Origin of the sequence: Nocardioides salarius (assembly GCF_016907435.1) — a bacterium.
In the GTDB taxonomy this organism is placed as follows: Bacteria; Actinomycetota; Actinomycetes; order Propionibacteriales; family Nocardioidaceae; genus Nocardioides; species Nocardioides salarius.
Genome location: NZ_JAFBBZ010000001.1, coordinates 3,271,707 through 3,327,645, shown reverse-complemented (window position 1 = coordinate 3,327,645; position 55,939 = coordinate 3,271,707). Strand labels below are relative to the sequence as shown.

Here is a 55,939-nt window from a genome sequence, read left to right as displayed (position 1 = left end):
GGTCAGGATGCCCACGGCGCTGGCGAAGTCGCGGAAGTAGACGTTCGCGACGCTGAAGAGCAGCGCGAGCGCGGTGCCGAGCAGCATGATGATGCCCAGCGCCAGCAGCAGCGCCAGCATGCCGAGCACGTCGGGAGTCCACCCGTAGGGCACGCACGCGATCACCAGGATCACCAGCTGCGGCGCCACGTGGTAGAGCGAGACGAGCATCGAGGCGACCGGGAACATCTCCTTGGGCAGGGACATCTTCCGGATCAGTGCCTTGTTGCGCACGATCGAGCGGGTGCCGGCGTTGAACGTCTCGGTGAAGAAGTGCACGACGATCAGGCCGGTGAAGATGTGGATCGCGAAGTTCTCGGTGCGGTCGCGGCCCAGCAGCAGGGTGAAGATGAAGACGTAGATCAGGAACTGGCTCAGCGGGTTGATGTAGGACCAGATCAGGCCCAGGAACGACCCGGAGTAGCGGGCGCTGATCTCGCGCCGGACCAGCAGCTTGAGCAGGTAGCGGTGCCGGAAGACCTCGAGCAGCCCCTGCGTGGCGGCCGGCGAGGTGAGCGGGGCGTCGACGACGTGGTCGGCCGGCGGGCGGGTCGACTCAGCCATCCGTGTCCGCCGGTTCCTGCATCCAGGGCCGGAACGTCTCCTCCCACGCCTCGGGCGAGGTGATGTGCCCGAGCTCGGCGCGGTACTCCTCGACCAGGCGCGGCCACTCGCGCTTGAGGCGCTCGTGGATCTGCACGGTCTTGGCCATCATCTCGCGGAAGGTCTCGGGGTCGCGCCGGTAGAGCGCGGCCGAGGTGCCGTCGTTCATCGAGACGACCGCGGAGTCGTAGCGCCCCAGCCGGTACCACTTGGCGTCCATCGCCCGGATCTCGGCCTCGGGGTGGCTGCGCGAGAGCGGGCGCGGCTTCTTGAGCTGGCGGATCGGCTGCAGCCCGGCGCTGACCAGCGTGGCCAGGCGGCCCGGCACCGCCGAGTCGTCGCGGCCCTTGCGCGGCGGCTTGCTGCGGCGTACGGGCGCGAAGGCGTCGGGGTCGACCTGCAGCTGCGCGTCGGTGAACTGCTTGCGGGTGGCGTTGACCTCGGCGAGCTTCGTGGGCAGGTCGCGGTGCAGGGTCCCCGGCCCCTCGAGCACGTCGAGCAGCGCCTGGTGGCGGATCTCGACCGTCGAGTACTGCATGGCCACGAGGTGGGCGATCTGGTGGTTGCGGCTCTCGCGGATCATCCGGCCGCCGTGCGGGTACGGCGAGTGCAGCAGCGCCGCGACGAAGCGGTTGCGCACGTGGAAGTAGGCCTGCCAGTCGAGCGCGTCGTTCTTGTCGGTCCACGGCACGTGCCACACCGCCGCGCCGGGGAAGGTCACCGTCGGGTAGCCCGCGGCCTTGGCGCGCAGCCCGAACTCCGAGTCGTCCCACTTGATGAAGACCGGCAGCGAGAGCCCGACGTCCTCGAGCACCCGGCGCGGGATCAGGCACATGAACCAGCCGTTGAAGTCGACGTCGATGCGCTGGTGCAGCCACCGGGTCGAGCGCAGGTTGCGCGAGGCGAAGTCCCAGTCGCTGAAGACGCCGGGCGCCGACTGCCACCAGAAGCGCCAGGGCTGCACGATCTCGCCGAAGCTGTGCAGGCGGCTGCGGGAGTAGAGGTTGAACATGTGCCCGCCCACGATCGTGGGGCGCCGGGCCAGGTCACCGAACGTGATCGCGCGGATGATGCCCTCGGGCTCGCAGACGACGTCGTCGTCCATCATCATCGCGTACGTCGCGGTGCCCTTGCGCACCGACTCGAGCTGGCCGCGGGCGTAGCCGCCCGAGCCGCCGAGGTTGCCCTGCTCGATGATGCGCAGCAGGTCGCCGAGCGACTCGCGGGCCGCGGGGAGCTCCGGGGAGTCCACGACCTTGTCCTTGCCCTGCTCCATCACCATGACGGAGTCGAGGTAGGGGCGCAGCGCCTCGTCGTCACCGACCTGCTGCAGCAGCTTGGCGCAGAAGTCGGGGCGGTTCATCGTGGTGATGACCAGGTCGACGGTGCCGTGCGCGGCCCGGTCCTCGGGCACCTGCGCGGTCCACTCCGCGGACTCCACGACGACCTCGTCGTCGCCGGCCACGACGTCGTACCAGTACCAGCCGCCGTCGACGAAGGGCTTGAGGCTGAGGTCGAAGGTGAAGGTCCCGCCGCTCTCGCTGCCCGTGCTGGCGGTGTCGACGCGCTGGCTGTTGCCGCGCGCCATCGACTTGTAGACGATCACGCTCGCGCCGCGGCCGCTGACGGTGACGCTCAGCTGCACCTCCTCGACGACGCTCCAGCGCCGCCAGTAGCTGGCCGGGAAGGCGTTGAAGTAGGTGCCGAACGAGAGCCGGTCGCCCGAGGGGACGCTCAGCGCGGTGCGCGAGACGATCTGGTCGGGGTGCAGCTGGGCGCCCGTGGTGACGCCCTTGCGCATGGTGGCCACGTTGAGCTCGCGGGCCTGGCGGTTGCTGCCGACCTCGTACTTGTCGGCGTCGAGGACGGCCGGCTCGGGGTCGACGTAGAGCGGCAGCACGTCGAGGTCGCGGTCGACGGGCAGCACCTGGCGCTGCAGCAGCCGGGTGGTCGTGGTGCTCATGCGTCGACTCCTCCGCTGGTCAGGGTCTCACCGTCGCGGAAGTGCGGGGCGAGCTTGTTGTCGACCATCGAGAGCGCGGAGCCGATGGCCATGTGCATGTCGAGGTACTTGTAGGTGCCCAGGCGACCACCGAAGAGCACCATCGGCTCGGCCTTGGCCAGCTCGCGGTACTTCAGCAGCTTCTCGCGGTCCTCGGCGGTGTTGACCGGGTAGTACGGCTCGTCACCCTCCTCGGCGAAGCGCGAGTACTCGTGGACCACGATCGTCTTGCCGGGCAGGTAGGTGCGCTCGGGGTGCAGGTGCTTGAACTCCAGCACCCGGGTGTGCGGCACGTCCTGGTCGTTGGCGTTGACCACCCCGGTGCCCTGGAAGTCGTCGACGTCGAGGGTCTCGGCCTCGAGGTCGATGGTGCGCCACGACAGCCGGCCCTCGGAGTTGTCGAAGTACTCGTCGACGGGGCCGGTGTAGACGATCGGCACCTTGCCCTTGTACTGCTCGGCGACGTCGAAGAAGTCGGTGGAGGTGCGCACCTCGATGTTGGGGTGCTCGGCCATCCGGGTCAGCCACGCGGTGTAGCCGTCGACCGGCAGGCCCTCGTAGGTGTCGTTGAAGTAGCGGTTGTCGAAGGTGTAGCGCACCGGCAGCCGGGTGATGATGTCGGCGCTGAGCTGCGTCGGGTCGGTCTGCCACTGCTTGGCGGTGTAGCCCTTGACGAACGCCTCGTACAGCGGGCGGCCGATCAGGCTGATCGCCTTCTCCTCGAGGTTCGTGGCGTCCTCGGTGGCGATCTCGCTGGCCTGCTCGGCGATCAGCGCCCGCGCCTCGTCGGGGGTGTGGCTCTTGCCGAAGAACTGGTTGATCAGGCCCAGGTTCATCGGGAAGGAGTAGACCTGTCCCTGGTACTTGGCGAAGACCCGGTGCTGGTAGCCGGTGAAGTCGGTGAACCGGTTGACGTACTCCCACACCCGCTTGTTGGAGGTGTGGAAGAGGTGCGTGCCGTACTTGTGCACCTCGATCCCGGTCTCCGGGTCGATCTCGCTGTAGGCGTTGCCACCGAGGTGGTCGCGCCGTTCGAGCACGAGGACCTTGAGTCCGAGCTCGCTGGCACAGCGCTCCGCGACGGTGAGTCCGAAGAAGCCGGAGCCCACGACCACGAGGTCGGGCTGCTGGGCGGGGTCAGTGTGAGGGGCTGGCACGGTCGGTCAGTCTACGGACGATGGCGGCAGCCGGCGCATCCCACGCGCTGCGCGCATGGCCCGGATCACGTTGCCGGCCTCCGCCCGCCCCCCGCGCGCCGGGCTCAGCACCACGACCGCCAGGGCGATCAGCCAGGGCTTGAGCCGCACCAGGGCGTTCTCGCCGTAGCGCAGGTGCACGGCGAAGAGGTTGCGGTACATGTAGTACCCCTTCCACCCGGCCAGGTCGTGCTGCTGGTCGAAGTCGAGCTGGCGCACCAGCACCGCGTCGCGCAGCGCCCAGATGCGGTAGCCGGCCCGCCGCGCGCGCACCGCGAAGTCGACGTCGTCGTAGAAGATGAAGTAGCTCGGGTCGGGCAGGCCGATGCGCTCCAGCACGCCGCGGCGCACCATGAACCCCTCGAAGGCGACGTTCTCGAGCTCGACCCGCTCGGGCATCGCGTCCCGGCTCCCCCAGTCGGTCTCGACCATCCTCGACTTGGGCTTGATCGCCAGAGGGTTGCGCAGGTCGAAGCGGGTCGCGGCCTTCTCGCAGAGCCGACCCTGGGAGTCCTCGCGCACCGCCATCAGGCAGTCCTCGTCGGTGGCCAGCAGCACCCCGAGGCAGTCGGGGGCGGGCAGCACGTCGTCGTCCATCAGCCAGATCCGGTCGACGCCGGCGTCGTACGCCGTGCGGGTGCCGAGGTGGAAGCCGCCCGCGCCGCCGAGGTTCTCGGGCGTGCGGACCACCCGCAGGCCCGGCAGCGTGCAGGCGGCCAGCACGTCGGGGGTGTGGTCGGTGCTGGCGTTGTCGACGACCACGACCAGCTCGGGCGCGGGGTCGAGGGCACCCAGGCCGGCGAGCATCCGCTCGAGCAGGTCGGCGCGGTTGTAGGTGACGACCACGACGCCGGTGGTCTCGCTCATCGCAGGAACCTCTCGTGGCCGGTGAAGTCGCCGCGCAGCCCGGCCAGGGCGGCGCGGGCGCTGAGCGCGACGCGGCCGGGGTCGCGGCGGGTGAGCAGGTAGAACCACACGGTCTTGGCCCAGAACATCGCCACGTGCGCCCAGCCGCGGTAGTCGCGCAGGTTGACGGTGTTGTTGCGGGCCATGCAGTAGGCCTTCAGCTCGCTGGGGCTGTGGTTGTAGGTGGTGCGCCCGCCCATCATCGGGGTGCCGAGCTCGCCGACCGAGGGGTGGTGCACGCGGGCGCCGGTGACGGTCGCGATGCGCGCACCCGCCTTCTCGGCGCGCAGCCGGTACTCGTGGTCGTCGCCCCAGATGAAGAACTCCGAGCGCGGCAGGCCGATGCGCTCGACCAGCTCGCGGGTGACCAGCACCCCGTTGAAGGGGATGACGATGTCGTCGAGGCGCCCGCGCGCTCCCCCGGCCCGCTCGACGTCGGCGAGGCGGTGCACCACGCGGGTCCCGCCGGGCAGCCGGATCGGGAAGACCAGGCGGCCGGGGTCGGCCTCGTCGACGACCAGGGGCCCCCAGAAGTCGAGCCCGTCCTCGGCCAGGAGCCCGGCCAGGCAGTCCGGCTCGGGCAGCCCGTCGTCGTCCATCAGCCAGACCAGGTCGGCGTCGCGCTCGACGGCCCACTCCAGCCCGTCGTGGAAGCCACCGGCCCCACCGACGTTGCGCTCGAGGGTGCGGGCCCGCAGCGGCGTCCCGGGCGCGGCGGCCGCCTCGGCCAGCCAGGATCCGGTGCCGTCGGAGGAGGCGTTGTCGACGACGAGCACCTCGTCGACCTCCGCCACCTCGCGCAACCGCGCCACCAGCCGCTGCAGCAGCTCGAGCCGGTTGAACGTCACCACCACGGCGACCACACGGCGGGGGTCGGGGCTCGGGTCGGGCACGGCCGACACCCTACGGGCAGCCCGCCGTGGGTCGAGCAGCCAGGAGCGCCAGCGTCCCCCGTTGGTCGAGCAGCGAGGAGCGCCAGCGACGAGCGACGCCGAGACCCCGCGAGTGGCCCGCCCACCGCAACCACCCGCCGTACGCCATGGGGTCGCCGGGTTTCGAGACGGTTGCTGCGCAACCTCCTCAACCAACGACGCCGTTGGTCGAGCAGCAAGGAGCGCCAGCGACGAGCGACGCCGAGACCCCGTGAGTAGCCCGCCCACCGCAACCACTCGCCGTACGCGATGGGCTCACCGGGTTTCGAGATGGTTGCTGCGCAACCTCCTCAACCAACGGCGGGCCGCCGTTGGTCGAGCAGCGAGGAGCGCCAGCGACGAGCGACGCCGAGACCCCGTGAGGACCGCGCTCGCCGTACGCCATGGGCTCACCGGGTTTCGAGACGGTTGCTGCGCAACCTCCTCAACCAACGGCGGGCCGCCGTTGGTCGAGCAGCGAGGAGCGCCAGCGACGAGCGACGCCGAGACCCAGTGAGTGGCCCGCCCGCCGCAACCACGCGCCGTACGCCATGGGCTCACCGGGTTTCGGCATCGCTCGAGCCTTCGGCCCTCGCTGCTCAACCAACGGCGCCAGGAGCGGAGTGCTCCTAGGTTCGTCGGTGGAAGGTGACCTGGTTGTCAGCCCCGACGTCGCTCTCGTACTCCGGGTCATGAATGCGGCGGTGGTGGTAGGGGCATAGGAGTCGTCCGCGGTCGAGGTCGGTGTGGCCGTGGCACGACCACGGGTCGTCGTGGTGGGCGTGACACATCGCCGGCGGGGCGTCACAGCCCTTCGCGGTGCAGCCACCGTCACGGATACCCATCGCGACCCGCTGGGCCGGGGTGAAGTACCGCTTCGCGCGGCCCACGTCGAGCGGCTGGCTCTTGCCGCCCAGCACCACGGGCACGACGCCGGCCTCGCAGGCCAGCCGCCTCGCGGTGGCGGCGCTGATCCGGTCACCGGTGTCGAGGGTGGCGGCCGCCAGGCCATCCTTGAGGGAGTCGAGGGTCATGGTCACCACGACGGTGGCGTTCACGCCACCTGCCTTGGGTAGTTCCTTGGGGTTGAGCCTTTCGATGAGCTCGACGAACGCGGCACCGAGCCGCTGCGCGGTGGGGCGGCGTGCCGGCACCGGCGCCTCGTCCTGCTCTTCGTGCTCGCCTTCATCGGTGGCGCGGTTGGCGATCTGGTGCTTGGGGGCGGCGAAGGCGAGCAGGGCCCGCTCCAGCATCTGGCCGGCCAGCAGCGGCACGGTGAAGGACCCCTTGATCCGGCCGTGGCCGTCCTCGCGCATCCGGAACACCGCCGACTTCTCGGCCTCGCGCTCCTCGCGGTCGAGCTGTTCGGCCTCCCACGCCTCAGCCACCTCCGGTGCCACGACCTCGAGGATGCGGCGGCCCAGCACCCGCAGTGCCTTCGCGTCGTGGACCTCCGCGAACGCCACCAGCGCCTTCGTCGCCTGCTCCAACACACCGGCGTCCAGGTCGTCGGGCAGCTCATCGAGCGCTGTGCAGATCGCCGAGGCCTGCTCCGCGATGACATCGCCACGCCCCAGTGCCTCCCGCACCAGGTCGTAGCGATCCAACCCCTCGGCCAGGCGGACCTGGCGGAACGACTCCCGCTTCGTCGACCGGGTCGCGTTGGAGTGCCACACCGCCACCGACGGCGACGCATTCGTCTCCGCCACCGCCACCGTCTCGGCGTGCGACAACAGCTGCGAGCGCACCTCCACCAACCGGGCCTCGGCCCGAGAGACCTCGACCAACGTCTGCGCGGTGGCCTCCTGGCTCATCGACCACACCGGCGTACCAGCCACGTCATCGAGGGCCGAGTGCACCCGCGCGACAGCACCGCCGATGGGGTGCGTCGCGGTGGTGGCCATGAGTGAAGTATCTCAGGACCCACCGACAAAGCACCAGGTCAGAAGCCGTTTTCCACAGGCAGATCGAAACTTTTTTCGAGACCGTCTCGAGGGTGCGAAAGCGACTGGTCGATGGTGCAGAACTGACCTGTCGGTGGTGCAAAACTGACTGCTCGGCCGTCAGAAGAGGGTGTCCTGGGAGAAGACGGGGGCCGTGGGGGGCGGGGGCGCGGGGAGGCGGGGCGGGCGGGGTGTGGGCGCGGCCCGCCAGCGGGGGTCGGCGTACGCCGTGTGCTCGCGCTCCGGCGCGCCGGGGACGGGCTCGGCGAGGGTCAGGGCCCGCACCGCGCCGTTGACGAAGAGGTCGTGGCGCCCGAAGACCGAGCGCACCGCCGCCTCGTCGAGGGGCAGGGCGCCGGGGGCGGGTGATCCGGGGTCGATCCCGACGTCGACGGTGCGCGCCATCGCCATCACCTCGCGGTTGAGCCAGAACCGCTCGCGGGCCTCGTCGGTGGCCAGGGTGCGGGTGCGGGCGGGGCCGACCGCGGCCCGGCAGCGCTCTCCCCCGGCGGCGGCGTCGGCGAGGGCGTCGGCGCCGGTGCCGAGCGCGGCGAGCAGCTTGGCGGCGGTCTTGGCCCCGAAGCCGGCGACCCCGGGCAGGTTGTCGGAGGCGTCGCCGCGCAGCGCGGCGAGGTCGAGGTACTGCTCGGGGCGCACCCCGGTGACCAGGAACAGCCGGGCGGGGTCGAGCAGCGGCGAGGCGTCGACCCCGCCGTTGAGGATGCGCAGCACCCGCGTGTGCTCGTCGACGAGCGCGAAGCTGTCGCGGTCGGAGGTGGCCAGCACGGTGCGCCACCCCGCGGTCGGCGCCTGGGCGGCGACGCTGGCCAGCACGTCGTCGGCCTCGAGCCCGGGCGGCACCACGACGGCGGCCCCCAGCTCGCGCAGCACCCCCACGACCGAGTCGAGCTGCTCGACCAGCGTCTCGGGCTTCTCGGTGCGGTGCGCCTTGTAGGTGGGCCACCGCTCGCGCCGCACGCTCGCCCCGGGATCGTCGAAGCCGACCACCACGGCGTCGGCCATGGCGCGGTCGACGGCCGCGACCAGCTGCGAGAGCAGCCCGCGCACCGCCCACGCGGGGCGCCCGGCGGCGTCGCGGAAGCCGCTGCGGGCGGAGGCGTGGAAGGCGCGGTGCAGCAACGAGTTGCCGTCGACGACCAGCACGGTGCCGGGATCAGGTGACATCACCCCCCAGGCTAGGCGGCGCCGCCGACCCCGCTCTCAGCAGGCGCCGGACAGGTCGCCGGCCTGGTTGGCGGCGTACCCCTCGGAGAGCGACCCGACGGAACCACCGGTGACCGCGGAGGTGGAGTCCGGCTTCGTCTTCGCCTTCGTCTTCGGCGCGGCGCTGCCCTCGGCCTTCTCGATGGCCGCGGCGACCTTGCGCTGGACCAGGTCGATGTCGGGGTCGGCGGTGTTGATCATCGGCGGCACCAGCGAGAGGCTCGACATCTTCTGCTCCTTGGCCTTCATCGCCAGCGACATGAAGCGGTCGAGCTCGGAGGCCGGCAGGTTGGTCGAGATCATCTCGGAGGAGGCCTGGGCGATCTTCTCGAAGTTCTGCAGCGCCGACTGCGGGCTGACCTGCTGCAGCATCGCGTTCATCACGCACTTCTGCCGCGCCATGCGCGAGTAGTCGTCGGAGCCCTCGCGGGCCCGGGCGTACCAGAGGGTCTCGAACCCGTCGAGCTGACGCGTGCCCGGCTCGATGTAGTCGTAGACGTCGGAGCCGAGGCCGCCGACGGGGATCGGCTGGCGCACCGTGAGGGTCACCCCGCCCACCGCGTCGACGAGGTCCTTGAAGCCCTGCAGGTTGACCATCGCCCAGTAGCTGACCTCGAGGCCGGTGATGCCCTCGACGGCCGAGACGGTCGCCTGCACGCCCGGGTCCTCCTCGGAGTCGCCGAACAGCTCGGCGTTGTCCTGCGCCCAGGTGCTGACGCCGTTGAGGTAGTCGGCGTCGAAGCCGTCGGGGAACTGCTCGGCCATCACCGACCCCTCCGCGAAGGGGAAGTCCTGCATGTTGCGCGGCAGCGAGACCAGCACGGTGCGACCCGTGGTCGCGTCGATCGAGGCCACGGTCAGGGAGTCGGGGCGCAGCCCCCAGCGCCCGGCCCCGGAGTCGCCGCCCATCAGCAGCACGTTGAAGCGTCCGTCGGCCGAGCCGGCGACCTCGCTGGAGCCGAACATCGTCACGATCAGGTCGCGCTGCACGCCCACCAGGTGGGCCCCGAAGAGCAGCGACCCGGCGACGCTGAGCGAGAGCACGCCGTTGACCCCGACGGCCGCGCGCCGGTGCGCCAGGCCCAGGCTCAGCGGCTGGCCCAGCCGCCAGGCGTCCATGAACAGCACCGCCCAGCCCACGGCGCCCGCGAGCAGCGCGGTGCGCACCACGAGCAGCAGCCAGGCCTTCGAGCCGAGCGTCACGGCTTTCTCGGGGTCGAGCAGCACCACGAGCCCGGTGAGCAGGGTGGTCGCCACGACGACCAGCCACACGCGCAGGGCCAGGCGGCCCACACGGCGGTTGCCGGCGGTGAGCTGGGCCGAGCCGGGCGCGACGAGCGTCATCGCCATCAGCGCCAGGGCGCGCCGGAAGCGCACCCGAGCAGCGCGGTCGGCGGCGCTGGTGCGTGCCGGGGCCTCCTGGCCGTCGAGCACCCGGGGGGAAGAGACGGGTGGCATCGAGAGTGCCTTCCTGCTGGGGCGGAACCTGTCGTCCCAGCAGTATCACCAGTCCCAGCCGTCACGAGGGAGCGCCGCGCCGACCCTCCTCGATCTCGCTCTTGCGGGCGAGGCGGTGCGCGCGCCGGATCTCGGCCTCGCGCCAGCGCCGCTCGTCGTCGGCGTCCTCGGGCAGCAGCCCCGGCACCTCGCGCGCGTGGCCCTCGGCGTCGACGGCGACGAAGACGAAGTACGCCGACGCCACGTGCAGCGACCCGACCGACGGGTCGTTCCACGGCTGGGTCTCCACCCGCACCCCGATCTCCATCGAGGAGCGCCCGGCCCAGTTGACCTGGGCGAGGGTGCGCACGATGTCGCCGACGTGCACCGGGCGCAGGAAGACCATCTCGTCGAGCGCCGCGGTCACGGCCGGTCCCCCGCTGTGGCGCTGCGCGACCGCACCCGCTGTCGAGTCGGCCAGCTTGACCACCTCGCCGCCGTGGATGTTGCCCAGCAGGTTGGCCTGGCTGCTCGAGGTCATCACCGACAACGAGACCCGGGCGAAGGACGAGGGGCGCGAGGGGGTCATGGCGGCACGGTAGCCTCCGGCGCATGGCACAGCGGCCCGGCAGCGGGGACGGCGACGAAGAGCGCTTCGACTGGTTGTACGGCGGCAAGGGATCGCCCCCGGAGCCCGACGCCACCCAGCGGATGCCGGTGCAACCGCGCCCGACCCCCTCCCAGCGACCGGCCCAGCCGCCCACCCAACGACCGGCCCAGCGACCGGCCCAGCCCCCGGCCCCACCGCCGACCCAGCACGGCGGCCGCGGCGGGCGCGGCTGGCGCCCCCGCCCGCGGCTGCGCCACCTCGCGCTGCTGCTGGTGGCCTGGATCGTCTTCCTCGTCGCGGTGCCGATCTACGCCTGGACCCGCGTCGACGACGTCGCCTTCGCGCCGGGCGGCGAGCGCCCCGACGAGCAGCCCGGCACGACGTACCTGCTGGTCGGCAGCGACTCGCGCGAGGGCCTGACCCCCGCGCAGCGCAAGGAGTTCGGCACGGGCAACGCGGCCGGGCAGCGCACCGACACGATCATGCTGCTGCACACCGGCGCCGGCCCCAACCTGCTGATGTCGATCCCGCGCGACTCGCTGGTCGAGGTGCCCGACCGCGGCACCACCAAGATCAACGCCGCCTACGCCTTCGGCGGCCCCAAGCTGCTGGTCAAGACCATCGAGCAGAACACCGGCATCCGCGTCGACGAGTACGTCGAGATCGGCATCGGGGGCTTCGTCGGCCTGGTCGACGCCGTGGGCGGCGTCGAGATCTGCCCCGAGAACGCGATGCAGGACCCGCTGGCCAACCTCGACGTCAAGGCCGGCTGCCAGGAGGCCGACGGCGTCACGGCCCTGGGCTACGCCCGCTCCCGCAAGACCTACACGGCCCTCGGCGACGTGCAGCGCGCCCAGGCCCAGCGCGAGGTGGTCTCCGCGGTCGGCGACAAGGTGCTCTCGCCCTGGTCGGTGCTCAACCCCGTGCGCTACTGGCGCCTCAACATGGCCGCCACCGACACCGTCGAGCTCGGCAAGGGCATGGCGCCCTGGCGCGCGGGCATGTGGGCGATGGCGATGACCCGCGTCAACGGCGAGAAGGGCCTGACCTGCGGGGTGCCGATCCAGGACCTCCAGGTCAACTGGGACCCCGAGCGCGCGCCGCAGATGTTCCAGGCGATCATCGACGACGACACCGACCGGATCGGGCAGGGCCTGTGCTCGCCGTCCGGACTGCCGAAGGGGACCACCGGATGAGCCAGACCAGCCACGACACGCTCGACATCACCACCGACGACGACGGTGTCGCCACCCTGACCCTGCACCGTCCCGACCAGCTCAACGCCTTCGACCTGACGATGGCCCGCGAGCTCGAGTCGGTCTTCCGCACCGAGCTGCGCAGCGACGACGTGCGCGCCGTCGTGGTCACCGGCGCCGGCCGGGCCTTCTGCGCCGGCATGGATCTCTCGGCCGAGGGCAACGTCTTCGGTCTCGACGAGTCGCTGCGCCCGACCCCCGAGGAGTTCCGCGCCGCCTACGACGAGGCGCCGTACGACGCCGGCGTGCGCGACACGGGCGGCAAGGTGACCCTGGCCGTGCACGCGCTGCCCAAGCCGGTCATCGCGGCGATCAACGGCCCCGCGGTCGGCATCGGCGCCACGATGACGCTGGCGATGGACCTGCGCCTGGCCTCGACGAAGGCCAAGATCGGCTTCGTCTTCGGTCGCCTGGGCATCGTGCCCGAGGCCGCGTCGAGCTGGTTCCTGCCGCGCATCGTCGGCATCCAGCAGGCGCTGGAGTGGGTCTACTCGGCCGAGGTCCTGACCGCCGAGCAGGCGCTCGAGGGGCGTCTCCTGCGCTCGGTGCACGAGCCCGACGACCTGGTGCCGGCGGCCCAGGAGCTCGCGCGCTCGTTCGTGCGCGACCGGTCGCCGGTGGCGCTGGGCCTGGCCAAGCAGATGCTCTACCGCAACAGCGCCCTGGCGCACCCGCTCGAGGCGCACCTCTCCGACTCGCTGGCGATGTACTGGACCTCGCTGGGCGACGGCAAGGAGGGCGTGGCGGCCTTCCGCGAGAAGCGCGCACCGCGGTTCCGCGGCAAGGCCTCGGCCCTGCCCCGCATCCACCCCCGCGGCTAGGTCCAGCCAGGCCCGACTAGGCGGCGGCGTCGGCGAGCTGTCGGCGCAGCCGCTCGAGCAGGGCGCCCAGCAGCCGCGAGACCTGCTCCTGGGAGAGCCCGACGGCCGCGCCGATCTCGCTCTGGGTGGCGTGCTCGAAGTAGCGCATCCGGACCATGGTCTGCTCGCGCTCGTCGAGGTCGCGCAGCAGCGGGGCGAGCGCGACGCGCGCCTCCGCGCTGGCGAAGGCCGGGTCGGGGCCGCCCATCGTGGCCGTGGCCGACGGCTGCCCCGGCTCGGCGCCCTCGTCGTCGAGGGAGACCGGCGAGAAGCAGCCGGCCGCGTTGAGGCAGTCGACGACCATCTGCAGCGGCACGTCGAGGGCCACCGCGATCTCCGAGCGCCGGGGAGCACGGCCGAGCTCCTGGCACAGCCGCGCCTCGGCGCGGGCGACCCGGGCCTGCATCTCCTGCACCGCCCGCGGCGGCCGCACGGCCCAGCCGGCGTCGCGGAAGTGGCGGCGCACCTCACCGCGGACCGTCGGCACCGCGAAGCCGAGGAAGTCCTCGCCGAGGGTGGGGTCGAAGCCGCGCACCGCCTTGACGAGCCCGAGGCTGGCCACCTGGTCGAGGTCGTCGTCGGCGATCCCCCGGCCCCGGTAGCGCCGGGCGATCTCCAGGGCCACCGGCAGGTTGAGGCGCACGACCTGGTTCTCGTAGTCCTCGCGGACCCCGCCCTGGCTCACCCGCGCCCGCAGCAGCAGACGCGCCGTCTCGACGCGCCGTCGGGAGTCGCCCACGCCCATGCGCCGATCGTGGCAGAGCCACCCAGGTCACCGCAGCAGGACCGCGAAATGCACAGGACGCCCGCACCCACGAGGGGCACGGGCGTCCGGCGGGACGACGAGGCTCAGCCGGCCGACTGCGCGGCGTCCTTCTCCGACGACGCGCCCTCGGTGGACAGGGAGCCGCCCTTGTCCTCGAGGTGGGCGCGGATGAACCAGTGGAACAACTCGAGCTTGTCGGTCTGCGAGATGAACATGTCCTCGGTGACCGGGTCGAGGTCGCCGAGCTCGGTGATGCCGGAGCGGTAGCTGCTGATCACGCCCTGGTAGACCAGGTCGAGCGCGCCGAGGTGCTCCTGGGTGGTGCCGCGGCCCAGGGAGTACTCCTCCCAGCTGCGGTTGTCGACGATCGAGCCCGGGGTGCCCTTGGGCGAGCCGCCCATGGTGGCGATCCGCTCGGCGAGGTCGTCGGCGAAGCCGCGCACGGCCTCGACCTGGGGGTCGATCATCTCGTGCACGGCGATGAAGTGCGGGCCCACGACGTTCCAGTGCACGTGCTTGAGGGTCAGGTGCAGGTCGTTGGCGGCGTGCAGCCTGTCCTGCAGGAGCGTGATGACGCGCTCCGCGTCGGCGTCGGTCATGCCGGGGACGGTGTACTTGATGTTGGCCATGGGCCCGAACCTAGCCCGCCCGCCGGGGGCACCCACCACCCCTGGGGATGGGCGTCCCTGCTGTCGGGGGCGACCTAGGCTCGGGTGCATGAGTCGCGGCTGGCAGGACCCCGCCTGGGTGGAGATGATGCTCGAGGAGTGCTCGACCTGGGCGGTGGTGGGCCTGTCCGGCGACCCGAGCCGCACGGCGTACTCGATCGCCTCGCTGCTGCAGGAGCGCGGCAAGCGGATCGTCCCGGTGCACCCCGCGGCCGCCCGGCCGGGCGGCCTGGAGGTGCTCGGCGAGCGCGCGTTCGCCTCCCTGTCCGACATCGACGTGCCCGTCGACGTCGTCGACGTCTTCCGCCGCTCCGAGGCCGCCGGGCCGTTCGCCGACGAGGCGGTGCGCATCGGTGCTCGCGGGGTGTGGTTCCAGCTCGGCGTGGTCGACGAGGCCGCCTTCGAGCGCACCACGGCGGCCGGGGTGCCGATGGTCATGGACACCTGCCCGGCTATCGAGTGGCGCCGGCGCTGAGCCGCGCCACCACCGCCTCCAGCGGCCCGCGCCGCCCCGTCGCCACCAGCAGCGCGCCGAGACCCAGCACCACGACGTACTGCACGGCGGTGCCGTCGGAGGACTCCGAGGGCCACACCGCCTCGGTGGTCATCAGCACGTGCAGGGTGTACAGGCTCAGCGTGGCCGCGCCCGCCCCCGCCGCCACCGCCACGCCGTCGACCGCGGGGCCCGGCAGCAGCCGCACCAGCAGCAGGCACAGCGCGACCACGAGGACGGCGCTGCCGATGGTCTGGGCCAGGTCGAAGGGCGTGGTCGAGTGCGGCGCCACCACGAGCAGCCACTGCCAGGGCCCCTCGACCGGGGTCTGCCCGAAGAGCCCGCCCTCGACCTGGTCGCGCAGCCGCGACGCGGCGACCTCGGGCCCCCGGCGCGCGGTGACGCCGGGCACCAGCGCGGAGAGCACGTCCTCGCGCTCGGTCAGGCGGTGCGAGAGCCAGGTCGTCGCGACGGCCACCGCGCCCCCGGCCGCTGCCAGCGCCACGAGCGTACGGCGGCGCAGCGCCGCGAGGTCGAGGCGCCCGAGCGCCATCCCTGCCAGCAGGTAGGCGAACCACGAGGCCATCGGGTAGTAGCCGGTGAACAGCAGCTCCGAGAGCAGCCGGCCGGGCTCGGCCAGCTGCTCGAACGAGGGGCTCGCGAAGCCCCGCGGCGCCAGCTCGGGCCGCAGCACCTGCGCCACCGCCGGGCCCAGCACCACCCACACCGCGGCCAGCACCGCGAGCGTGCGCGCCTGCAGGCCCAGCACGAGCAGGCCCAGCAGCAGGAGCAGGCCGTAGTGGGTCAGGATCACCGCGATCCCCGAGTCGACCTCGCCCAGGGCCAGGCCCACCAGCGCCACCAGGAGGGCGCGCACCGCCAGCCCGGCCGAGCGGCGGGCCCGCGCCCGACCGCGCAGCGGCCGGGTCCGGCCCGACAGCAGTGCCAGGCTGACCCCGGCGAGCAGGGCGAAGAGCGCCGAGGCGCGGCCCGAGAAGAGCCACGCCGACGCGCTCAGCGACCCGTCGGGGTCGCGCTGGTCGAGCAGGTGGGTGGCCATCATGGCCAGCAGGGCCAGGCAGCGCGCCAGGTCGATCCCGACCAGGCGGCCCGGCCGCACCACCTCGGTCAGAACCCGACCCGCGGCGCGCGGCGCCCGGCCTCGCGGCGCACGACCTCGCCCTTGGCGTGCGCGGCCTCGCGCAGCGTCTCCTGGAAGGCGACCATCCGCTCCTGCAGCGCCGGGTCGGTGGCGGCCAGCACCCGCACGGCCAGCAGGCCCGCGTTGCGCGCCCCGCCGACGGCCACCGTGGCCACCGGGACGCCCGCCGGCATCTGGACGATGGAGAGCAGGGAGTCCATGCCGTCGAGGTAGGCCAGCGGCACCGGGACCCCGATCACCGGCAGCGGGGTGACCGCGGCCAGCATGCCCGGCAGGTGGGCGGCTCCCCCGGCTCCGGCGATGATCACCGAGAGACCGCGGCCGGCAGCGTCGCGGCCGTAGTCGATCATCTCCTGCGGCATCCGGTGCGCGGAGACGACGTCGGCCTCGTGCGGCACCCCGAACTCCTCCAGGGCCTCGGCGGCCGCCCGCATCACGGGCCAGTCGGAGTCGGAGCCCATCACGATGCCCACGCGGGGGGTCTGGGAGTCGGTCATCTCACTCGCTCTCGTCGCCGAGGTCGCCGCGGAACCACGCGGCGGCGTGCCGCGCGCGCTCCAGGCAGTCCTCGAGGTCGTCGCCGTAGGCGTTGACGTGGCCGACCTTGCGACCGGGTCGCAGGTCCTTGCCGTACAGGTGCACGCGCAGGAGGGGGTCGCGGGCCATCGCGTGCGGGAAGCCGTCGTAGAGGTGGCCCACGTCGGCGCGCTCGCCGCCGAGGATGTTGACCATCACCGTCCACCGGGCCCGCGGCGCCGGTGAGCCGAGCGGCAGGTCCATGACCGCGCGCAGGTGGTTCTCGAACTGCGAGGTGACCGCACCGTCCTGGGTCCAGTGGCCGGTGTTGTGGGGCCGCATGGCGAGCTCGTTGACCAGGATCCGCCCGTCGGTGGTCTCGAACAGCTCCACGGCCAGCACCCCGGTCACGCCGAGCTCGCCGGCCACGCGCAGCGCGATCGACTGCGCCTGCCCCGCGAGGTCCTCGTCGAGGTCGGGGGCGGGCGCCACCACCTCGTGGCAGATCCCGTCGAGCTGGGTGGAGGCCACCACGGGGTACGCCGCCGCCTGGCCGCTGGGAGAGCGGGCCACGAGCGCCGACAGCTCGCGCCGGAAGTCGACGAGCTCCTCGGCGAGCAGGCGGACGCCGGTCTCGGCGGCGGTGCGCAGCGGCTCGGCGCACTCGTCGGCGCTGCGCACGACCCACACGCCCTTGCCGTCGTAGCCGCCGCGCGTGGTCTTGAGCACGCACGGGAAGCCGAAGGCCTCGACGTCGGCGACGTCGGCGACCACCGCGTGGCGCGGGCACGGCACGCCGAGGGCGGTGAGCCGCTCGCGCATCACCGCCTTGTCCTGGGCGTGCACCAGGGCGTCGGGCCCGGGTCGCACCGCGATCCCGTCGGCCTCGAGGGCGTGCAGGTGCTCGGTGGGCACGTGCTCGTGGTCGAAGGTCACCACCGCGCACCCCTCGGTGACGCGTCGCAGCGTCTCGAGGTCGCGGTGGTCGCCGATCTGGTGGTCCACCACGACCTGCGCGGCCGAGACGCCGGGCGCCTCGGCGAGCAGCCGCAGCGGGAGGCCGAGGGCGATCGCCGGCTGGGCCATCATCCGGGCCAGCTGTCCCCCGCCGATGACGGCCAGGGTCGGAGCGGACGCGGACGTGGCGGGCGTGGACACGGCTGGCTCGGGCACGGCGCCAGCCTAGGACCTGGTCGGGTGGCTCAGGCGGCGGGGCCGACCTTCTCGAAGCGCAGGCCCTTGCCGCGGATCGTGGTGATCAGGTGCGGGTTGCGGCTGTCGTCGCCCAGCTTGCGGCGCACCCAGCCGAGGTGCACGTCGATGGTCTTCGAGCTCGTCCAGAAGGACGTGTGCCACACGTCGCGCATCAGCTCCTCACGGGTCACGATGTCGCCGGCGCGGGCGATGAGGGCGTGCACGAGGTCGAACTCCTTGCGAGACAGGGCGATCTCGTCGCCTGCGCGCCAGGCTCGTCGGGTGTCGGGGTCGAGGCTGATCTCCTGGACATTGATCATGCACCGATCCTAGGAAGGGCGGAGACCGGTCGGTAGTAAATGGGAGAAAATGTCACTGGCATTTTCATGACAATCGCCACGCCGACGAACCTTTACCCCCGCTCGGCGCGGCAGGTAAAGGACACGGGGCGTCGCACAAGCCCTCGAGATGCACAGATCGGTAACAGACCCGGGGCCCGGGCCGGCCTCAGTGCCGGCGTACGGCGACGGGCTCGACGATGCCGAAGCCGCGCACCGGCCGCGCCGCCATCCGGCGGGTCTCGAACTGGTCCTCGGGCAGCAGCCGCGAGGTCGCCTCGTCGGTGATGATCCGGTTGCGTCGCGCGACGTTGGTCAGCCGCGCGGCCATGTTGACCGGCGGGCCGAAGACGTCGCCGAGCCGCAGCACCACCGAGCCGCTGGCCAGGCCGACGCGCACGTCGGGCATCCGCGGGTCGCGACCGATCACGTTGATGATCCCCTCGGCGGTGTCGTAGGCGCCCAGGGGGTCGTCGTTCACGAAGAGCACGGAGTCGCCGATGCTCTTGATGACCCGGCCGCGCTGGGCGGCCACGACGTCGGCGCAGCGCATCTCGAACAGCTCGACGAGGTCGCCGATGCGCTCCTCGGTGAGGGTGTTGGACAAGGCGGTGAACCCGACGATGTCGGCGAAGCCGACGGTGAGCTCGACGGTGTGCAGGTCCTCGTCGTCGGCGGCCAGCGCCTCGATGCGGGCGGCGGCCGCGGCGAGGTGGCGGCGCCAGGCGTAGATCAGCAGCTCCTCGAAGGGCTCGCTGAGCTCCTCGACGAGCTGGAGGGCCGAGCCCACCCTCGATCCGGGCACCCCGCCCTCGGCACCCTCGGCACCCGCAGCCCCGGTCTCGTGCAGCTGCTCGACGCGCTGGACCAGCGCGGTGACCTCCCACTCGGCGAGGCGGGCCATGGTCTGGCCCAGGGCCCGGGTCATGTTGACCGCCAGGTCGTCGTCGAGCACGCCCCCCGCCATCACCCCCAGCAGGGTCGAGATGGCCTGCGCGTCGGAGGGCAGGTAGGCCACGACGTCGTCCGCGTGCTCGGGGAAACCCAGGGCCCGCCACAGCCGCTTGGCCTGCTCGGTGCTGATCTCGGCGGAGCGCGCGAGCTCGGTGCCGCTGAGCGAGGGACGCTCGCGCAGGATGGCGCTCTCGAGGTCGGTGTGGGTGACCCGGACCCTGCTCTCGTCGCTCACGCGCGCTCGTCCCGACCGGACTCGTGGTGCAGCAGCACCTGCAGGCGGCGCTGGACCTCCTCGACACGCGGGATGTCGGGCAGCACGACCTGGCCGTGGGTGCTCGCGTCGCTGATCACCAGCGTGCCGCAGCCCAGCAGCCGGTCGGTCAGGTGCAGCTCGACGGCCACGTCGCTGACCCGGCCCAGACCGATGTCGTGGCCGCGGCGGGTCAGCACACCGGTGCGCGTGATGAGCCGGCGGTCGGTGAAGGTGTAGTGGCCGGTCCACCACTCCAGGAACGGCCACACGGTGAAGCGCAGGACGCCCAGCCCGACGACGACCCACACGACCCACGCCACGACGCGTCCGCCGTCACCGGAGGTGCGGGTCTCGACGACGGCTCCCAGGGCGAGCAGCAGCACGAGGACCAGCAGCGGCAGCAGCAGCGCCTTGGGGTGGGTGCGGGTCGAGACGACGACGCTCTCTCCGGGGTTGAGCAGCTTGCGGTTGATCGGCACGACCCCGATCCTCTCACCCGGAGTGACGCACGTCGCTCACGCCGGACGCACGTGCACGACGTCGCCGGCCGAGAGGGCCACCGCGGCGCCCCCGCCGGCCTGCTCCGCGGGCTCGACGAGCAGCCTGCCGTGGCGGTCGACCCCGACCGCGGTGCCCACCAGCGCGTCGGCCCCCGGCAGCTCGACGCGCACCTGCCGACCGAGCGTCACGCACGCGTCGGCGTACGCCGCCCGCAACCGGTCGGCGGCGGCGTCACCGCCCTCCTGCCAGTCGTCGTAGGCGGCGCGCAGGGTCTCGAGCAGCGTCACGAGGAGGAGGCCGCGCGCGGGCAGGTCGACGCCCCGCTCCTCGGCCTCGACCAGCAGCGAGGTGGCGGTCGGCACCGGCAGCAGGTCGGCGGGCAGCCGCACGTTGAGGCCGATGCCCAGCACGGCGGCCGGGCCGGTGGGCGTCTCGACCCGCTCGACGAGGATGCCGGCGACCTTGCGGTCGTCGACCAGCACGTCGTTGGGCCACTTGACCCCGGCGGGGAAGGCGTGCGAGCGGAGCGCGCCGGCCACGGCGTGGCCGGTGAGCAGCGGCAGCCACGGCCACTGCTCGGCGGGCACCCGTGGGCGCAGCAGCAGCGAGAACGTCAGGGCCGAGCGCGCGGGCGTGGTCCACGCGCGGTCGAGGCGTCCGCGACCGGCGGTCTGGTGCTCGGTGACGACGACCAGGCCCTCGGGCGCCCCCTCACGGGCGCGCCCGGCGACCAGCGCGTTGGTCGAGGGCGACTCCTCGACCACCTCGACGCTCAGCCCGGGCACCTGCAGGCGGGTGGTGTCAAGGGGCTCGTCGAGGGGTGGGCGCCGGGGCGCGGTGTCGGGCACGGGCACTACATTGACGCACGAGCAGACGCGAGGGCCAGACGGACGGGCCCAGTCAGGAGGCCGGAACACGTGAGCGCACAGCCAGGCGAGGGCACCGACGTCCCGCAGGACATCGACCTGCACACCACGGCGGGCAAGCTCGCCGACCTGGACCGGAGGCTGGACGAGGCTGTCCACGCCGGGTCCGCGAAGGCGGTCGAGAAGCAGCACGCCAAGGGACGCAAGACGGCCCGCGAGCGCATCGAGATGCTCTTCGACGAGGGCAGCTTCGTCGAGCTCGACGAGCTGGCGCGGCACCGCTCCACGGCGTTCGGGCTGGAGAAGAACCGCCCCTACGGCGACGGCGTGGTGACCGGCTACGGCACCATCGACGGGCGCCAGGTGTGCGTGTTCAGCCAGGACTTCACGGTCTTCGGCGGCTCGCTCGGCGAGGTCTACGGCGAGAAGATCACCAAGGTGATGGACCTGGCCATCCGGACCGGCTGCCCGATCATCGGCATCAACGAGGGTGCCGGCGCGCGCATCCAGGAGGGTGTCGTCTCGCTCGGGCTCTACGGCGAGATCTTCCGCCGCAACGTGCACGCCTCCGGGGTCATCCCGCAGATCTCGATGATCATGGGCAACTGCGCCGGCGGGCACGTCTACTCCCCCGCCGTCACCGACTTCACCGTCATGGTCGACCAGACCTCGGCGATGTTCATCACCGGTCCCGACGTCATCAAGACCGTCACCGGCGAGGACGTCTCGATGGAGGACCTCGGCGGTGCGCGCACGCACAACACCAAGTCGGGCAACGCCCACTACATGGGCACCGACGAGGAGGACGCGATCGAGTACGTCAAGGCGCTGCTCTCCTACCTGCCCCAGAACAACCTCGACGAGCCGGTCGTCTACGACGAGCCCGCCGCGCTGGAGATCAGCGACGAGGACCGCGCCCTCGACACGATCATCCCCGACGGGGCGAACCAGCCCTACGACATGCACGACGTGATCGGCTCGGTCGTCGACGACGGCGAGTTCCTGGAGGTCCAGGAGCTCTTCGCGCCCAACATCATCATCGGCTACGGCCGCGTCGAGGGCCGTCCGGTCGGCGTGGTGGCCAACCAGCCGATGCAGTTCGCCGGCACGCTCGACATCGACGCCAGCGAGAAGGCGGCGCGCTTCGTGCGCTTCTGCGACGCCTTCAACATCCCGGTGCTCACCTTCGTCGACGTGCCCGGCTTCCTGCCCGGCACCGACCAGGAGTGGAACGGCATCATCCGGCGCGGCGCGAAGCTCATCTACGCCTACTCCGAGGCCACCGTCCCGCTGGTCACCATCATCACCCGCAAGGCCTACGGCGGCGCCTACGACGTGATGGGCTCCAAGCACCTCGGTGCCGACATCAACGTCGCCTGGCCCACCGCGCAGATCGCGGTGATGGGCGCGCAGGGTGCGGCCAACATCGTGCACCGCAAGACGCTGGCGCAGGTCGAGGCCGAGGGCGGCGACGTCGAGGCGCGTCGCGCCGAGCTCATCGACGAGTACGAGACCACCCTGGCCAACCCCTACATCGCGGCCGAGCGGGGCTACATCGACGCGGTCATCCAGCCCCACGAGACCCGCACCGAGGTGGTCCGCGCGCTGCGGCTGCTGCGCTCCAAGCGCGCCAGCCTGCCGCCGAAGAAGCACGGGAACATCCCGCTCTGATGGCCGCCCCGACCCCCGACGAGCAGCCGGCCCGTCCGGCGCTGCGCATCCTCGACGCCTCCGCTACGCCGGAGGAGGTGGCGGCCGTGGTCGCCGTCCTCTCCGCGATGGGCGGGGGCGACGCGGCGCCGCGCCCGCGCCGGCCCGAGTGGTCGTCGCCGGCGCGCGGCGTACGCCGCCCGCTGTCGCACGGCCCGGGCGCCTGGCGCGCCAGCGCGCTGCCTTGAGGAACTGACAAGCCAATCTTTCGTCAAACCCGGGGATGCCTTGAGGTCGGCACGCGAGACTTCAAGCCACGACGCCGGCCCAGCCAGGGCCACGGACGACGGAAGATGAGCAGATGAGCGACGACCTCCGAGCCGACCAGCGGCTCGCGAACGACCTCAGCGCCCCCAGCGGCTTCGTCCAGCGCCCCGATCCTGCGCTGGAGGCCTACGCCGAGGACTTCCTCGACGGCCTCGACGCCATCCCCACGGTGCAGGCCACCGTGGGCTGCATCATCCCCGCCTACAACGAGGCCGAGACGATCGCGGGCGTCCTGGACTCCCTGCTGCAGCAGACCCGCCTGCCCGACGTCGTGCACCTGATCGTCAACAACACCAGCGACGAGTCGGTCGAGATCGCCAGCCACTACGCCGGCCCGCACACCCGGATGACGCCCACCGGTGAGCAGAGCACCGTCATCTACGTGCACGACATCGGCAAGAACCCCGACAAGAAGGTCGGCGCCCTCAACTACGGCTACTCGCTCGTCGAGCACATGGACTACCTGCTGGGCGTCGACGGTGACACCACGCCCGAGCCCGACGCCATCCAGCACCTGGTCGACGAGATCTCCAGCGACGACCGCATCGGCGGCATCTCGGCCATCTACTCCATCGACGACTCCGCCCTCGAGGGCGTGATGTCGAAGTTCCTCATCGCCGGCCAGCGCGCGCAGTTCTCGGCCTTCAACATGCAGAACCTGCTCAAGGGTCGCAACATGGCGGTGCTGGGCGGGCAGTTCTCCATCTTCTCCACCCAGGCGCTGCGCGACGTGATGCGCGACAGCCACCAGCGCACGCCGTGGGTCAGCGACTCCGAGGTGGAGGACTCGCTGCTCTCGCTGCAGATCAAGTCCGCCGGCTACCTGACCAAGATCTCGGCGCGCGCTCGCGCCCACGTCGGCGGGATGACCACCCTGCGCTCGCTCGACGCCCAGCAGGTGAAGTGGAACTTCGGCGCCATCGACCTGATGTGGCCCGGCCAGCGCGGCGACACGAAGGGCCAGCCCTTCCACCCCAACCTGCGGCTGCGCTGGTTCGAGCACATGTCGATGGTCATCAACATGACCACTCGTTTCCTGTTCATCGTGCTGCTGATGTGGTCGTTGCAGCTCGACGCCTTCGTGTTCAGCCCCCTGTGGCTGATCCCGCCGGTGGCCGCGGTGTGGCTGAACTTCCGGGTCGCGCACTCGATGCAGTTCCGCAACCGTCGCGACTACCTGTTCGTGCTGCTGGTCTTCCCGGCCGAGCTCTACATGATGACCCGGATGGGCCACTTCGTGCGGGCCTGGCTGAAGTTCTTCTCCAAGCAGCAGACCGACAACTGGGCGGCCCAGGCCAAGGCCGAGCGCGGCAAGGGCGTGGCCTGGACCTACCCCTTCCTCGTCGTGGGGGTGCTCCTGGTCGGCCTGTTCGTCGGCTGGGTCTACGGCCCGCTCGACATCGACCAGAAGTCCGACGTGCTGGCCATCGGCTGGCCCGTCCTGGGCATCATCACCGTCCTGCAGACCGCGTGGATGATCATCAAGGCCAGCAGGCGCTACCGGGGGTTCAAGGCATGAGCAGGCACCACGTCGACAGGACCCGTCACCGCCTGGGCCTGCTCGGGGCGGCTCTCGCGCTCAGCCTGGGGCTGAGCTCGTGCTCGCTGCTCGACCGCGGCTCCGAGCCGGTGGAGGCCGAGACGCCCAGCGCCAGCGCGACCGCCGACCTCTACGACTCGCAGTTCACCCGCGACGGCACCTTCCAGAGCCACATCTCCGTCGACGGCGTCAAGGGTGTCGACTTCGTCTACACCCTCTACCCCACCAAGTCGACGCCGCGCACCAACGAGTGGTACCCGCGCGGCGCGAAGTTCTTCTCCTTCACCTTCCAGGCCTACGACCTCACCAAGAAGCTGCGCGACCCGTTCGCCACCAAGCGGAAGGTCTACCTCGACCGCATCAAGGTCACCTCGCGCACCATCACCAGCGACGGCGGCAAGACCCAGCGGCCCTACGAGCTCGACGCCTCGGCACGCACCATCACCTTCGACCCGCAGCCCGTGAGCACCAAGTACGGCATGCTCATCACCTCGCCCAAGGGCGCCTTCGAGCTGCGCAACCAGAAGATCAAGGGCACCTCGCTCGACACCCGCGGCATCGAGCTCACCTTCACCGCCAAGGTCTCGATCCAGGAGCGGCCGGGCAGCAGCAGCTTCGTGCAGCGCACGGTCAAGCAGACCGTGCCGATCGCGATCTTCGAGTCCGAGAAGAAGACCGAGAAGGCCAAGATCCCCGTCAACGCCAACTAGGCGTCCCTTCCGCTGGCTACGTCTCGACGAGACCCGGCCGACCCTGGTCCTCGCCCGGCGTCCATGGAAGTGGACGCGATGCCCGCTGGGGCGGCCGCCAGACCGCCGGCGCCTTCGGCCGTTCGTCTTCCCGGAGGACACGGAGCGCGTCATCGCCGAGAGGGAACAGATCACCTCGTTCCCCCTGACGCACCGCGCCCCGCATCAGCTCGGTCGCGCTGCCTGTGGCAGCTGAGCGCGCGTCGTGTGGTCAGGACGTGCCGTCCGCCCTGCTACCGATCGGGTGATTCACCGCGCCCGGAGACAGCTCGCTGGTGCTGGCTTCGCCTTCACGCCGCACGGGGACGACCTGGAGCAACGTGGTGGCGAGCAGAACCACGTCCTCCGCCACATCCAGAAGTGTCGTCTCGGTACGAACGCCAGTCACGAAGAGCAGCCCGCCGAGCCAGACGACGGCTACTTGAATGGTGGCGATGATCGTGCGGTGTCTGTACTCCGACATTGCCCACATGCCAGCAAAGAGGGCTGTCATGACCCCGGCGATGCCCACGAAGCCCGCGACCGGCATGTCCGCCGCACTCGACCTCTCGCCAAGGCGGCCAGGATCGTTCAGCAACGCGACAGCCATCAAAGCGACTACCGGTGCGGCCAACACGTAGCGCCCGAGCCGAGTCCAGGTGCGCCGCGACTTCGTGCTCGGCGCCGGCGCCCTGGCCGATGGGCTGGCACCTGGGCTCTCCTGCGGCGCAGCAGACCTCTTGTCGTCGGGACTGTCCCCGTCCTCGGGAAGTGGGTCTGGTCTCCGAAAGAGGTGCAGACGCGGGTCCTGACGCTTCGCGGCGTAGAAGACGACCAGAGCGCCGACGAGGAAGACAAGCCCCGCGGCCAGCCAGGCCAGCCAACTTGGACCTCCCACAAGCCTGCGCACGAGGTCGCCTGCGATGAACACGCCCAGGTTGCCGAGCAGGAGGAGGCGAGAGGCAGCCCGGTTCGGCTCACGGCGACGCACGTCCGGATCAGCTCGCCAGCGACGAACTCCCCACCACGTCACGGCGCCGAACACGGCAGGGAGCCCGAGACCGATGGCCATGATCCCGGCGGTCCTTGCGTGGTCGTCACCGCGCGCGATCGACAAGACCGCCAGCGGAAGCATGAGCAGCACCAGCAGTGCCGAGCACACGATCACGACGATGACGCGTGCGCGCATCTGCTTGGACAGTGGTGGGTGTCCCACGGCTCTCCTCCAGGGTCGGCATCGCGAAGCCCTTACCCTGCGCAAGCGAACCTAACCCACCCGCGAGCGCCAGTCCCGCCGTCCTCAACAACTGATCCCCGAACATCTCAACGTTGTAGGTCTCGCCGGCGTTGACTATGGGACGGGACTGTGGACGCAGCAGGAAGGTTGACGTGAGCAGGGACTTCGAGGAATTCGTGGAGGCGGAGACGCCCCGGTTGCTCGGGCTCGCTCATGCGCTTGCTGGCAACCCGCACGACGCCTGGGATCTGGTTCAGGAGTCGCTGACACGGGTCGGTGTGCGGTGGAGGCGACTGGCGTCGGACAACCCCGGCGGCTATGCGCGGACCACGCTGGTGCGGCTCAACATCGACAGGGCTCGTCGCTCGCGGCGCGAGGTGCTGCCTGGTGCGGTTCCCGACCGCCAGGCCCCCGTGGAGATCGTCGACCCGGTCGACCCGTGGCTCATCGACGCGCTCAACACGCTGACTCCTCAGCAGCGGACAGCGGTGGTGCTGCGGGTGCTGGAGGACCTCGACTACGACGGGCTCGCTGAGCAGCTCGGTTGCTCCATCGGCACTGCACGTAGTCATCTTTCGCGCGGGCTGTCCCGGATGCGAGCACGCGCCGAAGCGCGCGAGGAAGTGGGAGGGACTTGATGAACCAGACACCGGAGGACGACCTGCACGACGCCCTGCGTCGGATGTCGGGGTCCCTACGACCGACGGTTCACGCTCCACGCGCCATCCATGCCCGCGTACGGCGGGCCCGCCGACGACGCGCGTTCGGCACCGCCTTCGGCGTGGCAGGTCTCGTGGTGGCGATCGCGGTGGGGAGCCAGTCGTTGGCAGGCTCCGGCCCCACACCACGTCCGGTGCAGCCGCGGCCGGCGACCGCCGCACCGTCACCGCAGGACCAGCTGTTCGAGTGCCCCACCGAGAACCGGGTCTTCACCGAGACCACCACGATCGCCGACCTCGAGACTCAACAGCAGGTCCTACGTCGACTCACCACGCTCAGCTCGGTGCAGGTGCGCCACGCCGCGCCCAGTCCCCTGGGGGTGGTGGCCCTCGTCGTAGATGACAGCGGGGACCCGGATTCTTACGCCGACCCCGCCGTGGTGGCGGAGCTGCGGGAAGTCGGCGTGGCCCACGTCTTCGAATGGGACCCCACGGCGGCGACAGCGGGGGTCGACGCCGACGGACAGGTCCGCCAGGTCCTGCAATGGCTGCTTCAGCCAGCGCTCAACGACGTCCGGAGCGCAACCCGAGACCTGTCAGGCGCCGCCGGGATCGCCCTCTGGCAGGACGCAGGCGCTGTTCTGCTTCAGTGGAAGGCCCCGGCACCCCAAGAAGTGCTCGCGCTCAACGGAACACGGCCCGACGGAGTCACAGTCATCGTCGAGTCAGTCGACTACTCGCGGCTGGACATCCAACGTGCGCAGCGGCAGCTGCAGGGTGTGCTGCGCGAGTACGGGCATCGCGATCGCTGGTCCTCGAGCTACGGCTGCGGCGACGGCTCAGGTCTGATCGTAGGAATGGCGCCGCCGCTGCCGGACCGGGGCGACCTCCAGACGATCCTCAGCGACGCGCTCGACCTTCCGGTCATGGTCGTCCCGGAAGATCGAACGCGCCTGACGGACTCATGACTCGCTAGCCGCCCCGTGCGAGGCATGAGCGGATGGCGGTTGGGCCGGTGGGCATCTGTGCCAGATTTCAGGCATGCGCAGCCAGTAGCGGTGCTCACGTTCGTGCTCATCGCGTGGGGATGGAACTACCTTCGAGCCCGCCAGCACCAGCCAGATCGCCTAGCGAATCGCGGACCGAGCCCGCGCCTCTCGCACTGGCGACCAGTCCCGCGGGACCCTCAGGTCGCCTCGGCCAGCCGGTAGCCGACGCCGCGCACGGTCTCGACGAAGCGCGGGTTGGTGCTGTCGTCACCGATCTTGCGGCGCAGGTTGGCGATGTGCACCTCGACGGAGCGCTTGTCGGCCTCGTTGACGAAGTAGGACGTCACGTACTGCTGCCCGCGCATCGTCAGCACCAGGTCGGCCTTGGAGCGCACCCGTCGCCCGGTGCTGAGCAGCGAGGCGAGCAGGTCGAACTCGGTGCGGGTCAGCTCGACGCCGGTCCCGCCCACGGTGACGCTGCGGGTCTCGTTGTTGAGCGCGAGGCCGTTGAAGCGCACCCACGAGCCGTCGGCTGCCGGACCGGCCTGCTCCGGCGGGTGCGGCTGGGCGACGGCGTGCAGGTGGCTGACGGGCTCAGGGGGCTCGACCGGGGGCGGCGGCGCCGCGTGGCGGGGCGCCGGCGGGGTCGCCTGCCGCGGGGGCAGGGACTGCTCCTGCAGGTCACGGGCCGCCTGGGCGGCCCACGACTCCGGCTCGCGCGCCGGCGCCGGGGTCTCGGGCGCAGCGGCGGGCGGCACCGGCTGCTCGACTCGCTCGCGCGGGCGGCGCAGCATCGAGTCGGCGCGCGCCCGCAGCTCGCGGGGCCGGAACGGCTTGACCAGGTAGTCGTCGGCGCCGGCCTCGAAGCCCTGCACCACGTCGATCTCGTCGGCCAGCGCCGTGATCATGATCAGGTAGGTGTTGCTGAACTCTCGCAGGCGCTTCGCGACCGCGAAGCCGTCCATCCCCGGCATGTTGACGTCGAGGGTGGTGATGAGCGGATCGTGGCGGCGCACCGCCTCCACCCCGGAGGGTCCGTCCTCGGCCAGGACCGTCTGGAAGCCGGACTGGGTGAGCACGATGTCGATGAGGTCGCGGACGTCCGGGTCGTCCTCGACGATCACCGCGGTCCACGCGTCCGCTGTCATGGCCGAAGACTAACAACGGGCCCCCTCACCCTCCACGGAGTCCCTCCCAGTCCCACCTGGGGGCGGCCCACCTAGGTCCCCGGGTCCCCCGCCAGGCGCCAGGCGCCCTCCGGCCAGAACTCGCCCGCCGGCGGTCCGCCGGCGCAGGTCCCGTCGGACTCCCCCGGCGGCTTGACCCACACGAAGGCGTCGAGGCCGGTGCCGTCGTCGACGAAGCCGGGACGCTGCCCGAGCGTGGCCCCCGCCGGGTTGCACCAGTCCTCGCTGGCCCCGCTGCCGTTGCGGCCGCGGTCGATCAGCCAGTGCTGCTCGCCGGGCACGAGCTCGTCGAGCGTCTCGGCGTAGGCGCGCTCGTCGTCGTCGCGCTGGAAGTTCGACACGTTCGTCGCGAAGCCGCGGACCCGCTCGACCCCGACCTCCTCGAGCAGCCGCGCCATCGACCGCGCGCCCACCCAGTCGGAGTGGCCCGCGTCGACGTACGTCGTCACCCCGGACCGGGCGAGCAGCCCGACCGCCGTCGCGATCTGCTCGACCCGGTCGGCGCGGCGTCCGCACTCCTGGGCGGTGGCCAGGGCGTCGGGCTCGAGCACGACGACCGCCGGCCCGGGGGCCAGCTCGAGCGCGGTGGCGATCTCGCCGACCCAGGTCGGGTAGTCCTCCGGCGAGAGGCCACCGGCGGAGAGCAGGCCGGCGCAGTCGCGCTCGGGCACGCCGTAGACGACCAGGAGCGGGACCTCGTCGAGCTCGTCGGCGCCGGTCACCAGGGCGGTGACGTAGTCACCGACCACGCCCACCGGGTGCTGCTCGGGGGTCAACCAGATGCCCGAGGGCACCGAGGCCAGCTCCTCGAAGAGCTCGGCGCGCGCGACGTCGCCGTCGGCGCGCGCCTGGGCCGCGGCCGCGACCGCCTTGGCCCCGGGGTCGACGTACTGCCCCCGCTCGGCCAGCTGGTTGCTCTCCTGCGGTCCGGGGCCGCCGAGCCTGCTCAGCACCAGCGCCGCGGCCGCCACGACCGCGACCAGGGCGACGACCAGCAGCAGGGGACGGGGCGCGCGCACGGTGCCAGTGTGCCAAGGCACCCTCGCGGACCCGCGCCGTAGGGTGGCGCACCGTGACCGCGCCCACCCCCCGCCCCGCCCCCGTGCTCGTCCTCGGCTCCGCCTCTCCAGCCCGCCTGGCCACCCTGCGCAGCGCCGGCGTGGAGCCGGTGGTCGTCGTCTCGGGCGTCGACGAGTCGCAGGTCGGCGACCTCGCCCCGGTCGACGTCGCCGGCGCGCTGGCCGGGCTCAAGGCCGCGGCCGTGGTGGGCCGCCCGGAGGTGCCGGCCGCGGCCCTGGTGCTGGGCTGCGACTCGGTCCTCGAGCTCGACGGCCGGGCGCTGGGCAAGCCCAGCGGCGCCCCGGAGGCGGTCGAGCGCTGGCGGGCGATGCGCGGACGCACGGGCGTGCTGCACAGCGGCCACAGCCTGCACGACACCGCCACCGGCCGGGTCGCGGAGGCGACGGTCTCGACGACCGTGCACTTCGCCGACGTCTCCGACGCCGAGATCGAGGCCTACGTCGCCACCGGCGAGCCGCTGCACGTCGCGGGGGCGTTCACCATCGACGGCCTCGGCGGGGCGTTCGTGAGCGGGATCGAGGGTGACCACCACAACGTGGTGGGCCTCAGCCTGCCCCGCCTCCGACTGCTGGTGGCGGAGCTGGGCCACTCGTGGACGGGTCTCTGGGGACCCGCGCCTGGCTGACCGGCGCCCCGGGGTCGACCGCCCTGGCCCGCTCGGCCGGGTAGATGTCGCCGAGGTTGATCGGGCGGCGGAAGACCAGGCTGCGGAAGAGCCAGAAGCGCGCGGCGACGCCGAGGGCCAGCCCGATCACGTTGGCGGAGATGTTGTCGCTGATCGGGTCGTCGAGCCCGAGCAGGTCACGGCTGACGTAGAGGCAGAGCACGGGGAGGGTCATGGTCGCGACGTTGATGGCCACGAACGCCGAGCGGCCGCCGTCGGCGTGCCGCGTCGGCCGGTCGCGGAAGGCCCACATCCGGGTGCCGCGGTAGCTGATCACCATGCCCACGGTGTTGGCCAGCACGTAGGCCAGGATCGGCCGGTCGTCGAGGAGCGCGTGGTCGCCGGTGTTGAAGCCGTGCACCAACAGGTTGAAGAGCACCAGCGCCACGATCGTGGCCAGGCCGCCGACGGCCAGGAAGCGTCCGGCCTCGCCGATGAGACGCTGTCGGCGGGCACCCATGCGGCCCAGGCTATCGGCCCCTCACTCGACGGGCAGGCCCAGACCCCGTGCGATGAGCATCCGCTGCACCTCCGAGGTGCCCTCCCCGATCTCGAGCACCTTGGCGTCGCGGTAGAAGCGGGCCACCGGGTACTCCTCCATGAAGCCGTACCCGCCGAAGACCTGGGTGGCGATGCGGGTGGCGGTGACCGCCGACTCGGTGGAGTAGAGCTTGGCGACCGCGGCGGCCTGCTTGAACTCCCGGTAGGGCGCTCCCGCGTCCTTGAGCGCCGCCGCGCGGTAGGTGAGCATCCGGCTGGCGTGCAGCATCACCTCGAGGTCGGCGATCTGGAAGGCCACGCCCTGCTTGCGCCCGATCGGGCCGCCGAAGGTCTGACGCTCGCCGGCGTAGGCCAGGCTCATGTCGAGGCAGGCCTGGATGCAGCCCACCGAGAGCGCCGAGATGGCCACCCGGCCGTCGTCGAGCGTGGCCAGGAACTGCGCGTAGCCGCGACCCTGCTGGCCCAGCAGGTTCTCGGCCGGCACCCGGCAGGACTCGAAGCTGAGCGGATGCGTGTCGGAGGCGTGCCAGCCGAGCTTGTCGTAGGCCTTCTCGGCTGTGAAGCCGGGCGTGCCGGCCGGCACCATGATCGTGGAGATCTCGGGCCGCCCGTCCTCGCGGGTGCCGGTGCGGGCGGTGACGGTGACCAGGGAGGTGATCTCGGAGCCCGAGTTGGTGATGAACTGCTTGGACCCGTCGAGGACCCACTCCCCACCGTCGAGCACCGCCTTGGTGCGGGTGGCCCCGGCGTCGGAGCCGGCCCCGGGCTCGGTGAGCCCGAAGCCCGCGAGCCGCTCGCCGGCGACCAGGTCGGGCAGCCACTGCTTCTTCTGCTCCTCGGTGCCGTAGGTGAGCAGCGGGTTGATGCCCAGGCCCACGCCGGCCTGCAGGGTGATGCCCATCGACTGGTCGACGCGACCGATCTCCTCGATCGCCACGCACAGGCTCGTGAAGTCGCCGTCCTCACCGGCGCCCCCGAACTCCTCGGGAGCGGTGAGGCCGAAGAGGCCCATCGCGCCCATCTTGCGCACCACGTCGACCGGGAAGTGGTGGTCACGGTCCCACTGCGCGGCGTGTGGCGCGATCTCGGCGGCGGCGAACTCGCGCACGCTGGCGCGGAACTCCTCGTGCTCGCGGGACAGCTCGAAACCGGTGCTCGTCATGAGCGCCATGCTACCCACGTGGTTAACGATTGTTAACCCGAGAAGAGGTTGGCCGCCCGGCGCAGCGTCTCCACCAGGCCGTAGGCCAGCGGGATGCCCACCAGGCCCCACGACACCGCGATGCTCACGGTGTGGTTCTCGGAGTGGCCCTGTGCCTGGTTCTGGGCGTGGTCCTGCTTCTGCTCGCTCATGCGTCGCTCGTCTCCTTGTCGGTGCGGGTCTCGGGCTCGTGGTACTTCTCGGCCACCGGGCGGATCGCCAGGTTGGCCAGGAAGCCGACCACGAGCACGCCGACCATGGTCAGCAGCGCCGGGCGGTAGTCGCCGGACACCAGCTTGCCCGGCTCGCCCTGGGCGTCGAGGAAGGCGTTGATGATCAGCGGGCCCGCCACGCCCGCCGCCGACCAGGCGGTCAGCAGGCGGCCGTGGATGGCGCCGACCTGGAAGGTGCCGAACAGGTCGCGCAGGTAGGCCGGGACCGTCGCGAAGCCGCCTCCGTAGAAGCTGATGATGACGCCGGCCAGGGCCACGAACAGCACGATGGAGCCCGAGCCGCCCAGCGCCAGCGCGAGGTAGAGGGCCACGCCGACCCCGAGGTAGACCATGTAGATCGGCTTGCGGCCCACCTTGTCGGAGGTCGAGGACCACACGAAGCGCCCGGCCATGTTGCAGATCGAGAGCACCCCCACGAAGCCGCCGGCCGCAGCGGCGCTCACCGTGGAGGAGCCGCCCTCGCGGAAGAAGTCCTGGATCATCGGCGAGGCCTGCTCGAGGATGCCGATGCCGGCGGTGACGTTGCAGAAGAGCACCGTCCACAGCAGCCAGAACTGCGGGGTGCGGATCGCGGTGTTCGCCGAGACCGAGGCGTCGGTGACCATCTTCTGCTGCTTCTTCTCCGAGGGGTCGTAGCCCTCGGGCGCCCAGTCGTCGGCCGGCACCCGCACGATCAGGGCACCGAACAGCATGAAGGCCAGGTAGACCAGCCCCAGGGTCACGAACAGCGCGGCGACGGCGCCGCCGCTGGCCACCGAGCCCGGGTCGGAGGAGTCGTAGCCGGAGTCGTAGAGCGCCATCAGCCGCCCGCTCGCCGGGCTCGCCACCATCGCGCCGCCACCGAAGCCCATGATCGCCATGCCGGTGGCCAGGCCCGGGCGGTCGGGGAACCACTTGATCAGCGTCGAGACCGGCGAGATGTAGCCGATGCCCAGGCCGATGCCGCCGAGCACGCCGTAGCCCAGGTAGACCAGCCACAGCTGGCCGGCGCTGATGCCCAGCGCGGCCACCAGGAAGCCCGAGGACCAGAAGAGCGCGGCGACGACCATCGCGGCCCGCGGACCGTTGCGGTCGACCCAGGTGCCGAAGAGCGCGGCCGAGAGGCCCAGCATCACGATCGCCAGCGAGAACACGAAGCCGACCTGGGTCAGGGTCGTGTCGAAGTGCTGGACCAGCGCGCTCTTGTAGACGCTGGTGGCGTAGACCTGACCGATGGACAGGTGCACCGCCAGCGCGGCAGGCGGGATCAGCCAGCGGGAGTAGCCGGGGCGGGCGACGATGCGCTCGCGGGAGAGGACGTCCAGCACGGGGGGCCTCCGAGTTCGTGGGTGGACGGACCCCGCATGACTATCGTCCGCACGGTGCCCCGCATCACACCCCTGTGGCTGAGTCCACGTCGCGAGGCACCGGTCACGCCGGTCCCGGCTACCCCTAGACTCCGGGACACCGTGCCGTCGTGAGTCAGGAGCCAGGGTGTCGCAAGTCAAGCCGTTGCAGAAGGTCCTCATCGCCAACCGTGGCGAGATCGCGGTCCGGGTCATCCGGGCCTGCAAGGACGCCGGCATCGGCAGCGTCGCCGTGTACGCCGAGCCCGACCGCGACGCGATCTTCGTGCGGATGGCCGACGAGGCGCACTCCCTGGGCGGCGCGACGCCGGCCGACTCCTACCTCGACATCGCCAAGATCATCGCCGTGGCCCAGAAGGCGGGCGCCGACTCGGTGCACCCCGGCTACGGCTTCCTGGCCGAGAACGCCGACTTCGCCCAGGCCGTCATGGACGCCGGGCTGACCTGGATCGGCCCGCCCCCCGCGGCCATCGAGGCGCTGGGCGACAAGGCCAAGGCCAAGCACATCGCCGACAAGGCCCAGGCGCCGCTCGCGCCGGGCACCAAGGACCCCGTCGCCGACGCCGACGAGGTCGTGGCCTTCGCCAAGGAGGCCGGCCTGCCGGTGGCCATCAAGGCCGTCTTCGGCGGTGGCGGTCGTGGCCTCAAGGTGGCCCGCACCCTCGAGGAGATCCCCGACGCCTTCGAGTCGGCGGTCCGCGAGGCGGTCAGCGCGTTCGGCCGCGGCGAGTGCCTGGTCGAGAAGTTCCTCGACAAGCCGCGCCACGTCGAGACCCAGTGCCTGGCCGACCAGCACGGCAACGTCGTGGTGGTCTCCACCCGCGACTGCTCCCTGCAGCGCCGCAACCAGAAGCTGGTCGAGGAGGCCCCCGCGCCGTTCCTCAGCGACGAGCAGCTCGACGAGCTCTACGAGTCCTCCAAGCGCATCCTGCGCGAGGCCGGCTACTACGGCGCCGGCACCTGCGAGTTCCTGGTCGCCCAGGACGGCACCATCTCCTTCCTCGAGGTCAACACCCGTCTCCAGGTCGAGCACTGCGTCTCCGAGGAGGTCACCGGCATCGACCTGGTGCGCGAGATGTTCCGCATCGCCGCCGGCGAGGAGCTCGGCTACGACGACCCCGAGATCCGCGGGCACTCCATCGAGTTCCGCATCAACGCCGAGGACGGCGGGCGCAACTTCATGCCCGCGCCCGGCACCCTGTCGGCGTGGTCCCCGCCGCAGGGCCCCGGCGTCCGCGTCGACGGCGGCTACGAGAACGGCCAGACCGTCCCGGGATCCTTCGACTCCCTCATCGCCAAGCTGATCGTCACCGGCCGCGACCGCACCCAGGCCATCGAGCGCTCGCGCCGGGCCCTGGAGGAGTTCGTGGTCGACGGCATGCCGACCGTCATCCCCTTCCACCGCGCGGTGCTCACCGACCCGGCGTACGTCGGCGCCTCGAACCCGAGCGGCGAGGGATCCTTCGACGTCTACACGCAGTGGATCGAGACCGAGTTCGACAACCAGATCGAGCCCTACTCGGGCGACTCGGCCGAGGCCGAGGAGCCCGAGGAGCGCCAGACCGTGGTCGTCGAGGTCGGCGGCAAGCGCCTCGAGGTCGTCGTGCCCGCGGGCATCGGCGGTCTCGGCGGCGGTGCGTCCGCCGGCGCGGCCAAGAAGCCCAAGCGGGCCAAGGGCAAGAAGTCCGGTGCGGCCGCCAGTGGCGACGCCGTGACCAGCCCGATGCAGGGCACCGTGGTCAAGGTCGTCGTCGAGGAGGGCCAGGAGGTCGCCGAGGGCGAGACCGTCGTGGTCATCGAGGCGATGAAGATGGAGCAGCCCCTCAAGGCGCACAAGGCGGGCACGGTGACCGGGCTGAAGGCCGAGGTGGGCGTGACCGTCACCAACGGCGAGGTCATCTGCGAGCTGAAGGGCTGATCGCCACGACCGGCCTGCGCCCGCCGCTGCACCGGCTCCACCCGCGGGCCCGCACGATGTGGGTCACCACCGCGACGATCGAGGCCGTCGCCCTGGTGGCCCTCGTCGTCGTGCTCGGTCCGGTCCTGGGCCTCTTCGACCTGCGCTGGTGGATGATCACGCCGCTGGTGCTGCTCGACGCGACGTACGTCGCCGTGGTGCCCGCGTGGCGCTACCGGGTGCACCGCTGGGAGGTCACCGAGACGGCCGTCTACACCCAGACCGGCTGGTGGTCGCGCGAGCGCCGGGTGGCCCCGATGTCGCGGATCCAGACGGTCGACTGGAACCAGGGCCCGGTGGAACGGCTCTTCGGGCTGGCCAACGTCACCGTCACGACCGCCTCGGCCGCCGGGGCGCTCTCGGTGGCGGGCCTCGACCGGCGCACCGCCGAGCAGCTGGTCGCCGAGCTGACCGAGAAGGCCGACGCGGTCGCCGGGGACGCGACGTGAGCGAGGGCCGGCGGTGAGCGCGGACTGGCAGCGCCTGGACCGCCGGATGCTGCTGGTCCACCCGGTGCGCGAGGTGCTGCGCTTCATGCCGGTCCTCATCGGCGTGGCGGTCTTCGGCTCCACCTCCGGCGGCGGCTTCGGCCTGCGCTGGGAGCTGCTGGGCGTGCTGGTCCCGGTCGCGCTGGGCGTGCTGCGCTACCTGACGACCGCGTACCGGATCCACGACGGACGCGTCGAGCTGCGTCGCGGGCTGCTGCAGCGCCACCTGCTGGCCGCCCGGCTCGACCGGGTCCGCACCGTCGACACCTCGGCCTCGTTGATCCAGCGGGTCCTCGACCTGGCCACCGTGCGCATCGGCACCGGCGCCAGCGAGCAGGACCTCGACCTCGACGGGCTGCGCGCCGGCCCGGCCCGCGAGCTGCGCGCCCAGCTGCTGCGCGAGAGCGCGGCCGCGCCCACCGACGAGCCAGCCGGGCCCGCGGCCGAGGCCGGCTTCGAGGCAGAGGCCACGCCGGCACGCCCGGTGCTGCGCCTCGACCCGACCTGGAGCCGCTACGCACCCCTGACGAGCGCCGGGCTGGCGATCGCCGGTGCGCTGCTGACGGCGCTGACCCAGCTCCCCCTGCCCCTCGACGCGGGCGACCTCGCGGTGGCCGGTGTCGCCATGGTGGTCGCGGCGCTGCTGGCGCTGGCGGTCGCGGTCTCGGTGCTGGCCGTCGGCGGCTACCTGGTCGCCAACTGGGGCCTGACGCTGACCCACGAGCACGGCAGCTGGCACCTGCGCCGCGGCCTGACCACCACCCGCGAGACCAGCGTCGACGACGCCCGCCTGGCCGGGGTCTCCATCGCCCAGCCGGTCAACCTGCGCCTGGCCGGCGCCGCCCGGCTCTCCAGCATCGTCACCGGCCTGCAGGGCGAGGGCCAGTCGCAGATGGAGCTGGTGCCGCCGGCCCCGCGCGCCGTCGTCGTCGGGGTGGCCGGCGAGGTGCTGGGCGACCACGCCCCGGCCGCCGCGCCGCTGCGGCCCCACGGCCCCGCCGCCGTACGACGCCGCTGGGTGCGGGCGCTGGTGCCCGCGCTGGCCGTCACCGTGGCGGCGGTGGTCGTCGTCGCGCAGACCGGGATCGGCGCGTGGCTGCTGGGGGTGGCGGTGCTGGCGCCCGTCGCCGGCGCGCTGCTGGCGCTGGACCGCTCCCGCACCCTGGGCCACGCCCTGCTCGGCGGTCGCCTGGTCGCGCAGAGCGGCAGCCTGACCTGCCGGCGCGACGTGCTGGGCGTCGAGCACGTCATCGGCTGGAACCTGCAGGACTCGTGGTTCCAGCGCCGGGCGGGGCTGACCACGCTGGTGGCCACCACGGCCGGTGGACGGCAGCGGGTCGTGGTGCCCGACGTGCCCGAGGGCGTGGCGGTCGAGCTCGCCGCTGCGGCCACGCCCGACCTGCTGGCCCAGTTCCGTGGCTGAGTTCCGCGCCTGAGACACCCCGACGCCCGGGCCCGGGTCTCGATAGGTTGCGGGGCATGTTCTCCAAGGTGCTGGTGGCCAACCGGGGCGAGATCGCGGTGCGTGCGTTCCGCGCCGCCTACGAGCTCGGGGCGCGCACCGTCGCGGTCTTCCCCCACGAGGACCGCTGGTCCGAGCACCGGCTCAAGGCCGACGAGGCCTACGAGATCGGCGAGCGCGGCCACCCGGTGCGCGCCTACCTCGACCCCCAGGCGATCGTCGACGTCGCGGTGCGAGCGGGTGCCGACGCGGTCTACCCCGGCTACGGCTTCCTCTCCGAGAACCCCGGCCTGGCCGAGGCCTGCGCCGCGGCCGGCATCACCTTCGTCGGCCCCACCAGCGAGGTCCTCGAGCTGACCGGCAACAAGGCCCGGGCGATCGCCGCGGCCAAGGCCGCCGGCGTGCCGACGCTGGCCTCCGTCGAGCCGTCCACCGACGTCGACTCCCTGGTGGCCGCCGCCGAGGAGCTGCCCTACCCGCTCTTCGTCAAGGCCGTGGCCGGTGGTGGCGGGCGCGGCATGCGCCGCGTCGACGACCCCGACAAGCTGCGCGAGGCGGTCGAGACCTGCATGCGCGAGGGCGAGGCCGCCTTCGGCGACCCGACCGTCTTCATCGAGCAGGCCGTGGTCGAGCCCCGCCACATCGAGGTGCAGGTGCTGGCCGACGGCGCCGGCGACGTGGTGCACCTCTTCGAGCGCGACTGCTCGGTGCAGCGGCGCCACCAGAAGGTCATCGAGATCGCCCCGGCGCCCAACCTCGACCCCGAGCTGCGCGAGCGGATGTGCGCCGACGCCGTGCGCTTCGCCCGCGAGATCGGCTACCGCAACGCCGGCACCGTGGAGTTCCTCCTCGACCCCGACGGGAACTATTGCTTCATCGAGATGAACCCGCGCATCCAGGTCGAGCACACGGTCACCGAGGAGGTCACCGACGTCGACCTGGTGCAGGCCCAGCTGCGCATCGCCTCGGGCGAGACCCTGGCCGACCTGGGGCTCTCGCAGGACACGCTGGTGCTGCGCGGCGCCGCCCTGCAGTGCCGGATCACCACCGAGGACCCCTCCAACGGCTTCCGCCCCGACACCGGCCAGATCACCACCTACCGCTCCCCCGGCGGCGGCGGGGTGCGTCTCGACGGCGGCACCGTCTACACCGGCGCCGAGGTCTCGGCGCACTTCGACTCGATGCTGGCCAAGCTCACCTGCCGGGGCCGGACCTTCGACAAGGCCGTCGAGAAGGCGCGGCGGGCCGTGGCCGAGTTCCGCATCCGCGGCGTGGCCACCAACATCCCCTTCCTGCAGGCCGTGCTCGACGACCCCGACTTCGCGGCCGGACGGGTCACCACCTCCTTCATCGAGACCCACCCCGAGCTGCTCTCGGCGCGCGGCTCGGGCGACCGCGGCACCAAGCTGCTGACCTACCTCGCCGAGGTGACCGTCAACCAGCCGCACGGCCCGGCCCCGGTCAGCCTCGACCCGGCCGTCAAGCTGCCGCCGACCGACCTCGCGGTGCCGGCGCCCGACGGCAGCCGCCAGGCGCTGCTGCGCCTGGGCCCCGAGGGCTTCGCGCGGGCGCTGCGCGAGCAGCGCGAGGTGGCCGTCACCGACACCACCTTCCGCGACGCCCACCAGTCGCTGCTGGCCACCCGGGTGCGCACCCGCGACCTGCTCACCGTGGCGCCCCACGTCGCCCGCACCACCCCCGAGCTGTGGTCGCTGGAGTGCTGGGGCGGGGCGACGTACGACGTCGCGCTGCGCTTCCTCTCCGAGGACCCCTGGGAGCGCCTGGCCCAGCTGCGCCAGGCGGTGCCCAACGTGTGCCTGCAGATGCTGCTGCGCGGGCGCAACACCGTGGGCTACACGCCGTACCCCACGTCGGTCACCGACGCGTTCGTGGCGGAGGCGGCGACGACCGGGCTCGACGTCTTCCGCATCTTCGACGCCCTCAACGACGTCGAGCAGATGCGCCCGGCGATCGACGCGGTGCGCGCCACCGGCACGGCCGTGGCCGAGGTGGCGCTGTGCTACACCGGCGACCTCTCCGACCCCGGCGAGCAGCTCTACACCCTCGACTACTACCTGCGCCTGGCCGAGCGGATCGTCGACGCCGGAGCGCACGTGCTGGCGATCAAGGACATGGCCGGGCTGCTGCGGGCCCCGGCGGCGCGCACCCTGGTCACCGCCCTGCGCGAGCGCTTCGACCTGCCGGTGCACCTGCACACCCACGACACCACCGGTGGCCAGCTGGCCACCCTGACCGCCGCGATCGACGCGGGGGTCGACGCCGTCGACGCGGCCACCGCGTCGATGGCCGGCACCACCTCGCAGCCCTCGCTGGCCGCGCTGGTCGCGGCCACCGACCACTCCGAGCGCCCCACCGGCCTGTCCCTGGCCGCGGTCAACGCCCTGGAGCCCTACTGGGAGGCGACCCGCCGCGTCTACGCGCCCTTCGAGTCGGGGCTCAGCGCCCCGACCGGTCGGGTCTACCGCCACGAGATCCCCGGCGGCCAGCTCTCCAACCTGCGCCAGCAGGCGATCGCGCTCGGCCTGGGCGAGAAGTTCGAGCAGGTCGAGGACATGTACGCCGCCGCCAACGACATCCTCGGCAACGTGCCCAAGGTGACCCCGTCGTCGAAGGTGATCGGCGACCTGGCGCTGTCGCTGGTCGGCCTGGGCGCCGACCCCGCGGAGTTCGCGGCCGACCCCGGCTCCTACGACATCCCCGACTCGGTCATCGGCTTCCTCAACGGCGAGCTCGGCGACCCGCCGGGCGGCTGGCCCGAGCCGTTCCGCACCCGGGCGCTCGAGGGCCGGTCGTGGACGCCGCCGGCCGAGGAGCTCTCGCCCGAGGACGCCGAGCGGCTGGCGGGCTCCTCCGCGCAGCGCCGCCGCGCGCTCAACGAGCTGCTCTTCCCCGGCCCGACGACGAGCTACCTGGAGTCGTGCGAGACCTACGGCGACGTGTCGGTGCTCTCGACCATGGACTACCTCTACGGCCTGCGCCAGGGCGAGGAGCACGAGGTCGAGCTCGACGAGGGCAAGACCCTGCTGCTGGGCGTGCAGTCGATCAGCGAGCCCGACGAGCGCGGCTACCGCACGGTGATGGCGCTGCTCAACGGCCAGATGCGGCCCGTGAGCGTGCGCGACACCTCGGTGGCCTCTGAGGTCGCGGCCGCCGAGAAGGCTGACCCGGGCGTGCCCGGCCAGGTCGCCGCCCCGTTCCAGGGGGTCGTCACGGTGGTGGTCGAGCAGGGCCAGCAGGTGGCCGCCGGCGAGACGCTGGCCACGATCGAGGCGATGAAGATGGAGGCCGCGATCACCGCCCCGGTCGCCGGCACGGTCGAGCGGGTGGCGCTGGGCGGCACCCAGGCCGTCGAGGGCGGCGACCTGGTGGTCGTGCTGGCCTGAGCCTCAGCCGGCCCTCAGCCCGGCGTGCGGATCACGTCGACGCCGCTGAACCCCGCGGGGCCAGCGGCGTAGGAGTGCGGCACGTCGGCGGCCCAGGCGTGGTGCTCGCCCGGCCCCAGCTCGACGACGGCCCCGTCGACGTCGAGGCGACAGTGGCCGGTGAGCACCACGAGCTGCTCGTGGGCGCCGCGCGCGTGCGCCGGGGAGCGCCGGGTGCGGCCCGGCGCGACCTGCACCAGGTAGACCTCGGTGGTGGTGCCGTGCTCGGTCGCCACGTGCAGCCGGCGGGCGGTGAGCGCCTCGTCGGCCGCGGTGGCGCCGTCGTGGTCCTCGAGCAGGGCCGCGAGGGGTACGCCGAGCGGGCCGGCGACGGCGTACAGGGTCTCGAGCGTGGGGTTGCGCCGGCCGCCCTCGAGCTCGGAGAGGGTGCCCTTGCCGATGCCGGCCGCGGCGGCCAGGGCGCTCAGCGAGAACCCGCGCTCGCTGCGCAGCAGGCGGATGCGGGCCCCGGCCGAGGCGCCGGCGTCGTAGGATCGTTCCACAAACAGAACGGTACTCCCCGGGAGGCACGGCATGTCCCAAGACCACTCCCCCGTCGTGGCCGGCGTGGTCGCGGCCGTCGTCGGCTTCAGCAGCTCCTTCGTGGTCGTGCTGACCGGCCTGGCCGCGGTGGGCGCGACCCCGGCCCAGGCGGCGTCGGGGCTGCTGGCGCTGTGCGTGGCCCAGGCGCTGGGCATGGCGTGGCTGGCGGTGCGCCACCGCACCCCGCTCTCGCTGGCCTGGTCGACGCCCGGGGCGGCGCTGCTGGTCTCGACCGGCGCCGTCGCCGGCGGCTGGTCGGCGGCGGTGGGGGCGTTCCTGGCCACCGCGGCGCTGATCGCGCTGACCGGGCTGGTGCCGGCCCTGGGCGACCTGGTGGCGCGGATCCCCCCGAGCCTGGCCCGGGCGATGCTGGCCGGGGTGCTGCTGCCGATCTGCCTCGAGCCGGTGCTGGGCGTGGCCGCCGCGCCGCTGCTCGTCGGCCCGGTGGTGCTGGCCTGGCTGGTCGGGCAGCGGCTCTTCCCGCGCTGGGCGGTGCCGGCCTCGCTGGTGGTGGCGCTGGTCGTGGTGCTGGTCGAGACCGCGGGCGAGGTCGCTCTGGCCGACGCGACGCCCGCGCTGGCCTGGACCACCCCGACGTGGAGCGTGCCCGCGCTGGTCGGCATCGCGCTGCCGCTCTACGTGGTCACGATGGCCTCGCAGAACGTGCCGGGCGTCGCGGTGATGGCCGGCAACGGCTACCGCGTGCCGTGGCGCGAGACGATGGTGGTCACCGGCCTCGGCACCGCCCTGGCCGCACCGCTGGGCGGGCACGCGGTCAACCTCGCCGCGATCACCGCGGCGATGGTGGCCGGGCCCGAGGGCGGCGCCGACCGGTCGCAGCGGTGGCGGGGCGCGGCCGGGGCCGCGGTGACCTACCTGGTGCTGGCCGCCGCCGCGGCCGGCCTGACCGCGCTGGTCACCGCGGCGCCCGACGGGGTGGTGCAGGCGGCCGCCGGGCTGGCCCTGCTGGGCACCCTGGCCGTGTCGCTGGCCGACGCCCTGGCCGACCCGGCCGAGCGGGTGGCGGCGGTGGCCTGCCTGGTGGTGGCCGCCAGCGGCGTCACGGTGCTGGGCGTGGGCGCGGCCTTCTGGGCGCTGCTGGTGGGCCTGCTCGTGCGGTCGGTCGTGCCGCGGGCCGCGCTCAGCGCGCGCGCACCCGGAACGTCACCCACGGCGACTTCAGCCCCAGCCCGAAGCGCAGGGCGTCACCGCTCACCGTGACCGTGCCGCGGGTGCCGGCCAGGCGCACCGAGCGCACCCGCCCGCCCCACTGGCCGTTGCCGTCGCGGTCGAGGACCTTGATCGAGCGCAGGTCGCCGACGGCGGGGAACGCGCTCTCGAGGCGCCCGTCGGTGAGGGTCACCGACCAGTCGTGGTGCGGGTTGCCGGCCCAGTCGTCGTACGGGTCGGGCTTGGCGCGCAGGTAGGACCGCGAGCCGGCGGCGGTCCAGCCGCCGCTGCTGGAGGAGAACTGGGTGAAGGCGGCCTGGCCGTCGGCGAGGCGCACCTGCTTGGCGGTGGCGCGCACGGCGGCGTCGGAGCCCGGCTGCTCGGCGCGCACCCCGCCGTAGACCTGGCAGGAGGAGGTGTCGCAGAGCTGGTAGTGCGCCGCGCGCGGGGTGCGCCGCTCGAAGACGGCGTAGCTGCGGGCGGCGACCGCCTGGGCGCGCACGGCGGCCGGGCTCCACGACGCGGGGATCTCGAGCGGCACGACGCCGCGCAGGTAGTCGTCGAGGCGCAGCTTGTTGACGGTGTCGCGTGCCTTCGAGCCGGCGCTGGGCGGCAGCGCGCGCAGCCGGCCGCGGTAGGCGCGGTCGCCGGAGGGGGTGACCAGGGTGACCGGCGCGTTGCCGGCGCTGAGCTCGCCGTGGCCCTTGAGGTCGCGCCACTTGGTCCAGGAGCCCTTGCCGCCGGCGGAGGTGCGCCACGAGACGCGGGTGCGGTCGCGGTGGTTCTGCCGCACCCGCCACAGCGCGGGCGTGCGGCCGCCGATCTTCGTCGGCAGCCGGGTGGTGGCGCCGGAGCCGAGGTCGCGCACGCGCAGCCCGTCGCGGCTGCGGACCACGAGGTCGTCGGTGGTGTCGGCCGAGATCAGCACGCTGACCCGTCCGCCGCGCTTCCCCGCGGTGGTGCCCGGGTAGTAGAAGTCCAGGATCTTCGCGGCGCTCAGCCCGCGTCGCGCCGCGCCCTCGGCGCCGTGCTGCGACATGCCGTGGCCGTGCCCGAAGCCGTGGCCGCGCACGGTGATGCTCGCCTTCGCGGGCACCTTCCAGGAGTCCTTCGCGGCCACGGCCGGGGGCGCGCCGACCGACACCAGGGCGAGGGCGAGCGCGGGCAGCAGCACTGCCCGCAGGCAGAGCGGCGCAGCGCGCATGGAGGACTCCCGGAAGACACCGAACGAGGGGGAAGGATGTGGCTGGAGTGACCACACCAGCCCCCATCGCACCACGGGCCACAGCGGTGTGCAATCGACCGCGAGGAACTACAGATCTGTAGTTCGACGGCGATGGCCTACGCTCGGCCCGTGAGCGCCACCCTCGTCGCCAAGGACCTGTCCGGCGGCCACGGCCACCGGGTGCTCTTCGAGGGACTCGACCTGACCGTCGCCCCCGGTGACGTGGTCGGGGTGGTCGGCGCCAACGGTGCCGGCAAGTCCACGCTGCTGCGGCTGCTGGCCGGCGCCACGACACCGCTCGCCGGCAGCGTCGCCTGCGCGCCGAGGGACGCCTTCGTGGGCTGGTTGCCGCAGGAGCACGAGCGGGTGCCGGGCGAGACGGTCGCGCAGTACGTCGCCCGGCGTACGGGCGCGGCCGAGGCCACCGCCGAGATGGAGCGCACCGCCGGCGCGCTCGGCTCGGGCGAGCCCGGCGCCGACGACGCCTACGGCGTGGCCTTCGACCGCTGGCTGGGCAGCGGCGCCCCCGACCTGGAGGACCGGCTCGGCCCGGTGCTGGCCGACCTCGGCCTCGACGTCGACATCGCCACGCCGATGACCGCGCTGTCGGGCGGGCAGGCGGCGCGCGCGGCGCTGGCGGCGCTGCTGCTGAGCCGCTTCGACGTGGTGCTGCTCGACGAGCCGACCAACGACCTCGACCTCGACGGGCTGGCCCGGCTCGAGGCCTTCGTGCAGGGGCTGCGGGGCGGGGTGGTGCTGGTCTCGCACGACCGCGAGTTCCTGGCCCGGTGCGTGACCCGGGTCGTCGAGCTCGACCTGGCCCAGGGCCAGGTCAGCGTCTACGACGGCGGCTACGAGGCGTTCCTCGAGGAGCGCGAGGTCGCCCGGCGCCACGCCCGCGAGGCCTACGAGCAGTACGCCGGCACCCGGGCCGACCTGGTGGCGCGGGCGCGCACCCAGCGCGAGTGGAGCTCGCAGGGCGTGCGCAACGCGATGAAGAAGAGCCCCGACAACGACAAGATCCGGCGCAAGGCGGCCACGGAGTCCTCGGAGAAGCAGGCGCAGAAGGTGCGGCAGATGGAGTCGCGCATCGCCCGGCTCGACGAGGTCGAGGAGCCGCGCAAGGAGTGGCGCCTGCAGTTCGACATCGCGGCGGCGCCGCGCTCGAGCGCGGTGGTGGCCACGCTCAACGAGGCGACGCGTCGCCTGGGCGACTTCACGCTCGGGCCGGTCTCGCTGCAGGTCGAGGCGGGCGACCGGATCGGCGTGACCGGGCCGAACGGCGCCGGCAAGACCACGCTGCTGGGGCTGCTGCTGGGCTGGGCCGAGCCCGACAGCGGCTCGGCGTCGCTGGGGGCGTCGGTGGCCGTGGGGGTCATCGACCAGGCCCGCACCGGGCTCGACCACGACTTGGCGCTGGGTGAGGCGTTCGAGCGGGCGGTGCCCGAGATGACCCAGGCCGAGGTGCGCACGCTGCTGGCGAAGTTCGGCCTCAAGGCCGACCAGGTGGGCGCTGTGGTCGGCCGCCTCTCCCCCGGCGAGCGCACTCGCGCGGCGATGGCGCTGCTGCAGGCGCGCGGGGTCAACCTGCTGGTGCTCGACGAGCCCACCAACCACCTCGACCTGCCGGCGATCGAGCAGCTCGAGCAGGCGCTGGCGTCGTACGACGGGGCGCTGCTGCTGGTCTCGCACGACCGGCGGCTGCTGGCCGGGGTGCGCCTCGACCAGCGCTGGCACGTCGAGGCCGGCCGGGTCACGGTCGGCGTCGTCTAGGAGCCGGCCCCTAGGGCTGCGGCCGGAACCAGTCGGAGCGCAGCCCCAGCCAGCTGCGGAACTGGTCGCCGGTCGCGCTGCGGGTGGCGCCGGTGAAGGTCACCTCGACGCGCACCACCCGCCCACCCCAGGCGCCGTTGCCGTCGCGGGCGACGACCTCGAGGGAGACGAAGCTGCCGGAGCCGGGCCAGACCTTCTCGAGGACGGCTGGCGTGAGGGTCCTGCTCCACTGCGCGTACGGGTTCTGGGCCTCGGGGGCGGTGTCCCAGGGGTCCTCGACGGCCTGGAGGTAGGGGAAGGAGCCGGCCCGGGTCCAGCCGCCGTTGCTGGCGGAGAACTGGGTGAAGGCGGGGGCGCCGTCGGCGGTCACGACGACGCCGACGGTGGCGGCCACGGCGGCGTCGGAGCCGGGGTGCTCGGCGTCGACGCCGCGGTAGACCTGGCAGGCGGAGGTGTCGCAGAGCTCGTAGTGACGGGCGGCGGGCGCGTGGTCGCGCTCGTACGCCGCGTAGGTGCGGGCGGCGACGGCCTGGGCGCGCACGGCCTCGGTGGGCCAGAGGGCGGGGACCTCGCCGGGCACGACGCCGCGCAGGTAGTCCTCGAAGTCGACGACGTTGACGGTGTCGCGGTCGCGGCCGGCGCCGGTGGAGGCCGAGCGCAGCGCGCCGCGGTAGGTGGCCCGGGCACCGCGGGGCAGGAGCAGGGTGAGCGGCTCCTTGGCGAGCAGCTCGGCGTCACCGGCGAGGGTGCGCACGCGGCTCCAGCCGCCCTTGACCTTGGCCTCGACGTTGCTGCGGCCTCGGGTGGCCGAGGTGATCCGCCAGGCGCGGGCGTCGGGGGCCAGGCGCGCGAGCCAGCGGCTGCGGCCGGTGGCGACGCTGCGCACCCGCAGACCGCGGGCGGGCCGGACCTTGACGTCGGTGGTGGTGTCGGCGCTGATCAGCACCTCGACGTCGCCGGCGACGCCGCCGCGCTGGGTGCCCGGGTAGTAGAAGTCGAGGATCTCCTGGTGGGTGCGGCCCTGCGCGGCCGCGGCCCGGGCGCCGTACTGCGAGAGGCCCTTGCCGTGGCCGAAGCCGCGGCCCTCGAGCACCACGTCGGCGGCGCGCTCGTCGCGCTCGGGGGCGGCGGAGGCGGTGCTGGTGAGGGTGGTGGGGGCGGTAGCCAGGAGCGCGGCCAGCGGGAGCGCGAGCAGCGCGGTGCGACGGGGCATGGGGGGCCCTCTCGAGACGGGAGTGTGCAGCGTACGACGCGCGGTGGCGCAGGTTGGTTGTCTTGGGAGATCCCGAGGCGCAGGCTGGAGCATGGTCACCTCACCGGTCGAGATCGTCACCCTGGCGCCGCAGCCCGCGCTCGCCGTGCACGGCGACGTCGCACCGCCCGACCTGCCGAGCCTCTTCGGGCGGGCCTTCTCGGCGGTGCCGGCGGCGGCCGCGGCGGCGGGGGTCGACCTGGTCGGCCCACCGTTCGGGCTGTTCCCGTCGATGCCGGGCGAGACGGTGGAGGTCGAGGCGGGCTTCCCGGTCTCGGCGGCGACGGGGGCCACGGGCGGCACGGGCGAGGCGGAGGGGGTGCACGACCTGCTGCTGCCAGGAGGCGAGGTGGCGCAGGCGCTGCACACGGGCCCCTACGACAAGGTCGTCGAGACGTACGCCGCGATGGAGTCGTGGATGGGCGAGCAGGGCATGGTGCCGGCGGGGCCGCCGTGGGAGTCCTACCTGAGCGACCCGGAGGCCGAGCCGGACCCGCAGCAGTGGCGCACGCTGGTCTGCTGGCCGGTGGCCCGGGGTGCATGAGATCGGGGACGCAGGGTAAAGAGGAGGCATGAGGACACCGTGGGGAGCCCGTCGGGATCGTCGTGAGCGGGAGCTGCAGGCGGCCGAGGAGTTCCGCTCGGCCAGGCGGTTGGCGCGCGAGGACGTGACGGTGCTCGGTGAGCAGGTCGCCGAGCTCGACGTCGACCTCGAGGGCTCGCACAGCCACGAGGTGCGCGACTTCCACCAGGAGGCGCTCGATGCGTACGCCGCGGCCGCGGCGGCGCTGGAGGGGGCGTCGACGGTGCAGGAGGTCGGCTCGGTCGAGGAGCTGTTGAACAAGGGGCGCTACGCCCGGGCGGCGGTGCTGGCGCTGCGGGCCGACGAGCCGTTGCCGGAGCGTCGCGGCCCGTGCTTCTTCAACCCCCAGCACGGCCCGGCGGTCACGACGGTGTCGTGGACTCCCCCGCACGGCACCGAGCGCGAGGTGGAGGTCTGCCGCAACGACGCGGTGCGCCTCGACGACGGCGAGGCGCCCGACGTGCGCCAGGTGCGGGTGGGCGACCGCTACGTGCCCTGGTACGCCGCCGACGACGCGGCGATGCACTCGTGGAGCTCGACGGCGAACGCATCGACGTCGGGGTGGCTGACCAGCGTCGCCAAGGCCGAAGCGGGCACGCGCGCCGGGGTGTCGCAGGCCGGGATGATGGGTCGTCAGTAGCCCCTCCCCTCCTCTTAGAGGGGTGAGTAGGTGCCGATGCCGGGGACGACGACGAGTCGTTGGTCCTGGGGTCCGGTCCAGGTGTAGTGGCCGTGGTCCATGCGTCGGTAGCGCCACTGCTTGGTGGGGTCGGTGGTGGTCTTGGCCCGGTGATGTCGTCTGCACAAGGGGGCGAGGTTGCCGGGATGTGTCTGGCCGGGTGGTCCGCCGTGGGCGGGGTCGATGCAGGTACTGATGTGGTCGAGGTCGCAGCGCCTGGCGGGGCGGCGGCAGTCGGGGAAGACGCAGTGCTGGTCGCGCTGGACGACCAGCTCGCGCATCCACTCCGGCGGGTCGTGGGCATCGACGGGGTCGCCGCGGTCGGGGTCGAGCACCGGCGTCACCGTCACCCGGGCGCCGGTGAGCCAGTCACGGATCATCGCACTGGTCGCGGGGCCGAGGTCCTCCACCCGCCCCAGGGGTGCGATGTCACCCTCGGGGGTCGCGGTCAGGTGCACGTAGGCCTTGTACGGCCGGCTCGGTGCGGGGCTGTCGCCGTGGGCGCGGGCCCGGTCGACGATGACCTGCAGCGCCAGCACCCGGCGCCGGGCCAGGGGCAGGTCGGGGTGGATGGCCAGCAGGTCGTGGGCAGTACGCCCCACCAGGTCGTGGAGGTCGGCCAGGGTGGCGGTGTCGCCGGTGATCTCCATCCACGAGGTCCCCAACCACCGCTGGTCGCGGCCGTCGCCGTGGGTCAGCGTCACGTCCCACGACTCCCGCGCGGACTCTTCGGCCTCTTCGTGGGCGTCGGTGTCGTAGCGAGCCCGGGCGGTCTCGACCAGCCGGGCCAGCACCACGGGCCCGACTCGGTGGGCGCGGGAGGCGATCTCGGCGTCGACGTAGGCCGCCGCCTCGGGTGAGAGCGAGGACGTGGCTTGGGCGATGCTGCGTGCGCGCCACACCGGTACCTCGAGGGCCTCGACTCGTGCCATCACCCGCGGCAGCCGGTGCGCCAGCTCGAGCGCATCGGCCATCAGGGTCAGGGCGGCGGTCGTGGAGATCTCCATCGCCGCGGCGAGGGGTTCGGCGGAGAACGCCGCGACCATCGGTCGCCCGTCGCCACCGATCTTCTCCGGGCAGTCCAGGTCGCCGCCGACCTCCCCGAACCCCGCCGCCCACTTCGGGTCCTCGACGGTGTTGGTCTCGCACCAGCGGATCGTCGCGTGCAGCACCGCCAACGCCGCCGCGGCCTCGCGTGCCTTGGCCTGCTCGGCGAACCACAGCACCGAGTCCCGGTCCAGGTCATCCACCCGAACCGGACCACCCGCGAGGTCCGTCTCGATCAGCATGCACCCACTCAAGCACCAGCCACCGACAGTCCCGCCGCACCCACGCTGACCTGCGTGAACGCGATATCAGTTCAGGCACAACGGACCCGGCGGACCAGCGTCCTACCGCCCACTATGACGCGCCGGTCGACCTCGCGGCTGGGTCCACTCCGCCACGTCGCTCCGGCGCTCCGGCGCTCCGGCGCTCCGGGCACCATGCCTGACATCCTCCGCCAGCGAAGCTTGTCGTTGGAATACGCCCTGACTTCGCTGAGTCAATAGCTAGTGATGCGTGCGCGAAAAAGTAGGCCCATCGGACTTCGGGGGCCGTTGTGGTCGGTGCATGCGGACGGGAACCGGTACCGCGAATTCGCTACCCACGATTAGCGCCTCTCCCGGCACCAGTGCCGGGAGAAGCCGAGTAGCCGCCAGCGTCAGCTCGGAAGCTGCCTGCTCCACGCGCTCACGGTCGCGTCTCTCAGTGAGCCTGTGCACCAAAAGCATGCCGGCCTGACTAAGGACTGCGGCGGGCAGATCGCCTGGACGCTGGGTCGCCATACAGATCACTAGCCCATACTTGCGCCCTTCTTTCGCGACGAGGTCGAACGAATCGAAAGAAGCTGCCACAAACTCGTCCGCAACGCCCTGCCCGAAGAACTGATGCGCCTCATCAATTGCGACAACGAGGGGTCGGGGATTGAACGCGCCCTTTCTTGCTTTTGAAAGAAGGTGGCGACCGATGGTGTTCACGACGATCTCGCGCATGTTGTGTTCGAACGTGAGGTCGGCGAGCGAGATGCGCAGGATGTTCTTGGAAGGTTCGCTATCCAGCCACTGGTCAACGAGATCAAGCACTGACTCCGACGGCGACGCGTCATGCGGGTCGAGGATGTCCATGACCTCGGCTGTCGAGGTGAGGTCGAGGATCCGAGCGATCATCGTGTTGCAGTAGCTGAGTTCATTCATCGCCCAGTTCCCGAAACTTGTCCCTTCGCGCTGGTCGTTCTCGTAGACGCACTCGAGCGGCACCTGCTGGCTGAGCTTCCGAAGGTTGAAGGGGGCTTGGGGGTCATCAAGTACTGCCGCATGCTCGAAGCACGCATCCGAGTAGGGCTTGCGCGGCCGGTTGGCCTTATAGAGCAGCCCGTCTTGAATCAGGCTGTGCCCCTCTCCCAGCGCGTTTGCAAGGCGTAGCGACCGAATGGCGGATCGAAGCTTCGGAAGCTGGGCTCCCGCCGATGGGCGCAGGAGCGCACGCCTGTCCGACTCGCTGAGCTGACGGTGCGGCAGGGAGGCCTGAGACCCGATCGCCGGTGGCGATGTCGCAACAGAGACGTGGTCGGCCAGATTATCGAGCGGGGCAAATTCACCGGTGGCATCCAGAAGCAGGATCCGCACCCCCTCCTTTGCGGACTGCTCCATCAGGGTCTGCAGTGTCCAACTCTTTCCACCACCGGTGGATCCGACTATGGCCAGATGTCGACCGAACAACACCTCGGCCGGCACGTCGATCTCGACGTCCTGCCCGCCACGCAGGACGCCGAGGGGCAGTCGCGCGCCGTCTGCATCGACCCCCGACGACAACACGGCGCGGATCGCGTCAGCATCGGCGGCGTAGGCGAGGTCCCCGACACGGGGGTGACGTTCCAAACCGCGCGCGAACTTTCCGTTGAGCCGAAGCGTCCCCAAGAGCTGGACGGTCCCGGAGACCTCAGTTGCGACTTGGGCACCAGGTGTCGTGCTGGCTTCCGGCCGCTTGGTCCGCGGTGCTTCGAGGGTCACCAGTCGACCGAAGATCGCGAAGGGTCCGCATGCGAAGAGCAAGAACTCCCCGACCTCGCCGCGAAGGACCGGCTGGCCGAAGAGCGACACCGGCGCCATGCCTGCCCACGGCAGGGACACCGTCGCTTCGGACCCTTGGACGGCGATGACGGTGCCGGCCAGGCGCTCGGGGATGAAAGGGTCGAGGAATTCCATCAGATCGACGTGCTTCGCACTCGCTCGTCGTGAGCCTCGTGCGCGTCCTGAGGTGCCATATCGGGAAGGCGGGTGGTGAACTCGGCGAAGGTGCCAGCGAAGAGCAGGATCCGCTCATCACGCGCGTCCGAGAGACGCAATAACGTCAGCAAGGACTCGTTCTTGGTCTCGCGCAGAACCGGGTCGACGACGATGAGGCGCAGTGACACGTTGGACCGGACAGCCGATAGCAGTGGGCCAACGACATGTGCGTCGTTGAAGCCGAAACCGGCGACGATGACGGTCGTCTCTGGCTGTCGCAGCGTCATCTGGAAGCGAGCCATCGATTCGAGGTAGGGCGGACGGTACGACTGCTGGTACTTCATGCTCGACGGGTAGATCAATACTGGGTTCGCGGGGCTTGGGTCCCGACGCACACCGTCGTTCGTCTCGTCCCAATCCACGGAGCCGTGGAGCTTGTAGAGCTGAATGACGTTCGGAGCTAGTTGGAGCGTCCCGTCTGGTGCGCGACGTACGACGTCAAGATCGAAGTTGCCTCCGTCGAAGAGTTCACCCGCGGTCGGACCGAAGCCGTCGAGAAGGGTGAAGCGTGTTGCTTGGGCTGCACGCTCAATGGCGAGGTCGTAGTTCGTGGTGAACACCTTGGTGCGAGCGAGCCTTGTCGCCCGTCTACCGACCTTACGAAGGAAGGCCTCGTGCGTGCCTAGGTCGGTCGTGTCGTCCACAAAGCTGCACGCCTGGAGGACTACCGCTTCGGCGGCGTCCAAGAACCGTTTCGTGACTTCGTCGTCGGTCAGACCTACCTGCATCTGACAGGCCGACAGAAGCGCTTCGACGTCGCCAGCCTCGATCGCGGTCGGCGCCAGTTCTGCCGCGCGGTCGTACCCGTCCAATGTCTTTACACTAACGAACAGGTCACTCATCGTGGGCGCCATGCCGCCGCCGCCATTCAGGCCGAGTGAGGTTCCCAAACCCAGCAAGACAACAAGGTTCTCGCTGCGGTAGCTAGCCAGACCGACCGACTCGAACAAGTTCCAGGCACGTCCGTCAGATTCCGTGAGTGACTGCCATTCCTTCTCACCTGGCACCCTGACCGATGGTCCAGTGCTGTTGTGACTACTCGCCGGCCTTGGTCCAGTCTTGCGGTCTCCAACAGATGGCTCCTCCATGCTCCAGCACGCTACCGGGAGATCCAGGAAATTGACGCGAATCGCCAACCAGGGCATCTCGCGGCAATGGAGATCGCTGGATCAAGCCCAGTGTCAACAATCCGGAACACAGAACCATCAAGGCCAGCTGGGGACTGCTGGGCGAACCGTGTGGGTTATCCCGCCGCTTGCAGGACGCTCGAAGGATCTGACCTTTCGATGCTGACTCGGAACAACCTCGGCGGCGACACCTGGCATCTCGTTCGGCGCGCGGACCACGGGCGCTAACTGCCGCGGTGCGGTGCGGACAATTCACGCGCTCGCTGCGCAATACTTGACGGCGTGAATCGGCATGACTTAGAGCAACTGTCGGGAAGGCTATGGGAGTTCCTGCGGGATGCGCCATTTAAGCCCCGTGAAGAGACTGCGACCGAAGGCTTGTTGGTGGCAATGCATCGCTTCAGGTCGTCCACGACTTGGGTCAGCAAAGCGACGATTGCCGAGGAGGTCAGGGACGGTCACGACTTCCTGTGGGCCTTGCGTTCGGTCGACAGGCGACGCTGGCTTCACCTTCGCGTGCAGGCCAAGATCTTGTTCCCGTCGGGCCAGTACGAGGGGTTAGGCACGACCAAAGACGGGAACGATAAGGCAGACGACCAAGCCGCCGCGCTGCTACGCGCGAAGGGGAACGGCCAAGTCCCAGTATATGCTTTTTATAACGGCTCGGCTCTCCCCTTCGGTACAGAGGGTCATGTAGGCGCCCATCTAGGGTGCGGCCGCAGTCACCCGCGGAAGTTTGGCGAGTGCTTCGCCTGCGACATCGCCACTTGCCATCAGTTTGGCGGACGCCGACTGGGTGCGTTCACACATAAAGCGCAAGCCCGAGGCGACTACTCCGAAGTGGGCTATCACCGGATACGACATCAATCCGGCAGCGGTGCCTTGGGAGTGCATCACCTGCCCGATGACTACCCCCTGGTGCAGCGGCTCGCTGCCGAAGGAATACCTACTTGGCCGAGCGCGGCGAGCGTTACACAATCCGGCAAGTGGACATGGGCATGGGCATGGGCATGGGCATCCTCTTGGGGTGAGCGACACGCCGCAGGCTTGGGCTGACTTGCTGCAGGAGGAGCAGGTCGACTCAGCGTGGCGGTCATTGTCAGACGCCGAGCCCAATGTCGATAGTGCCGCTGCACCAGTCTATGACCGTGACATGGGGCCAATCCTCCGTGACACTCCCGACTTCTTGGTGGTGACCCACCTGCGCGAGGAGAACGAGCAAGAACTCAGCTAGGAGGGCGGCGGGCTAGCTAAAGCCGCAGCGACCTCCGACCGTCTCACTGGAACCATGGCGACCACATGCGTCATTCCGCCGCGAGTGTCGCGCCGGGAGATGGAGGACGAAACAAGCATCCCGCTTCGATCCGCGCGGCCGGCTGAGCGGGCGGGACGCTGCTACCCAGCGGGGGGACAGCCAACGTTGTCGGACGAGTGTCGGCAGTGTTTGACAGACTTCCCGCATGTCCGACACCGCCTCCTTCGCCACTCGCAGCCTCGCGTGGAAGGTCCGCCATAGTGCCTGGCTCCTGGCGGTGGCCTTGGGAGTCGGATCGTTCTCATGCATCGGCTTCATCTACTGCGCCGTCCGTGTCCGCTCGACCGCCTGGAAGCGCCGCGCCTTCGTCACGACCGCGTTCAGCCTCCTCGGCCTCGTCCTGCTGTTGACGCCCGTCGAGCTCATGCAGGAGGTCGGCGCAGGCTACGCGGCGGTCCTGTGGCTCGTCCTCATCGGTTATGGCCTCTTCGTCAACCGTGACTACCTCCGGTGGCGGTCTGCCCAAGAGCCGGTGCCGCCCATCGCCGCGCCCCAGGTGCCGGCTGCCCCGGTTGCACCTAGCCCGATGCCTGTCGCGGTTCCCCAGGACGATGTTCCCACGCGGGCGGTGTCTGTCCCGGCTGAGCAAGTCCCGGCCCTCGAACGCGACGCGCCGCAGATCGAAGCCGTGCCTGACGAACAGGCCGGTCCTGCCGTCTCCTCCTGGCAGCAGGCCGAGGCCCTCGCGGCCTGGCACATGCAGAAGCTCGGCTTCGAGGACGCCAAGATGACTCCTCCAGGCGCGGACGGCGGCCTCGACGTCCGGGCGACCGATGCAGTGGCCCAGGTGAAGCACTACGCGACGCCGATCGGCGCTCCCGTCATCCAGCAACTTCGCGGAGCCGCCCACGGTCGCGGAGCAGCGCTCTTCTACAGCTTGTCCGGCTACACGAAGGCCGCGGTGGAGTACGCCAACGATGCCGCAGTGGCGCTCTTCACCTACAACGAGAGCGGCGATGTCCAGTCCTGCAACCACGCTGCTCAGGTTCTGCACGACCGCGCTGGCGGCGACGACGCCTTCGACCCGGCCGAGTTCGAGAACCAGGCGCAGATCGTCGCGGTCCTCCAGCAGTACTTCGACGTCATGAACGCCAAGTTCATCGAGGTTGCGGAACTAGCCCTGGCAGCCGCGAACGGGGACAACCAGTCGCCCATCTACCGCGCCGTCGCGGGCGAGAGCGCCCGGGTCAAGGCGATCCTGCGGTCGCTCCAAGTCGACGGCGGACGTGTTTCGTCCGACAGACTCATCGAGGCCTCCTCTGCGATAGGCGACGCAGTCGTGCGGCTTGCCGAAGATCTCGAGAGGGTCTGACGCCCATCGAGTACCTGCGTCGTGACGCCACGTGCCGGACGCCTCGCACACAGGTCGGTCATGACCAGTTGATGAGCCGAGTCCTCTCTGCGGCGACAGCGATCGCGTCCCGCAGGCCCGCATAGAGCACTGGGTCACCGGCGACCCTCGCGAGCCTTGGGAGGCCCATGGCGGCTCCGGCCAGGTCCTCGATCGATTGGCGTGCCGCGACGTAGAACTGCCACTGAGAAAGGGCGAGCGG

General features: G+C 71.7%; 53 protein-coding genes (2 of these 53 only partly in view). 21 read left to right on the top strand and 32 right to left on the bottom strand.

All coding sequences use genetic code 11. The annotated features are described in order from the left end of the window. The 9 genes from JOE61_RS16000 to JOE61_RS15960 form a co-directional block, all read right to left on the bottom strand. Positions 1 to 603, bottom strand: partial view of an ABC transporter permease gene (locus JOE61_RS16000; RefSeq protein ID WP_193667150.1) — the 5' portion only. 294 nt of this gene lie to the left of the window's left edge; the window shows 603 of its 897 coding nt (coding positions 1-603); it begins with the start codon at positions 601 to 603; its stop codon lies off the left edge, out of view. Further along, positions 596 to 2,605, bottom strand: coding sequence for a glycosyltransferase (locus tag JOE61_RS15995; protein WP_193667149.1), 2,010 nt, complete (start codon positions 2,603 to 2,605; stop codon positions 596 to 598). Before JOE61_RS15995 ends, JOE61_RS16000 begins: the two co-directional genes overlap by 8 nt. Further along, positions 2,602 to 3,801 (bottom strand): UDP-galactopyranose mutase, encoded by a 1,200-nt coding sequence (glf, locus tag JOE61_RS15990; protein ID WP_193667148.1) that lies wholly within the window; start codon positions 3,799 to 3,801, stop codon positions 2,602 to 2,604. The genes JOE61_RS15995 and glf overlap by 4 nt, the downstream gene beginning before the upstream one ends. A gap of 6 nt (positions 3,802 to 3,807) precedes the next feature. Then, positions 3,808 to 4,707, bottom strand: coding sequence for a glycosyltransferase family 2 protein (locus JOE61_RS15985; protein ID WP_193667147.1), 900 nt, complete (start codon positions 4,705 to 4,707; stop codon positions 3,808 to 3,810). Continuing rightward, the gene (locus tag JOE61_RS15980) at positions 4,704 to 5,639 is read right to left on the bottom strand and encodes a glycosyltransferase family 2 protein (RefSeq protein ID WP_193667146.1); all 936 of its coding nucleotides are present in this window, start codon (positions 5,637 to 5,639) and stop codon (positions 4,704 to 4,706) included. Before JOE61_RS15980 ends, JOE61_RS15985 begins: the two co-directional genes overlap by 4 nt. Positions 5,640 to 6,286: 647 nt before the next feature. Further along, complete coding sequence (locus JOE61_RS15975; protein WP_193667145.1) at positions 6,287 to 7,561, bottom strand: HNH endonuclease signature motif containing protein; 1,275 nt, start codon at positions 7,559 to 7,561, stop codon at positions 6,287 to 6,289. A 159-nt stretch (positions 7,562 to 7,720) separates the two neighbouring features. Next, entirely contained in the window at positions 7,721 to 8,785 is a 1,065-nt protein-coding gene (locus tag JOE61_RS15970; RefSeq protein WP_193667144.1) for a 5'-3' exonuclease, read from the bottom strand. A 36-nt stretch (positions 8,786 to 8,821) separates the two neighbouring features. After that, positions 8,822 to 10,282 carry an LCP family protein gene (locus JOE61_RS15965; RefSeq protein WP_193667143.1) on the bottom strand — a complete coding sequence of 487 codons (1,461 nt, stop codon included), beginning with the start codon at positions 10,280 to 10,282 and terminating at the stop codon, positions 8,822 to 8,824. Between the two features lie 61 nt (positions 10,283 to 10,343). Beyond that, positions 10,344 to 10,850 (bottom strand): acyl-CoA thioesterase, encoded by a 507-nt coding sequence (locus tag JOE61_RS15960; protein WP_193667142.1) that lies wholly within the window; start codon positions 10,848 to 10,850, stop codon positions 10,344 to 10,346. 23 nt (positions 10,851 to 10,873) lie between these two features. Between JOE61_RS15960 and JOE61_RS15955 the strand changes: the two genes are divergently transcribed. Together JOE61_RS15955 and JOE61_RS15950 are read left to right on the top strand one after the other, a co-directional pair. Then, positions 10,874 to 12,067 carry an LCP family protein gene (locus tag JOE61_RS15955; protein WP_193667141.1) on the top strand — a complete coding sequence of 398 codons (1,194 nt, stop codon included), beginning with the start codon at positions 10,874 to 10,876 and terminating at the stop codon, positions 12,065 to 12,067. Next, entirely contained in the window at positions 12,064 to 12,948 is an 885-nt protein-coding gene (locus JOE61_RS15950) for a crotonase/enoyl-CoA hydratase family protein (RefSeq protein WP_193667140.1), read from the top strand. Before JOE61_RS15955 ends, JOE61_RS15950 begins: the two co-directional genes overlap by 4 nt. A gap of 16 nt (positions 12,949 to 12,964) precedes the next feature. Here JOE61_RS15950 and JOE61_RS15945 read toward each other — a convergent pair whose 3' ends face one another. Next, a complete protein-coding gene (locus tag JOE61_RS15945) occupies positions 12,965 to 13,732 on the bottom strand; it encodes a sigma-70 family RNA polymerase sigma factor (protein ID WP_193667139.1) in 768 nt (255 codons plus the stop codon). A gap of 104 nt (positions 13,733 to 13,836) precedes the next feature. After that, on the bottom strand, positions 13,837 to 14,382 hold the full coding sequence (locus JOE61_RS15940; protein ID WP_193667138.1) for a Dps family protein: 546 nt from the start codon (positions 14,380 to 14,382) through the stop codon (positions 13,837 to 13,839). An 88-nt stretch (positions 14,383 to 14,470) separates the two neighbouring features. Between JOE61_RS15940 and JOE61_RS15935 the strand changes: the two genes are divergently transcribed. After that, positions 14,471 to 14,896 carry a CoA-binding protein gene (locus JOE61_RS15935; protein ID WP_193667137.1) on the top strand — a complete coding sequence of 142 codons (426 nt, stop codon included), beginning with the start codon at positions 14,471 to 14,473 and terminating at the stop codon, positions 14,894 to 14,896. Here JOE61_RS15935 and JOE61_RS15930 read toward each other — a convergent pair. The 7 genes from JOE61_RS15930 to JOE61_RS15900 all read right to left on the bottom strand — a co-directional run bounded on the left by JOE61_RS15930 (position 14,874) and on the right by JOE61_RS15900 (position 20,683). Further along, the gene (locus JOE61_RS15930) at positions 14,874 to 16,034 is read right to left on the bottom strand and encodes a heparan-alpha-glucosaminide N-acetyltransferase domain-containing protein (RefSeq protein ID WP_193667136.1); all 1,161 of its coding nucleotides are present in this window, start codon (positions 16,032 to 16,034) and stop codon (positions 14,874 to 14,876) included. The genes JOE61_RS15935 and JOE61_RS15930 overlap by 23 nt on opposite strands. Positions 16,035 to 16,042: 8 nt before the next feature. After that, on the bottom strand, positions 16,043 to 16,573 hold the full coding sequence (purE, locus tag JOE61_RS15925; RefSeq protein ID WP_193667135.1) for a 5-(carboxyamino)imidazole ribonucleotide mutase: 531 nt from the start codon (positions 16,571 to 16,573) through the stop codon (positions 16,043 to 16,045). Between the two features lies 1 nt (position 16,574). Then, entirely contained in the window at positions 16,575 to 17,765 is a 1,191-nt protein-coding gene (locus JOE61_RS15920) for a 5-(carboxyamino)imidazole ribonucleotide synthase (protein ID WP_307823054.1), read from the bottom strand. 29 nt (positions 17,766 to 17,794) lie between these two features. After that, a complete protein-coding gene (locus JOE61_RS15915; RefSeq protein ID WP_193667134.1) occupies positions 17,795 to 18,106 on the bottom strand; it encodes a winged helix-turn-helix domain-containing protein in 312 nt (103 codons plus the stop codon). A 187-nt stretch (positions 18,107 to 18,293) separates the two neighbouring features. Further along, entirely contained in the window at positions 18,294 to 19,313 is a 1,020-nt protein-coding gene (locus JOE61_RS15910; RefSeq protein WP_193667133.1) for an adenylate/guanylate cyclase domain-containing protein, read from the bottom strand. After that, positions 19,310 to 19,813 (bottom strand): PH domain-containing protein, encoded by a 504-nt coding sequence (locus JOE61_RS15905; RefSeq protein WP_193667132.1) that lies wholly within the window; start codon positions 19,811 to 19,813, stop codon positions 19,310 to 19,312. Before JOE61_RS15905 ends, JOE61_RS15910 begins: the two co-directional genes overlap by 4 nt. Positions 19,814 to 19,849: 36 nt before the next feature. Beyond that, positions 19,850 to 20,683 carry a biotin--[acetyl-CoA-carboxylase] ligase gene (locus JOE61_RS15900; RefSeq protein WP_307823053.1) on the bottom strand — a complete coding sequence of 278 codons (834 nt, stop codon included), beginning with the start codon at positions 20,681 to 20,683 and terminating at the stop codon, positions 19,850 to 19,852. Between the two features lie 69 nt (positions 20,684 to 20,752). Between JOE61_RS15900 and JOE61_RS15895 the strand changes: the two genes are divergently transcribed. The 4 genes from JOE61_RS15895 (at position 20,753) to JOE61_RS15880 (ending at position 24,928) form a co-directional block, all read left to right on the top strand. Beyond that, positions 20,753 to 22,372, top strand: coding sequence for an acyl-CoA carboxylase subunit beta (locus tag JOE61_RS15895; protein WP_193667130.1), 1,620 nt, complete (start codon positions 20,753 to 20,755; stop codon positions 22,370 to 22,372). After that, positions 22,372 to 22,599, top strand: coding sequence for an acyl-CoA carboxylase epsilon subunit (locus JOE61_RS15890; protein WP_193667129.1), 228 nt, complete (start codon positions 22,372 to 22,374; stop codon positions 22,597 to 22,599). Before JOE61_RS15895 ends, JOE61_RS15890 begins: the two co-directional genes overlap by 1 nt. Before the next feature lie 113 nt (positions 22,600 to 22,712). Further along, complete coding sequence (locus JOE61_RS15885) at positions 22,713 to 24,197, top strand: glycosyltransferase family 2 protein (RefSeq protein WP_193667128.1); 1,485 nt, start codon at positions 22,713 to 22,715, stop codon at positions 24,195 to 24,197. After that, a complete protein-coding gene (locus JOE61_RS15880) occupies positions 24,194 to 24,928 on the top strand; it encodes a hypothetical protein (protein ID WP_193667127.1) in 735 nt (244 codons plus the stop codon). Before JOE61_RS15885 ends, JOE61_RS15880 begins: the two co-directional genes overlap by 4 nt. 250 nt (positions 24,929 to 25,178) lie before the next feature. On the opposite strand, the gene JOE61_RS15875 is transcribed toward JOE61_RS15880, so the two are convergent. Then, on the bottom strand, positions 25,179 to 26,135 hold the full coding sequence (locus JOE61_RS15875; RefSeq protein ID WP_193667126.1) for a hypothetical protein: 957 nt from the start codon (positions 26,133 to 26,135) through the stop codon (positions 25,179 to 25,181). Positions 26,136 to 26,335: 200 nt separating this feature from the next. Between JOE61_RS15875 and JOE61_RS15870 the strand changes: the two genes are divergently transcribed. Both JOE61_RS15870 and JOE61_RS15865 read left to right on the top strand, forming a co-directional pair. Continuing rightward, positions 26,336 to 26,821, top strand: coding sequence for a SigE family RNA polymerase sigma factor (locus tag JOE61_RS15870; RefSeq protein WP_193667125.1), 486 nt, complete (start codon positions 26,336 to 26,338; stop codon positions 26,819 to 26,821). Then, the gene (locus JOE61_RS15865; RefSeq protein WP_193667124.1) at positions 26,821 to 27,810 is read left to right on the top strand and encodes a hypothetical protein; all 990 of its coding nucleotides are present in this window, start codon (positions 26,821 to 26,823) and stop codon (positions 27,808 to 27,810) included. The genes JOE61_RS15870 and JOE61_RS15865 overlap by 1 nt, the downstream gene beginning before the upstream one ends. A gap of 218 nt (positions 27,811 to 28,028) precedes the next feature. On the opposite strand, the gene JOE61_RS15860 is transcribed toward JOE61_RS15865, so the two are convergent. Together JOE61_RS15860 and JOE61_RS15855 are read right to left on the bottom strand one after the other, a co-directional pair. Continuing rightward, entirely contained in the window at positions 28,029 to 28,979 is a 951-nt protein-coding gene (locus tag JOE61_RS15860; RefSeq protein WP_193667123.1) for a response regulator transcription factor, read from the bottom strand. 71 nt (positions 28,980 to 29,050) lie between these two features. Continuing rightward, positions 29,051 to 30,037: a glycoside hydrolase family 6 protein gene (locus JOE61_RS15855; protein ID WP_193667122.1), complete on the bottom strand. Its 987-nt coding sequence runs from the start codon at positions 30,035 to 30,037 to the stop codon at positions 29,051 to 29,053. Between the two features lie 53 nt (positions 30,038 to 30,090). On the opposite strand from JOE61_RS15855, the gene JOE61_RS15850 reads away from it, so the two are divergent. Beyond that, on the top strand, positions 30,091 to 30,723 hold the full coding sequence (locus tag JOE61_RS15850) for a Maf family protein (RefSeq protein WP_193667121.1): 633 nt from the start codon (positions 30,091 to 30,093) through the stop codon (positions 30,721 to 30,723). On the opposite strand, the gene JOE61_RS15845 is transcribed toward JOE61_RS15850, so the two are convergent. The 4 genes from JOE61_RS15845 to JOE61_RS15830 are packed head-to-tail and all read right to left on the bottom strand — an operon-like array spanning position 30,644 to position 34,004. Continuing rightward, positions 30,644 to 31,222, bottom strand: coding sequence for a GtrA family protein (locus tag JOE61_RS15845; protein WP_193667120.1), 579 nt, complete (start codon positions 31,220 to 31,222; stop codon positions 30,644 to 30,646). The two genes, JOE61_RS15850 and JOE61_RS15845, sit on opposite strands and share 80 nt — an antisense overlap. A gap of 21 nt (positions 31,223 to 31,243) precedes the next feature. After that, on the bottom strand, positions 31,244 to 32,425 hold the full coding sequence (locus tag JOE61_RS15840) for an acyl-CoA dehydrogenase family protein (protein ID WP_193667119.1): 1,182 nt from the start codon (positions 32,423 to 32,425) through the stop codon (positions 31,244 to 31,246). Positions 32,426 to 32,457: 32 nt separating this feature from the next. Continuing rightward, the gene (locus JOE61_RS15835) at positions 32,458 to 32,616 is read right to left on the bottom strand and encodes an MFS transporter small subunit (RefSeq protein WP_193667118.1); all 159 of its coding nucleotides are present in this window, start codon (positions 32,614 to 32,616) and stop codon (positions 32,458 to 32,460) included. Further along, positions 32,613 to 34,004 (bottom strand): OFA family MFS transporter, encoded by a 1,392-nt coding sequence (locus tag JOE61_RS15830; RefSeq protein WP_307823052.1) that lies wholly within the window; start codon positions 34,002 to 34,004, stop codon positions 32,613 to 32,615. The genes JOE61_RS15835 and JOE61_RS15830 overlap by 4 nt, the downstream gene beginning before the upstream one ends. Positions 34,005 to 34,170: 166 nt before the next feature. Between JOE61_RS15830 and JOE61_RS15825 the strand changes: the two genes are divergently transcribed. The 4 genes from JOE61_RS15825 to JOE61_RS15810 are packed head-to-tail and all read left to right on the top strand — an operon-like array spanning position 34,171 to position 41,354. Continuing rightward, positions 34,171 to 35,961, top strand: a complete 1,791-nt coding sequence (locus JOE61_RS15825) for an acetyl/propionyl/methylcrotonyl-CoA carboxylase subunit alpha (RefSeq protein WP_193667116.1) — start codon at positions 34,171 to 34,173, stop codon at positions 35,959 to 35,961. A gap of 56 nt (positions 35,962 to 36,017) precedes the next feature. Continuing rightward, the gene (locus tag JOE61_RS15820) at positions 36,018 to 36,449 is read left to right on the top strand and encodes a PH domain-containing protein (RefSeq protein ID WP_193667115.1); all 432 of its coding nucleotides are present in this window, start codon (positions 36,018 to 36,020) and stop codon (positions 36,447 to 36,449) included. A 13-nt stretch (positions 36,450 to 36,462) separates the two neighbouring features. Then, positions 36,463 to 37,911 carry a PH domain-containing protein gene (locus JOE61_RS15815; protein ID WP_193667114.1) on the top strand — a complete coding sequence of 483 codons (1,449 nt, stop codon included), beginning with the start codon at positions 36,463 to 36,465 and terminating at the stop codon, positions 37,909 to 37,911. A 56-nt stretch (positions 37,912 to 37,967) separates the two neighbouring features. Continuing rightward, positions 37,968 to 41,354, top strand: a complete 3,387-nt coding sequence (locus JOE61_RS15810) for a pyruvate carboxylase (RefSeq protein WP_193667113.1) — start codon at positions 37,968 to 37,970, stop codon at positions 41,352 to 41,354. Positions 41,355 to 41,368: 14 nt separating this feature from the next. On the opposite strand, the gene JOE61_RS15805 is transcribed toward JOE61_RS15810, so the two are convergent. Beyond that, positions 41,369 to 41,896: a helix-turn-helix domain-containing protein gene (locus tag JOE61_RS15805; protein WP_307823051.1), complete on the bottom strand. Its 528-nt coding sequence runs from the start codon at positions 41,894 to 41,896 to the stop codon at positions 41,369 to 41,371. A 31-nt stretch (positions 41,897 to 41,927) separates the two neighbouring features. Between JOE61_RS15805 and JOE61_RS15800 the strand changes: the two genes are divergently transcribed. After that, a complete protein-coding gene (locus JOE61_RS15800) occupies positions 41,928 to 43,157 on the top strand; it encodes a benzoate/H(+) symporter BenE family transporter (protein ID WP_193667111.1) in 1,230 nt (409 codons plus the stop codon). Here the strand turns inward: JOE61_RS15800 and JOE61_RS15795 are convergent. Then, positions 43,078 to 44,310 carry a SpoIID/LytB domain-containing protein gene (locus JOE61_RS15795; protein WP_193667110.1) on the bottom strand — a complete coding sequence of 411 codons (1,233 nt, stop codon included), beginning with the start codon at positions 44,308 to 44,310 and terminating at the stop codon, positions 43,078 to 43,080. The two genes, JOE61_RS15800 and JOE61_RS15795, sit on opposite strands and share 80 nt — an antisense overlap. 150 nt (positions 44,311 to 44,460) lie before the next feature. Here JOE61_RS15795 and JOE61_RS15790 point away from each other — a divergent pair, with 150 nt between their 5' ends. Then, positions 44,461 to 46,104: an ABC-F family ATP-binding cassette domain-containing protein gene (locus tag JOE61_RS15790; RefSeq protein ID WP_193667109.1), complete on the top strand. Its 1,644-nt coding sequence runs from the start codon at positions 44,461 to 44,463 to the stop codon at positions 46,102 to 46,104. 10 nt (positions 46,105 to 46,114) lie between these two features. Here the strand turns inward: JOE61_RS15790 and JOE61_RS15785 are convergent, their stop codons facing one another. Continuing rightward, on the bottom strand, positions 46,115 to 47,317 hold the full coding sequence (locus JOE61_RS15785; RefSeq protein ID WP_193667108.1) for a SpoIID/LytB domain-containing protein: 1,203 nt from the start codon (positions 47,315 to 47,317) through the stop codon (positions 46,115 to 46,117). Between the two features lie 91 nt (positions 47,318 to 47,408). On the opposite strand from JOE61_RS15785, the gene JOE61_RS15780 reads away from it, so the two are divergent. Next, positions 47,409 to 47,900 carry a GyrI-like domain-containing protein gene (locus JOE61_RS15780; protein ID WP_193667107.1) on the top strand — a complete coding sequence of 164 codons (492 nt, stop codon included), beginning with the start codon at positions 47,409 to 47,411 and terminating at the stop codon, positions 47,898 to 47,900. A gap of 28 nt (positions 47,901 to 47,928) precedes the next feature. Further along, positions 47,929 to 48,579: a hypothetical protein gene (locus tag JOE61_RS15775; protein ID WP_193667106.1), complete on the top strand. Its 651-nt coding sequence runs from the start codon at positions 47,929 to 47,931 to the stop codon at positions 48,577 to 48,579. Between the two features lie 14 nt (positions 48,580 to 48,593). On the opposite strand, the gene JOE61_RS15770 is transcribed toward JOE61_RS15775, so the two are convergent. The 3 genes from JOE61_RS15770 to JOE61_RS15760 all read right to left on the bottom strand — a co-directional run bounded on the left by JOE61_RS15770 (position 48,594) and on the right by JOE61_RS15760 (position 52,951). After that, on the bottom strand, positions 48,594 to 49,907 hold the full coding sequence (locus JOE61_RS15770; RefSeq protein ID WP_193667105.1) for an HNH endonuclease signature motif containing protein: 1,314 nt from the start codon (positions 49,905 to 49,907) through the stop codon (positions 48,594 to 48,596). A gap of 261 nt (positions 49,908 to 50,168) precedes the next feature. After that, the gene (locus tag JOE61_RS15765; protein ID WP_193667104.1) at positions 50,169 to 51,863 is read right to left on the bottom strand and encodes an ATP-binding protein; all 1,695 of its coding nucleotides are present in this window, start codon (positions 51,861 to 51,863) and stop codon (positions 50,169 to 50,171) included. Further along, positions 51,863 to 52,951 carry an SIR2 family protein gene (locus JOE61_RS15760; RefSeq protein ID WP_193667103.1) on the bottom strand — a complete coding sequence of 363 codons (1,089 nt, stop codon included), beginning with the start codon at positions 52,949 to 52,951 and terminating at the stop codon, positions 51,863 to 51,865. Before JOE61_RS15760 ends, JOE61_RS15765 begins: the two co-directional genes overlap by 1 nt. A gap of 402 nt (positions 52,952 to 53,353) precedes the next feature. Here JOE61_RS15760 and JOE61_RS22705 point away from each other — a divergent pair, with 402 nt between their 5' ends. From JOE61_RS22705 to JOE61_RS15750, 3 genes are all read left to right on the top strand, one after another. Further along, on the top strand, positions 53,354 to 54,127 hold the full coding sequence (locus JOE61_RS22705; protein ID WP_372440083.1) for a DUF6615 family protein: 774 nt from the start codon (positions 53,354 to 53,356) through the stop codon (positions 54,125 to 54,127). Then, a complete protein-coding gene (locus JOE61_RS15755; RefSeq protein ID WP_193667102.1) occupies positions 54,099 to 54,305 on the top strand; it encodes a hypothetical protein in 207 nt (68 codons plus the stop codon). Before JOE61_RS22705 ends, JOE61_RS15755 begins: the two co-directional genes overlap by 29 nt. Positions 54,306 to 54,531: 226 nt before the next feature. Further along, positions 54,532 to 55,698: a restriction endonuclease gene (locus JOE61_RS15750; RefSeq protein WP_193667101.1), complete on the top strand. Its 1,167-nt coding sequence runs from the start codon at positions 54,532 to 54,534 to the stop codon at positions 55,696 to 55,698. Positions 55,699 to 55,756: 58 nt separating this feature from the next. Here the strand turns inward: JOE61_RS15750 and JOE61_RS15745 are convergent, their stop codons facing one another. Continuing rightward, on the bottom strand, positions 55,757 to 55,939 hold the 3' portion of the coding sequence (locus JOE61_RS15745) for a hypothetical protein (RefSeq protein ID WP_193667100.1). Its footprint extends 408 nt past the window's final position; only the last 183 of its 591 coding nucleotides appear in the window; the start codon falls outside the window, past its right edge; its stop codon occupies positions 55,757 to 55,759.

Excerpts from the sequence above, each read along its gene's own strand:
- JOE61_RS15985 (WP_193667147.1), bottom strand. The coding sequence starts at position 4,707 with ATGAGCGAGACCACCGGCGTCGTGGTCGTCACCTACAACCGCGCCGAC.
- JOE61_RS15880 (WP_193667127.1), top strand. The coding sequence starts at position 24,194 with ATGAGCAGGCACCACGTCGACAGGACCCGTCACCGCCTGGGCCTGCTC.
- JOE61_RS15945 (WP_193667139.1), bottom strand. The coding sequence starts at position 13,732 with ATGGGCGTGGGCGACTCCCGACGGCGCGTCGAGACGGCGCGTCTGCTG.
- JOE61_RS15780 (WP_193667107.1), top strand. The coding sequence starts at position 47,409 with ATGGTCACCTCACCGGTCGAGATCGTCACCCTGGCGCCGCAGCCCGCG.
- JOE61_RS15775 (WP_193667106.1), top strand. The coding sequence starts at position 47,929 with ATGAGGACACCGTGGGGAGCCCGTCGGGATCGTCGTGAGCGGGAGCTG.
- JOE61_RS15810 (WP_193667113.1), top strand. The coding sequence starts at position 37,968 with ATGTTCTCCAAGGTGCTGGTGGCCAACCGGGGCGAGATCGCGGTGCGT.
- JOE61_RS15955 (WP_193667141.1), top strand. The coding sequence starts at position 10,874 with ATGGCACAGCGGCCCGGCAGCGGGGACGGCGACGAAGAGCGCTTCGAC.
- JOE61_RS15770 (WP_193667105.1), bottom strand. The coding sequence starts at position 49,907 with ATGCTGATCGAGACGGACCTCGCGGGTGGTCCGGTTCGGGTGGATGAC.
- JOE61_RS15835 (WP_193667118.1), bottom strand. The coding sequence starts at position 32,616 with ATGAGCGAGCAGAAGCAGGACCACGCCCAGAACCAGGCACAGGGCCAC.
- JOE61_RS15820 (WP_193667115.1), top strand. The coding sequence starts at position 36,018 with ATGTGGGTCACCACCGCGACGATCGAGGCCGTCGCCCTGGTGGCCCTC.
- JOE61_RS15865 (WP_193667124.1), top strand. The coding sequence starts at position 26,821 with ATGAACCAGACACCGGAGGACGACCTGCACGACGCCCTGCGTCGGATG.
- purE (WP_193667135.1), bottom strand. The coding sequence starts at position 16,573 with ATGACCGACTCCCAGACCCCCCGCGTGGGCATCGTGATGGGCTCCGAC.
- JOE61_RS15960 (WP_193667142.1), bottom strand. The coding sequence starts at position 10,850 with ATGACCCCCTCGCGCCCCTCGTCCTTCGCCCGGGTCTCGTTGTCGGTG.
- JOE61_RS15890 (WP_193667129.1), top strand. The coding sequence starts at position 22,372 with ATGGCCGCCCCGACCCCCGACGAGCAGCCGGCCCGTCCGGCGCTGCGC.
- JOE61_RS15915 (WP_193667134.1), bottom strand. The coding sequence starts at position 18,106 with ATGATCAATGTCCAGGAGATCAGCCTCGACCCCGACACCCGACGAGCC.
- JOE61_RS15785 (WP_193667108.1), bottom strand. The coding sequence starts at position 47,317 with ATGCCCCGTCGCACCGCGCTGCTCGCGCTCCCGCTGGCCGCGCTCCTG.
- JOE61_RS15995 (WP_193667149.1), bottom strand. The coding sequence starts at position 2,605 with ATGAGCACCACGACCACCCGGCTGCTGCAGCGCCAGGTGCTGCCCGTC.
- JOE61_RS15875 (WP_193667126.1), bottom strand. The coding sequence starts at position 26,135 with ATGCGCGCACGCGTCATCGTCGTGATCGTGTGCTCGGCACTGCTGGTG.
- JOE61_RS15965 (WP_193667143.1), bottom strand. The coding sequence starts at position 10,282 with ATGCCACCCGTCTCTTCCCCCCGGGTGCTCGACGGCCAGGAGGCCCCG.
- JOE61_RS15885 (WP_193667128.1), top strand. The coding sequence starts at position 22,713 with ATGAGCGACGACCTCCGAGCCGACCAGCGGCTCGCGAACGACCTCAGC.
- JOE61_RS15975 (WP_193667145.1), bottom strand. The coding sequence starts at position 7,561 with ATGGCCACCACCGCGACGCACCCCATCGGCGGTGCTGTCGCGCGGGTG.
- JOE61_RS15860 (WP_193667123.1), bottom strand. The coding sequence starts at position 28,979 with ATGACAGCGGACGCGTGGACCGCGGTGATCGTCGAGGACGACCCGGAC.
- JOE61_RS15935 (WP_193667137.1), top strand. The coding sequence starts at position 14,471 with ATGAGTCGCGGCTGGCAGGACCCCGCCTGGGTGGAGATGATGCTCGAG.
- JOE61_RS15840 (WP_193667119.1), bottom strand. The coding sequence starts at position 32,425 with ATGACGAGCACCGGTTTCGAGCTGTCCCGCGAGCACGAGGAGTTCCGC.
- JOE61_RS15845 (WP_193667120.1), bottom strand. The coding sequence starts at position 31,222 with ATGGGTGCCCGCCGACAGCGTCTCATCGGCGAGGCCGGACGCTTCCTG.
- JOE61_RS15800 (WP_193667111.1), top strand. The coding sequence starts at position 41,928 with ATGTCCCAAGACCACTCCCCCGTCGTGGCCGGCGTGGTCGCGGCCGTC.
- JOE61_RS15765 (WP_193667104.1), bottom strand. The coding sequence starts at position 51,863 with ATGGAATTCCTCGACCCTTTCATCCCCGAGCGCCTGGCCGGCACCGTC.
- JOE61_RS15970 (WP_193667144.1), bottom strand. The coding sequence starts at position 8,785 with ATGTCACCTGATCCCGGCACCGTGCTGGTCGTCGACGGCAACTCGTTG.
- JOE61_RS15950 (WP_193667140.1), top strand. The coding sequence starts at position 12,064 with ATGAGCCAGACCAGCCACGACACGCTCGACATCACCACCGACGACGAC.
- JOE61_RS15795 (WP_193667110.1), bottom strand. The coding sequence starts at position 44,310 with ATGCGCGCTGCGCCGCTCTGCCTGCGGGCAGTGCTGCTGCCCGCGCTC.
- JOE61_RS15750 (WP_193667101.1), top strand. The coding sequence starts at position 54,532 with ATGTCCGACACCGCCTCCTTCGCCACTCGCAGCCTCGCGTGGAAGGTC.
- JOE61_RS15940 (WP_193667138.1), bottom strand. The coding sequence starts at position 14,382 with ATGGCCAACATCAAGTACACCGTCCCCGGCATGACCGACGCCGACGCG.